Raw genomic sequence first — 54917 nt, forward strand, 5'->3', positions numbered from 1 at the left:
GGCCTGCTGCTCGCCGGAGGTGGCGTAGAACTCACCGGCCGTGGCCAGGTGAGCATTGGTGGCGTACGAGGGAAGCGACGGCGGCGCCGCGGACGTCGAAAGGGGTACGTGGGGTTCGCCGGTGTTGATGACGGTGGGCCCGCTGCACGCCGATATCGCGAGCACCGCCCCCACGGGCAACAGCCAGGACCAAGAGGTGGCGTCTTTGCGGCGTGCCATGGGCTCAGCGTAGGGGATCACCCGCCGGCGCCATTGACGCACGCTGAACACAACCGGTGACGCCGCCGCGGCCACCGGGAATGCTGCCGGAGTGACCCGTGTAATACGTTTCAACGCCTTCGACATGAACTGTGTCGCCCACCAGTCTCCCGGCCTGTGGAAACACCCCGAGGATCAATCGGCGCGCTACAAGGACCTCGAGTACTGGACCGAGCTGGCCAAGCTGTTGGAACGCGGCCGCTTCGACGGCCTGTTCATCGCCGACGTGCTGGGTACCTACGACGTCTACGGCGCCAGCGATGAGGCCGCGATCCGGCAGGCGGCCCAGATCCCCGTCAACGACCCGCTGCTGCTGGTGTCGGCGATGGCTTTGGTCACCCAGCACCTCGGCTTCGGCATCACCACCGGCACCGGTTTCGAGCACCCCTACCCGTTCGCCCGGCGTCTCTCGACGCTCGATCACCTCACCAAGGGCCGCGTCGGCTGGAACGTCGTCACCGGGTACCTGCCCGCCGCCGCGCGCAATATGGGCCAGACCGACCAGCCCGCGCACGACGCCCGCTACGACCACGCCGATGAGTACCTCGAGGTCCTGTACAAGCTGTGGGAGGGATCGTGGGAGGACGACGCCGTCGTCCGTGACAAGGACCGTGGCGTGTTCACCGACCCCGACAAGGTGCACCACATCGGGCACGAGGGAACGCATTTCAGCGTTCCTGGCGTCCATCTCTCCGAGCCGTCCCCACAGCGCACCCCGGTGATCTACCAGGCCGGCTCGTCACCGCGCGGGGTCCGGTTCGCCGCCGAGAACGCCGAGGCCATCTTCACCGCAGCGCCGACGAAAGCCATTCTGAGCGAGACGGTGACGACCATCCGGCGTGAACTGGAGATCGCGGGACGTGACCCGTACGCCGTGAAGATCTTCAACTTGTCGACCGTGGTCACCGCGGCCACCGCGGAGGAGGCGCACGCCAAGCACGCCGAGTACCTGTCGTTCGGCGACCCCGAGGGTGCCCTGACGTTCATGTCGGGCTGGATGGGTGTCGACCTGGCCCGCTACGGGTTCGACGAGCCGGTGGGCAATGTCGACTCCAACGCGATCCTGTCCGCGGTGGCAGCGTTCCAGTCCGCGGATCCCGACGGCGGGGAGTGGCAGATCAAAGACATCGCCGAGTGGGGCAAGATCGGTGGCCTCGGACCGCGTTTCGTGGGATCGGGTGCACAGGTGGCGGATTCACTCCAGGAGTGGGTGGAGGAGACCGACGTGGATGGGTTCAACTTCGCCTACGCGATCACGCCCGGATCGTTCACCGACATCGTCGACCACGTGATCCCCGAACTCACCGCACGCGGCGCCTATCAGCCCGAATACGCGCCGGGGACCCTGCGCAACAAGCTGCTCGGCAAGGGTGACCGGCTGCCGCAGGAGCATCGCGGTGCCAGTTACCGTGTCGGCGGCAAGAATTCGACGATCATCGACCGACCCTCGACGCTGCCGTCCTCGGCCGCATCGGTGGCCGCGCAGCCGACTCGGGGCAGGTAGCCACCAGCGTGCGCCTAGGCTGGCCCGGTGGATGCTTCACGACTCCGCCGGGCCACCGGCGCCGATCACGCTGCGGTACACGGCCTCGTTGCCGAGGCCTTCGGGAAGTATGTGGACCGGATCGGCCGACGGCCGGCACCCATGGACGCCGATTTCTCTGCGGCACTGAATGATTCACTGGTGTGGCTGATCGAGCGGGACAACCGCGTGGAAGCCGTGCTGGTGCTCGAACACCACGCCGACCACGTGCTGATCGACACCATCGCCGTCGATCCCGGGGCGCAGGGGCGCGGATACGGCGCCCGACTGCTGGAACGGGCCGAGTCCGATGCCCGCGCACTCGGACTGACCGAGGTGCGGCTCTACACCAATGGGGCGATGACCGAAAATCTGACGTACTACCCGCGTCGTGGGTACGAGGAGACGGGACGCCGGAGTGCGGACGGTTTTCAGCGGGTGTACTTCCGTAAGCGGCTCTAACTCTGACTAACGGGCGCGAGCGTGCGCGTCTGAACACCGACACGCCGCACATGGTGTGCAAACGTGCACGCTCGTTGCTGGTCAGCTCACCCCTACAGCGGGAGCAGGATGTCCTTGACGCTCGGATCGGTCGCCAGGAACTGTTGTACCGCAGGATCTTTGAACGTCTCGACCAGCTTCTTGATGTTCTCGGTGTCGGCCCACTGGGTGCCGATGGTGAGCTGACCGGCGAACTCGTCGGGCGCCGGGGGCGCGAAGATCTGCTGCTTGAGCGGCACCTTGGCGGCGAGGTAGTACTCGGTATAACCGACGGCGGCGTCCAGATCCGGCAGCGAGCGGGACTGCGCGGCGAAGTCCAGCAGGGTGAATCGCAGGTGCTTGGGGTTGCCCTCGATGTCCTTCTGCGTCGCCTGCCACTTGTCGGTGCCGGGCTTGAGCGTGATCAGACCGGCGCGCTCCAGCAGCCAGAGACCCTGCGCCTCGTTGGCGGGGTCGGAGTACAGCGAGACGTTGGCACCGTCGGGCAGTTGGGACACGTCGGTGTATTTGTCGGACCAGATTCCGAAGCCCCACCGGAATACCGGGGTCGCGGCGGTCTCACGGAAGTCAGGGTTGGCCTCCAGCACCTGGCCCAGCCACAGCTTGTGCTGATAAACCGTGCCTGCCACCTCGCCGTCGTTGACGGCCCGGTTGATGGTGTTGCTGTCCGACAAGCCGCGGAAGGCGACCTTGATCCCGTGCCGGGGTGCGACTTCCTTGCCGATGTACTCGATCAGTGCCTGCTCTGCGGCGTTGCCCTCGTTGGTGGCGACCACCAGCGTTGCTCCGGCAATCTCGTTGGCGGACTTGGTCTCATTGAAGAAGGCGTAGCGGACGACGACGGCACCGACGATGACGACGGCGAGCCCGAGCGCGATCCAGGCCCACTTCGCGTTCCGCTTGAGTTCGAAACCGTGGTCATCCTGTTCTCGGCCGGTGTCTGTGGTGGGCGTGGTGGTCATGCGGGAACCTTTCGGCGCAGGGGTGAAGTGATGTGGCCCCGGCGGTGCGGGGTGGTGTACCGGACCAGCGCGTCGCCGGTGAGTTGGACCAGCGCGACGGTGATGACCAGGATGACGATGGTGGCGAGCATCACGCCCTGATCGAACCGCTGGTAGCCGTATGTGACTGCGACATAACCGATCCCGCCCGCGCCGATGGTCCCGGCGATCGCGGAGTATTCGATCATCGCGATGATGTTGATGGTCAGGCCGCCGATGATGGAGGGCACCGCCTCGTTGAGCTGGGCGGTGCGGATGATCTGCAGCCGGGATCCGCCTGAGGCCCGGGCCACCTGGACGACGGCCGGTGGCACCGAACGCAGTGAGTTCTCCACGATGCGGGTGAAGAAGGCGATGCCGGCCAGCGACATCGGCACCACCGCGGCGGCGATACCGATGTTGGTGCCGGTGATGAAGCGGGTGAACGGCATGATCGCCGCCATCAGGATCAGGAAGGGCAGCGATCTGCCGATGCTGATCACCCAGCTCAACGTGGTGTGCAGGGCTGGATTCTCGAACAGTCCGCCCTGACCCAGATTGTGGATCAGTGCACCGAGCGGGATGCCGACCAGCACCACGATGGACATCACGATCCCGACCATGATCAACGTGTCCAGCAGAGCCGGGAAGAGCAGTGCGGGCAATTCGTTGAACGGAACCTTGCTGTTGGCCAGCAGCATGTCGGTCACGCCACCACCTCCAGCTGGTGGTCGAACCGAGGGGCGCAGCGCAAGGGCGCGCGCGATGCCGACCCGTTGGCGCTGGCCACCGGACAACTGGAACGGATAGTGCTGCGCGCGTTGCGAAAGCCCCACCCGGTCGAGCAGTTCGGCCACCCGCTTCTGCGCCTCGGCGGCGGTGACCCCGAGGTACTCCAGGGGCAGCGCGACGTTCTCGGCTGCGGTGCGCCGCTCCAGCAGTCCCGAGGACTGGAAGACGGTCCCGATCCGGCGGCGCGCGACACGCAACTTGCGGGCCGACAGGGTGGTCAGGTCGTCGCCGTTGACCACCACCGATCCCGAGGAGGGGAGTGTCAGCAGGTTGATACATTGCGCCAGGGTGCTTTTGCCGGCCCCGCTGGGACCCACCACGGCGAGGATCTCGCCGGTGTCCACGCGGAAGTTGATCCGATCCAGCACCACCGTGCGCTGCGCACCGTGACCGTAAGCCTTGGTGACATCGGTGAGTTCGATCATGGGCGTCGACGCTGTCAGAACGGACAGTGCGGCGAAACCTTTGCACTCAGCGTGAATGCAGACGACCCTGATTGACTCCAGGCTGAGCAGAAGCATTGAGCCCGGTGCGGTCGACGGCCACACTCAGTCCGTTATGAGTATCGACGAGTCGCAAGCCGACACCAGTTCCCACGGATTCACCCTGCAGAAGCGCCGCACGTGGCCTTTCATCGCGATCGCCGTCGCGCTGGTGGTGGCTGTCGCCGCCTACTTCTTTGTGTTCCGTAGCAACGGAACCCAGTCGGCCAATGAGACGGCGGGCGCCACGTTGCAGGTGGTGTACCTCGACTCCAATCCCGCGGAGAAGGCGATCATCGACTACATCGGAGAGCATGTCGCTTCCGATTACGACGTGAACGTCGCCGCCGTCGGACTCGGTGACAGCACCCAGATCAACAGCGCGATCAACGACGGCCGGTACGCCGGTACCATTTTCCAGCATCGGCATTGGTTGCAGCAGGTGCTGGATGCCAATCCCGGATTCAAGGAGCAGGCGGCAACGGGCCCGTTCTTCCACTGGGTGTTCGGCATCTGGTCGGACAAGTACAAGTCCGTGCAGGATCTTCCCGACGGCGCGACCGTGTCGTTGCTCGCCGATCCGGCGAACAACGCCCAGGGCATCTGGTATCTGGCTCAGGCCGGCCTGATCACTTTGCGGCCGGATGCCGACGTCACTGCGTTGACGCAGAAGGACATCGCCACCAATCCCAAGAACCTGAAGTTCACCCTGCTCGACTTCGGCGCCCAACCGCGTGCACTGCCCGACTTGGACGCCATCGTCGGCTACGCCGAGTCGTTCCTCGCCGCAGGGGTGCCGGAGGACAAGCTCATATTCGCCCCGAAGTCTCCCGACGAGTTCGCCTCGGTGCTGACGGTGGGCAGCAACTACGTCGACACCCAGAACATCCAGAACCTGATCAAGGCGTTCAAGGATCCGCGGGTGCAGACGTTCATCGAGAACGATCCCGAAGTGAAGAAGCTGGCACTGCCCGGTAACCCGGCATGACCCGACAGCTCCATTTCGGACTGAACGTGTTGTCCGACGGGATGCATCCGGCGGCTTGGCAGCACCCCTCCGCCGATCCGAACTGGTTCACCGACCCGGCCTACTGGATCAACCTGGCGCGCATCGCCGAACGCGGCACCCTGGACGCGCTGTTCCTGGCCGACAGTCCGTCATTGTTCCAGTCGCCCGGTGAGCCGCTGGTCGCCCCGCCACTGGCCCTGGATCCGATCGTGTTGTTGTCGACCCTGGCGTCGGCGACCACGCATCTGGGCCTGATCGGCACGGTGTCGACCTCGTTCGAGGAGCCATACAACCTGGCGCGCCGGTTCGCGTCGCTGGACCACCTCAGCTGCGGCCGGGTGGCATGGAACGTCGTCACCAGTAGCGATCCATACGCCTGGAACAACTTCGGCCGTGCGGGAAATCCGTCCGCGCAGCCGGCGCGCGACGAACGGTACCGCCGCGCAGCAGAATTCATCGATGTGGTGCGCGCTTTGTGGGACTCCTGGGATGACGACGCGGTGCTCGCCGACAAGCGCACGGGAGCGTTCAGCCGGGTCGGGTCCATCAACACCATCGACCATCGCGGTGAGTTCTTCCGCGTCGACGGTCCGCTTACCCTGCCCAGGTCCCCGCAGGGGCACCCGGTGCTGTTTCAGGCCGGCGGTTCAGCGGGCGGACTGGATCTGGCGGCCCGCTACGCCGACGGGGTGTTCGCCGCGCAGGCATCACTGCCGGATGCGTTGCGCAATGCAGAGGAATTGCGGACGCGAACCGTGGCCCATGGGCGACCGCGCGACGCCGTCAGGATCATGCCGGGGTTGTCCTACGTGCTCGGCAGCACCGAGGAGGAGGCGCACCGACGGCACCGGGAGCTCAACGACCTGGCGGGGGAGCGCCGGCTGGCGCACCTGGCAGGTCAGCTTAGCGTCGACCCGGCGGAGCTGGAATGGGATAAACCGTTGCCGCGGTGGTTGATCGATGGCGCCGAGACCACCGTGGGGTCCCAGGGTGCCCGCGACATCGTCGTCAACCTGGCCCGCCGGGAGAACCTCACGGTGCGACAACTTCTCGACCGGGTGATCACCTGGCACCGCCTGGTGGTGGGATCGCCGGAACAGATCGCCGATGCCATCGAGGAGTGGTTCGTCGCCGGCGCGGTGGACGGCTTCAATCTGATGCCCGACGTCTTCCCTTCCGGCTTGGAGCTTTTCGTCGATCATGTGATCCCGATCCTGCGTGACCGGGGACTGTTCCGACGGGAGTATCGGCACACCACGTTGCGCGGGCATCTCGGACTGGAACGGGTCCCTGATCGCCGCGCCACGCTACCCGCGCAGGCTAGCGGTCTGTGATCCCCGTGCGCACATAGGCTTCGACGAGGTCGGCGATGATTGTGGCGCCCCGGCTGTTCTGATGGACGTGGTCGGTGGTCAGCAGCAGGCCGCGACGTTCGCCGATCCGATCCCAGGACCGCCGCAGCAGAAGATGCTGCACCATCGCCGAATACCACGCTCGTTCGCCGGACGGCAGCGGCACCTGCACGGCATCGTTCAATCGCAGGTGGTCGCATTGGTGCTCGAACAACGGTAGGTAGTCCACGTTCCGCCGGCGCGCGATCTCCGCGGTGATCTCGGCGAATTCCCGGCCGGTCCGCACCGCCGGGGAATCCAGTTCCTGGCCGAGCACCGGGGGCGAGAGTACCGCGATACGTGCATCGGTCTCGGCCTGCAGACGACCCACGATCGCGTCGAGATGCTCGCGAAAGTGCTGTGCGCTCGGGGCGTACGGCAAGTCGCACCGTTTGATGAGCAGTCGGGCGTTGGCGTCGCTCAGGGTTCCCCACACGTCGTTGGTTCCGATCAGGACCGTGACGACCGTGGGCCGTTGTTCGATGATCGGATCGAGGCGTTGCAACAGCCCGTAGGACACTTCGCCGTTCACCCCGTCTGCGGTCACGGTGACGTCGTCATCGCGCAGACGTTGCGTCAGCATTCCGGCGTAGCCCACCCCGTATTCGCCGCGGGTGTTGCTGTCGCCGATGCACATCACCGCGACGCTCATGCCGCGGTACGCAATTCGAACCGCAGTACATGACCCAGCAGGCCCGTGCTGGCGTCCGTCGCAAAGCCCGCTTGGGCGCCTTCGTCGGTAAACTCTGCGGGGGCGAACAGCCGGAACGGCGATCGGTCCAGTCGGTGAATCGCGGTGGCCAGCGGGGTGCGCACCAGGTCGTAGCCGACGAACACCCCGCCAGGACGCAACACCCGGGACGCCTCCCGCAGCGCTGCCTCCCAATCGATCACGTGATGCAGCATCAGGCAGCTCACCACCGCGTCGAACGAGTCGTCGGGGAACGGCAGCGAGGTGGCGTCGGCGTTACGCACCGAGGTGTTCGGCGTATCGCGCAGCCGGTCGGTGGCCGCCGACACCATGACGGGGTCCAGATCCGTGGCAGTCATCGTGACGCCGGGGTGTTCGCGTACCAACTGTTCGGCGATGGCCCCGCTGCCGCTGCCGATTTCGAGCACGTCACGCCCCAGCGTCTCGGCTGCCAGCGAGCGGACCACCGCTCCGGTGCTCGTACGCCACAGCGCTCCACAGCAGAACGCCCGTTCGACTTTCGACATCGCCGGCATGGTGTTGTTCCCTTTCGTAGGCTTACGCCCTCAGCCTGCTTTGTGTCCCTCGGGTGCGCTTGTACGGATCCGTCCAGTCTCCCCGTACCTCCGGTCGACGCCAAGTCATTGGCTCCGTCGGCCTTTTCACGACGCTGATGAAATTCGAGTACTCCGATACGTGACGCCCCAGGACTCAATCTCGCGAGCATAGTTCCACCGCCCCGTTCGGAGCGGATTCGGGACGAACCAGGGAGGGAATCGACATGGGCAACTGGCGATGGACTGGGAATCACGCGGACGCACCATCCGCAGCAACGGCAGCGAACGCCGCTGGCTGTGGTGCCGGTGAGGCGATATTCGAAGTCAACGACGGGGGAACCGTGGGACTGTACGTCTACGACAACGCCGTCGGGAGTTTCAAGAAGTGGGGCTGGACGGGCAACCACGCGGACGCACCATCTGCAGTGACGTTCGCCAACAACGAGGGTTGTGAGGTCGGCGAAGCGGTCTACGCCGCGAACGACAATGGCACCGTCGGGCTGTACCTGCTGAGGTAGTCGCCCGGTCGTCGCTCGTAGGCGGGCCGGCGATTGCATTCGCTCACCCGCCTACGCGTGCAACCACGCCGTGACGCCGGCCCATACTTCGATACCTAGGCGCGAAGCTCGCGGGCCAGCGTGCTCGGTGATCCGCCGAGCATCTCCCAGCAGGCCCGGTTCGCGTGCGCGCTGTCGGTGAAGCCGGCGCTGTGGGCGGCCTCTGTCACGGACCCACCGTCGCGAAGGTGTTCCAGCCCCGCGACGAGCCGAAGCCACCGTGTTGTCGCCGAAAACGAGGTTCCTGTCTGCCTTTTGAACAATCGGCCAAGATAGTCGGGGGACAGGGCCACCGCCCTGGCGATCGACGCCAGATCGGCGCGCTCGGCCAAGTCGGCGCGAACGAGGTCGACGGCTTGGCGTAGCTGCGGATGCAGGTTCGGCCCGGCCGTGTGCGCGGTCAGCCAGGCAATCAGGTGGCGTATCGCCTGTTCGAGTTCGTGCTCGGCGAATAGTGTTGCCACACAATCAGATAATTCATCATCGAGAACCATGACACCGCCGCGGGCACGGGCGTTGATGCCTGCACCGGGAGCGGTCTCGGGCCGTAGGTACAGCGATATCGGGGTCACCCCGGCCGCGCAGCCGAGCGCATGGCGCGTGCCACTGCCTATCGCGACCGCGCGGCATTGCCTGCTCACCCCGTCAGAGGTGGTCAGCTCGAGCGGACCGTCCAGTCCAACCGCCACCTGCACCGCAGGGTGGTGATGCATGGCGATGTCACCGAACGCGCCGGCGACGGCCAATTCACCGTCTTGCCCGATCCAGGTGCTCTGCACGTCGTCATCGTAAGCACAGCCGCGGCGTCTGGACGCGGTCCACCTCGTGTGGTGTACTCCTTTCACAGACCGACCGACCGGTCGGTGAAAGTACGGAAGGGATGACATGACGCGAATCGAGCGGTGTGCCGAGGCCCTCGGACTGTGTATTGCTGCGGCACTTCTACTGATGTGCACCGGGTCACCGGCATCGGCATTCTCCCGGCCAGGTCTGCCGGTCGAATACCTCGATGTGCCGTCGCCGTCCATGGGACGCGATATCCGGGTTCAGTTCGAATACGGGGGACCGCATGTCGTGTATCTCCTCGACGGAATGCGCGCCCAGGATGACTTCAGCGGGTGGGATATCAACACGCCGGTGTTCGAGTGGTACGACGGATCCGGGCTGTCGCTCGCCTTGCCGGTGGGCGGCCAGTCCAGCTTCTACACCGACTGGTACCAGCCGTCCAAGGGCAACGGACAGGCCTATACCTACAAGTGGGAGACATTCCTGAGCCGCGAGCTTCCCGAGTGGCTGGCCACCAACCGCAACGTGGCCACCACCGGCAACGCCGCGGTCGGATTGTCGATGGCGGGATCGTCGGCGCTGTCGCTGGCCATGTACTACCCGACGCAGTTCGTCTATGCCGGCGCACTGTCGGCGGCGCTCAACCCATCGGAGGGTTGGTGGCCGACTCTCATCGGGATCGCGATGAACGACGCCGGCGGGTATAGCGCCGAGAGCATGTGGGGGAAGTCCAGCGAACCGGCCTGGAAACGCAACGACCCGACGGTCAACGTCGCCACGTTGGTCGCGAACAACACCCGACTCTGGATCTACTCGGGCACCGGGGTGCCCACCGACGTCGATGCCGGATCCGGCGCAGGCAACCTGGCCGCCGCAAAGTTCCTGGAGAAGTTCTTGGCGCGGACCAGTGTCACGTTCAAGGATCTGTACGTCGCCGCGGGCGGCCGCAACGCGGTGTTCAACTTCCCCGACGGTGGCACCCACACCTGGGCGTACTGGGGTCAGCAACTTCAACAGATGAAGCCGGACCTCCAGCGAGTCCTGGGGGCGGCGGCATGAACGGCGCTATATTGCAGCGTGCACAGGAACAATCCGACGGAGCGTCGGTGACGCGCCAGGAGGCCGCGGCCCGTACCCGCGAATCGCTGCTCGACGCCGGTGTCCGCCTCGCCAAGACCACCGGACTCGCGGGGCTGAGCGTCAACCGCATCGTCGAGGAAGCCGGCGTCTCCAAGGGCGCGTTCTTCCACCACTTTCCCGACCGCGCCACTTACCTACTGGTGCTGCACCGCGACTTTCACGACCGGATCCTCGCCGAAGCCAGAGCGGTTCTCGCCGAGGTGCCCCCGGGTCCTGAGCGCCTGCTGCGGGCAACCCGCACCTATCTGGACGCCTGCCTGCGTGAACGAGGGGTGCGGGCGCTGCTCCTGGAAGCACGGGCCGAACCGGTGACTGCGGCAGAGGTGCGCGCGCGTAACGCCCAGAACGCGGAAAGCTGTCAGGCAGATTTCGCGGCGATGGGCTGGACCCAACCGTATGCGGCGGCTCAACTCTGGGTAGGGATGGCCGCCGAAGCCGCGTTGCTGGAATTCGATGCGGGGCATCGCGTTACAGAACTCCGGAAGGCACTGGCCCGCTACGTCGAAGCCGACCCGCAGGCTATCGGGGGATGACGGCGCGGTCGATCACCATCGAGACCCCGAACGGTCCGGTGGATGCCGAACTGATGACGCCGACTGGCCCGGGTCCCTGGCCAGGAGTCGTCGTCGTGCACGACCTGCGTGGGCCGACACCCGAGATGGCCGGCTGCATGGCGAGCTTCGCGGCGCGTGGATTCCTCACCGTCGCACCGGATCTCTACACCCGCGGGGGAGCCGCCCGTTGCGTCACACGCACCCTCTACGCGATGCTGGCTCGCAGCGGCGCCGCCGTCGATGACCTGAACGCGGTACGCGAGCTGCTGGCGGGCCGGCCGGACTGCACGGGACAGATCGGTATCGCGGGGTTCTGCATGGGCGGTGGTTTCGCTCTGGTGATGGGAACCAAGGAATTCCAGGCTTCTGCCCCTTTCTATCCCACCATTCCGCCGGTTTACGACTCCATCGCGCGCACGTCGTGTCCCGTGGTGGCCAGCTACGGCAGCCGCGATATCTTGAACCCGGGCAGCGGCCGACGCCTGCAGAATGCACTCGATCGTCACGGCGTGCCCAACGACGTCAAGGTGTATGGGGGAGTGGGGCATTCGTTTGCCAACGAATTACCCCATCAGCCGCTGCAGCGCATCATTGGATTCGGCCACAATGATGCCGCCACCGAGGATGCCTACGACAGGGTGCTGACCTTTTTCGAGAAGACGCTCACTTAGTCCCGAAGATGCGGTCGCCGGCATCGCCGATCCCGGGCACGATGTAGCCGTGCTCATCGAGAGCACGGTCGACGGCAGCGGTGAAGATCGCGACGTCGGGATGCGCCTCGTGCAACGCGGCGACGCCCTCGGGGCAGGTGAGCAGGCAGACGAACTTGATGGATCTGGGGGAGTGCTCCTTGAGCCGCTCCACGGCCGCGACCGCCGAGTTACCGGTGGCCAGCATCGGGTCGACCAGCACGACGTCGCGCTCATGCAGGTCGTGCGGCATCTTGAAGTAATACTCCACGGCGATATGGGTTTTCGGGTCGCGATACAGACCGATGTGCCCGACGCGGGCGCCCGGCACGACGTCCAGCATGCCGTCGAGGATTCCGCTGCCGGCCCGCAAGATCGACACGAAGACCAGCTTCTTGCCGTCGATGACGCGCCCTCTCGTCACCTCCAACGGCGTCTCCACCTCGACCTCCTGTGTGGGGATGTCGCGCAATACCTCATAGGTCATCAGCGTGGAGATCTCACGCAGCAGCGTGCGAAAACTCTTGGTGGACGCGTCCTTGTTACGCAGCAGGGTCAGTTTGTGCTGCACCAGCGGATGGTCGATCACGTGCACATCGCTCATGTCTCAGAACACCGTCCCGTCGCTGATGATGGTCAAGGGGGGCAGTCCGTCTCGCAGCCGACGCGCGGTGGCCCGGCCGGCCTGCCAGGTACCGCCTTCCAGCACGCACGCCAGCGGCACGTCGGCCCCCAGGTCGGCGCGCACCAGCGGCGCGAGCTCATCGAGCAGGGCGACCGTCAGCGCCCGCCATTCCACCACCAGCTCGTCACCGACCGCCCAATCTCGTTGCGCGGCATCCGGATCACGCAACGTCAGGAGGCCGGTATCGAGCAGCAGCCCGCCGTTGCGGTATTCCGGCAACCCGGTGAGCTCGTCTATCCCGGTGACCGAGACACCCGCCCACCCGAACGGCTCCAACAGCGAATAGGTCAGCCACTGGGACAGCTTGTGGAACGGCATCCACCCCGCACTCGCCCCGGAGCCGGGCACCGCACGGTGGCGCCAGACATCGCCGAGCGCTTCATCGCCGATCATGTTGCCGGTCAACCAGATACCCGACAGGGAAGTCAGCAACAGCGACAGGATCGCGTGCGCGGACACGACATTGTCGGGACCGACCAGCACGTCGAACATCGCGCCCGGACGGCCGTCCGGGCCGTACACCGCGGAGTTCGCGGCCAGGGTGTCACCGAGTCGGCGCAGCAGCTGGGCCCGCCCCTCGAGCCCGACCAGCTGATTGTCGGCAGTGACCTGGAAGGCGCCGGCGAGCAGTTCGGGAGTCACCGCGCGCAGGCCCGCGGCATCGACACGTAGCGGCTGGTCGGAGTCGGTGGAGAACAGGCCGTCGGTGAAGGCGTGCCAGCTGGCCACGCCCAGACCTTCCGAACGGGTGAAGCACTGCCCGCTGGCCGCTTCTGCATAGCGCCACTGCGGGCCGGCGCCGGCATCGAGGAGCACGCTGACCACCGTGAGGTCGATCATGGCGTGGGCGTCCATGTCCGCGCGGCGGGTCACCCCGCCGACCTCGAAGTGCCGCCACCGGCTGTGGAACGGGACGGCCAGATCGGGATAGCGGCTGCGGGTCACCGTGGCGACCTCGGCGGCGGTGGGTGTCAGCAGCGCATCATCGACGGTGAACCACGCCGATTCCCCGGCGCGCGCACGCTCCAGGAGAAAGCGGGCGCGCTCGCGGATCGCGGTCGTGGTGCGGAGTTCGGCGACCGGATCTGTCACTCCAGACCTCGGCCCTTGACGTTCTTGAGCGCGTCGGCGTCGGGCACGTCACCCGGGGTGAAATAGCCCGCGGCCATCTTGGCGTCGATCTCCACCCGGGCGTCGGCGGGGACCAGCTCGTCGGGAATGTTGACGCGCTCGCCGACCTCGATACCGGAACCGGTGATCGCGTCGTACTTCATGTTGCTCATCGACACCAGACGATGGATCTTGCGGATGCCCAGCCAGTGCAGCACATCGGGCATCAATTCCTGGAACCGCATATCCTGCACTCCCGCAACACATTCGGTGCGGGCGAAGTATTGATCGGCGGTGTCCCCACCGACCTGGCGTTTGCGGGCGTTGTAGACCAGGAACTTGGTGACCTCGCCCAGTGCGCGACCCTCCTTGCGCGAGTAGGCGACCACTCCGACCCCACCGCGCTGCGCACCCAGAATGCATTCCTCGATGGCGTGGGTCAGATAAGGCCGGCACGTACAGATGTCGGAACCGAACACATCGGAGCCGTTGCACTCGTCATGCACACGAGCGGTCAACTCGACCGACGGATCGGCCAAGTCCTGTGCGTCGCCGAAGATGTAGACCGTCTGTCCACCGATGGGCGGCAGGAACACCTCGAGATCGCTGCGGGTGACCAGCTCGGGGTACATCCCACCGGTCTCTTCGAACAGCACCCGCCGAAGATCCGTTTCACTGCAGCCGAATCGGGCCGCCACACCCGGCAGGTGCCACACCGGTTCCAGCGCGGCCTTGGTGACCAGCGCCGCGCCGCCATCGAACAGGAACCGGCCGTCCGGGCGCAACCTACCCTTGGCGATGGCCTCGGCGATCTCGGGCAGGATCACGTGCGCCTTGGTGACGGCAATGGTGGGGCGGATGTCGTGGCCCGCTGCCAGTTCGGTCGCGAAGGACTCGGCGACGGTGGCACCCCACGGATCCAGGCTGACGATCTTGTCCGCGTCGCCCCACTGTGGGTAGGGGCCGATCTTGTCGGTGGGGGCGGTGTTGGTCAGGTCCGCCCGGTGCGCGCGGGACAGCGCGCCCGCCGCGACCGCCAACGCGCGGTAGACGCTGTAGGAGCCGCTGTGCGTGCCGACGACGTTGCGGTGTGCGCGCGTGCTGGTGGTGCCGACCACCGGTCCGCGCTCGGCGGCGGTGGCCGCGCCCCAGCTGATCGGCAGCGCGCCGGAGCCGCCGCTGTGCGAGGTCAGGCGGATATGACCGGGCTTCGGTGTGACGGTGTCTGCCATCGTCGCTCCTTTGCTCGCTGGAACCCCAGCAGGGAAGGCGCCAGCTTAGCGACTCAGGATGACCGGCGCCGGGCGATACGAGTGACACTGCGCCTCACCTGCGGCACAGTTGTTCTATGAGCAGTCAGAAGATACCGAAACCAGGTGATCTGAGGGCCGCCGCGCAGGCGGCTGTCGACTCGGCCCAATCGGCGGTCGAGGCGGCGCAGGCAGTGGCCAACGGCGCGATGCGCATCCCACCGGCCTCGGTCCAGTTGGCTGGGCAACTACCGGATCTCATCGAGAATCTGGCCACCGCAACCGAACGCCTCAACACGACGATCGACCGCACCGAACGCTATCTGGCGATGGCCGATCCGATGTTCCGCACCCTGGACCGGCTGCTGCCCCAGCTGGAGGCGCTTGTCGCGACCGGGAACGACGTGTTCCGGATGCTGTCGAGCATTCCCGGGGTGTCCAGGCTGGGTAAGTTCACGGGTCGGGGGTCAGACGGACGCAGCTGAGCCGGGCCTCACCGCAATGAGTACCGGATCGGCAGGTGCTTGAGGCCGCCGACGAAGGTGGTGGCCGACAGCTCGGGCTCACCGGCCAGTTCGATCGAATCGAGCCGGGGGAGCAGCTCAGTGAACAGACTGGTCATCTCCATCCGTGCGAGCGCCGCACCCAGGCAGTAGTGCACGCCATAGCCGAAGGAGACGTGCTTGTTGGGGTCACGGCCGATGTCGAACCGGAACGGATCGTCGAAGACCTCTTCGTCCCGGTTTCCCGAGGCATAGGCCAGATAGACCGATTCCCCGGCGGCGATCGGCACACCACGCACCTCGGTGTCGGCGGTCGCGGTCCGCATGAATTCCTTGACCGGCGTGGTCCACCGGATCATCTCCTCGATCGCGGTGGGCAGCAGCCCGGGATCTGCGTTCAGCCGGGCCAGTTCGGCCGGGTGGTCGATGAGCGCCCGGAGCCCACCGGAGATCGCATCCTTGGTGGTGTCGTGGCCGGCGCTGGCGATGATGACGTAGTAGGAGACGGTGTCCATGTCCGACAGCGGCTCGCCGTTGATGGTGCCGTTGGCGACGGCCGAGGCCAGGTCGTCGGTGGGGCGTTCGCGCCGCGACGCCGTCAGCGCTGCGAAGTAGGTGAAGAAGTCCATGAGCACGGCGAGGATCTCGTCGCTGCCGCCGGCACCGCGTTTGTGTTCGGCGTCGTCCCCGCCGAACAGCTCCTGGGTGAGTTTGAGCATGCGCGGGAAGTCGTCCTCGGGCAGGCCCAACAGCGACAGGATCACGTACAGCGGGTAATTCACTGCGACATCGGTGACGAAATCGCACTCCGGGCCGGTGTCGCGCATCATGTCGACGTACCGCTTGGCCAGCTCGTCGACACGAACTTTCAAGTCGCGCATTGCTTTCGGGCGGAACCAGTCCGCACCGATCTTGCGGATGTCGCGGTGGTGCGGATCGTCCATGTGCACCAGGGTGCGCAAGCCGATGCCCGCTTCCTGCTGCGCCTTGAGCGTGTCGTCGCTACCCGCCGGCATCAGCAGCGGGCGCGGGCCGCTGACGAACAACGCGTTGTCGCGTTCGATGGCCATGATGTCGGCGTGCTTGGTGATGGCCCAGAAGGGCCGGTACGGCGGGTTGTTCACCCAGGCGACCGGCTCGTTGGCGCGCAACCATGTGAGGTTGGTGTGCAGCCGCTCGTCGTCCGCGTAGGCCGACGGATCAGCCAACACCTTTCCGTGTTCACTGGCGCTGCGATCGGTCACCGTCGTCATGGCGCCCATGGTGCCACGCGCCGCCTGCGCCTGCGCTCACCGATGGCCGCGAACCTGACCGTCAACCCGTCGATGAACGATGTCAGGGCCAATTCGAAACTTGCCGTGTCGATTTCATCGGCCTTGCCGCGCAGCAGGTGGGCCTGGTTCATGTGTGGATAGCGGTCGCGGTAGACCTGTACGTCGTCGGCGAACCCGCGCGAGAAGGACCCGACCGTCGAGCCGAGCACCAGCGACCGGGTCGCCGCACCGATCAACGTGGCGTCCCGCGGCGGCCAGCCGGCTCGCACCAGTCCACCGTGTACGACGTCGGCGATGCGCAGGCTCGCATCACGCTGCCCGATCCCGCCGGCCAGGTAGGGCACCAGGTTGGGGTGTGCGGCCAGCGCGGCCCGGTAGGAGCGTGCCCACCCGGCCAGCCCCACCGGCCAGTCCGCGCCGTCGTCGAACGCAATGGTCTCGACGTCACTGATAACGCGGCTCGCGACGTCGTCCAGAACGTCGTCCTTGGTGGGGTAGTGCTTGTACAGCGAGGCCGCCTGGACTCCGAGTGCGGTGGCGAGCTTGCGCATCGACAGGCCCTCCAGGCCGTCGCGGTCGATCATCTCCAGCGCTGCGTCGCGGATACGGTCCCGGCTGAGCAGCGGGACGCGAGGACGGCCCACGACGCACCTCGCCTTCCGGACGCTTGCCTTAGCTAACGATGTTAGCTTAAGATGGTGCACATAAGCTAACACTGTTCGCTATTGGGCGCCACGCCCCGAGGAGACACCGATGCGCAGGACCGTTTTCAACCAGGAGCACGAGGACTTCCGGGCCATGATCCGGGCGTTCATCGAAGCCGAGGTCGTGCCGGTCTATGACAAGTGGTTCGAAGAGGGCATCGCGCCGCGCGACTTCTACTACAAGCTGGGCGAGCTGGGCATCTTCGGCATCGAGATCCCCACCGAATACGGTGGCTCCGGCCTCGATTCCTACAAGTTCCAGGCCATCATCACCGAGGAATGCGCCCGCGCCGCGGTGTCCTTCGGCGGTTCCAGCGTGCACGTCGGACTATGCCTGCCGTACCTGAAGGCGCTGGCGACCGAGGAACAGAAGCAGCGCTGGTATCCCGGCATGATGAGCGGCGAGACCATGTTCGCCATCGCGATGACCGAACCCGGAACCGGTTCGGACCTGGCCGGCATGCGCACCACGGCCAAGCCCTCCGGTGACGGCACGCATTACGTGCTGAACGGGTCGAAAACCTTCATCACCGGCGGCGTACACGCTGATCGGGTCATCGTGTGCGCCCGCACTGCACCGCCCCGTGAGGACGACCGCCGTTTCGGGATCACCCTGCTGGTCGTGGATACCAAGTCGCAGGGGTACCAGGTCGGCCGCAAACTCGACAAGCTGGGCCTTCGGGTGTCCGATACCGCTGAACTGAATTTCACCGACGTGGTCGTGCCCGCCGAGGACGTGCTCGGCGAGGTCAACATGGGCTTCTCCTATCTGGGCCAGAACCTGCCGCGTGAACGCCTCGGCATCGCCGTCGGCGCCTACGCGCAGGCCAGGGCAGCGGTGCGGTTCGCCGTCCAGTACACCAAGGACCGCACGGTCTTCGGTAAGCCCGTCGCCGCCTTCCAGAACACCAAGTTCGAACTCGCGGCATGCCAGGCCGATGTCGACGCGCTGGAGGCGGTCATCGACCGGGCCATGGAAGCACATGACGTCGACGAACTGACCGCCGCCGACGCCGCCTCGGCCAAGCTGTTCTGCACCGACGTCGCCGCCCGCGTCATCGACCGCTGCCTGCAGCTGCACGGTGGATACGGGTACATCAACGAGTATCCGATCGCCCGCCTGTACGCCGACAACCGCGTCAGCCGCATCTACGGTGGCACCAGCGAGGTCATGAAGATGATCATCGCGAAGAACATGGGTCTCTAGACTCAGGGCGTCCAGGTTCCGTACGGGACAAGAGGATTGGTCCCGTACGGGATGTGTGGATTCGCGCCACCGGTCGACTGGTCGCGGGGGATGACGATGGTCGGCACGTGCTGATTGGGACTACCGACCGCGGGGCGCGGCCGGAGTTCCGCCGGCACGTTGGGTGGAAGCACCACCGCGCCACCGGGTCCGGCGGCCTCGGCCGCGGCGACGCGGTCGTGGGTGATGGTCGGGTCATTCAACGGCATCGTGTCGGCGCCCATGAACGTCCCAACTCCGACAATGACTTTCGCCGCTCCTGCGGTCAGCATCTCGATCATGTCTTCCACGATGCCGGAGAAATCCGGAATCGGCCGCCTTCTCTAAGCGATCTCATATTTGGGTGGCGAGGTGTAACTGACGACTTTCGTAGCTATTCGCCTCGGACTGGTGATGTGCAGATCGGCGAAAGACCCTTTGTGGCAGGACCTTCCAGAAGGGAGCCGTCCGGTGCGAACCGCGAACCGTGCAACGGACACTCCCACGCGTGGTCTACGTTGTTCCATCGCACAATGCCACCGAGGTGAGGGCAGATGCCGGAGACAGTTTCGCGGGTGCCACTGACCGCACTGGTGGCTTGTGGCTTCCACGGCGGGCCCGACACGACGCCGCCGCCGTCAGCGGGCGCACTCGGCGTCGGATTGAGTGGTGCCAACCAGCCGGCCGCGAGATTGAGGGCGACTTCGGCGTTGTCCTTGAGGGCTTTCGTGATGCCCGCCAGATTATGAGAACTCCAGCTGCCGAACGCCTCTGCCCAATCCATCCGTCCGCCGAGTATGCGAGACGACAGGGCCAAAGCAGCCGCCACACCATTGGTCATGCCCCACTTGTCGAAGCCCGTCGCGACGAAGATGCGGTCGGTCCTGGGTAACAAGGGGCCAACAAAAGGCAATTCACCTGCGGGGCTGTAATCCTGAGCTGACCAGCGGTGCGTCTGAACTGCGCCCGGGTAGTGAACGGTGGCCCAGCGGCCCAACTCGTCGACGGCCGCAGCCGGATTGCTCTCACGGCCCACCGAGTGTCCCGCCCCGCCCACGATGAGCTTGTCACCGTCGGGCGTCGGGGCGTAACGCACCGAGCGGGTTGGCGAGTCGACCGAGATGTACATGGACCGCGTGATGTCGCCGGGCACGTCGAAGGCCAGGCAGTATGACCGCTGGGCCTTCAACCGCGCGAAGAATGCGCCGCGGTCCAGGATCGGTGTTCCGGTCGCCAAGACACATTGGTCGGCATTGACCGAGACGTGCCCCTCTCTCGAGTCGTCGACGTCCTTCGTCCGCCGGAGATGTACGCGCACCGGGCCGGCGCCCGAAACGGTCGTGGCCCTGACTCCTTGAATGATGTTGCCCCCGTGGGTCTCAAGCTCGACCACAAGACTATTCAGGAGCGGCATCGGATCGATTTGAGCTTGATCGCGGAGCCGGACGCCGGCTTCGAACGGAAACGGAACGTCCGCATCGTCCACCCACTCCGCATCGAGTCCGACGTCTCGGCAAGCGTCCAGGATGGCGCGCACCGTAGGTAAGCTGCGACTGGTCTGCGCGTAGGCGTGATCATCCTCATGTTGCACCGCAATGCCATGATCGTCGCAGTGGCGAAGCAGCCACTCCTTGCCTTCGGAATTGCCTGCAACGTAGTTCGCCAAGACGACGGAGCCATGCTTGGCCGCTATCCTGGCCAACTTCGTGCCCTGAAGCAGGCTCACTTTGCCGGTGGTATTGCCTGTGGTACCCGCCCCGATATGGCGACTCTCGATGACCGTGACCCGTTTGCCCGCCCGCGCGAGCAGGACCGCCGTGGTCAGGCCGGTGATTCCCGCGCCGACGACCACGACATCCACGGATTCCGGTGCGACAAGCTCCGGCTGTGGTGTCGTGGCCTCGATGCGGTCAGTGGTCCAAAGCGATGACATGGGGTTTGCTTACCCGGCCGCCGACCGCTCAAACCCGTGGTCAGCACTGCAATTTGTAGGCGGCCGTCGTCTTGCGCGGAGGTGCCGTCACCGCGGTGCGAGCGTCTGCGTATGCCAAGGCGACGGCAGCGGCAAGGCTGTGATGTGCGGCGCCGATGACCAGCACATCGGCAGCGGTGATTCTGTGCATGACTATCACACTTTCCAGTAGTGGTTATCGCGCAGAGGTCTGCCGGACAAGCCCATCCCGTACCCGCCTCGGCATGGGGTACGCAGCGCGGGCCCAGTTCGGTGCGTCACATGGTTCGCGCGTATCGGCTCGGACATGGAGGCGGGCTACCCGCCGTTACGCCGCATCTGCCTCAAGGTCACCAGACCGAGTACCACCACCGCGAGCTCAGCCACGACGGTCAGCACTGCATAGGGTTGCGGCTCCCAGCCTTCCTCGACGAAGCCGAAGAACCCGACGGTCCGGGACAGCGCGAAGGCGCCGAGTGCCCCGGCCGCCACCACCGCGGCCCCGACGCGCATCCAACCCGGACCGCCGGCGAGGATCAGAACGGCCAGCGCGACGGAGATTGCGGTCAGCGCCAGAAAACCCGGGCCGACGACCGGAATGACCCGGTAGCCGTGCAGATACAGCAGGCCGTGCGCCACTGCACCGGCGGCCAGTCCGGCGACAATGCCGACATCAATCAGCCGAGGCCATCTCACAGCAGTTTCTCCTCTTTGAGTGCCAGCGCCCGGTCGCCCACGGTGTATGTGACCTCCCGGATGCCGAGAGCATCCTGCAGTCGGCCGGCCGGCAGCGTCAGGGGTTTGGGCGCCGGGCCCTCGCCGGGGTGGGGTAGTGGGTAGGCGGTGGTGGTGCCGCTGTAGAAGGTGATATTGCCCTCGGTCTTGGAAAAGAGCTGGTGCACCTGGCCGTTGAGGCAGGTAACGGAGGAGAACCGGGCCATATAGCTCAGCGCCTGATCTGAATCATCAGTGCCCCAACCCCATTGGGGGTACATCGCGAACAGCGGGATGTGGCTGAACACGATGATCGGCGTATCGGACGACAGGGGAGCCAGATCTTTCCGGATGAAGTCGAGTTGGTCGGCGCCGAGGTGCCCGAGCTTCTTCAGATTCAGCGTGTTCACCAGACCGAGCACATGCACGCCGGCGACATCAAAGCTGTACCACCCGTCACCCCGGCTGCCTGCGCCGAACGCTGCACGGTATCGCTGTCCGGCGTCGTCGATCGAGTCGTGCTCGCCGGGCACCGTGAAGATATGCGGGGTGTTGATGCCGGCCATCATCTGCTTCACCTGGTCGAACTGCTCCGGCGTCGCCAGATGCGTGAGATCCCCGGTATGGATGACGAAGTCCGGCGTGTATCCCAGGTTGTTGATCTGCGTGATGGCCCGCTGGAAAGAGCCGACGACGTCGGGGTTGGCGGTGCCGTTGAAACCCACATGACTGTCGCTGACCTGGGCGAATCGCAGGCTGGGCCGTGCCGCGTCGGCTGCCGTCGAAGTTCCGGCCACATGGGAGAGCACTTCACCGCCGACCACGGCGAGACCGACCGCGGCGCCGAACCAGGCACTGTGCCGCATGAGCTGACGGCGGGTCATCGAATGCGGATCGCGCTCATCGGTCATGGCGCCACCACCACGGTGCCGTGCATGAACGGGTGGATGCTGCAGATGTAGTCGAACGTGCCGGGGGAGGTGAACGTGAAGGTATAGGCTCCGTTGGCGTCCAAGCCCGGGGAGTGGAACGAATTGTCCTCGGCTACAACGGTATGCGGCTCTTCATCCTGATTCGTCCAGACGACGGTCTCACCGGGCTTGACCCGCAATGTGGCCGGGGTGAACGCGAAGTTGGTGATGGCCACCTTGGTGCCCGCCACAGGTGCCGACGACGTCGCCGTACCCGCCTGGGGAACGGGGGACATGGCACTCATGCCGGGCATGCCGGGCATGCCGACCGAGGTGCCCCCGTTGGGGCCGAAGTCGACGGTGGGGTCTGACGGGGCCGCCGGTGCAGAGCAGCCGGCGAGCGCGATCGCGGTGATCAAGGCGCCTACGGGGCGCCGGGGTGGAAACATGGGGGTGTACCTCCGGGCTGACGGTTTTCCGCGGTGCGGAGCGGTCACCGAGAGATAGGGCACGCGGTTACACCGGCCCGTGTAACCCGGCCACCTATCTACCGGTGCGCGATCTCACCGACCGCGCCGGACGGAGGGTGGTAGCGATGCGGGTAGGGACTCCCAGTGGCGCCGCATCCTGAGCGCGCTGGACCGCCAGAGCTGCGGCTGGTGGCAGAGTCGCGCTACCCGAGCTGGGACGCGGTGTACGAGGACAATGCGACATGGGTGTACCGCACCATCTTCGCCAGGGTCGGCAATCAGGCCGACGCCGAGGATCTGACATCGGAGGTGTTTCTGGCTGCCATGCGCCCATTGCGGCTGACGGCCAGTGTCGCCGAGGTGCGGGCATACCTGCGCACCACCGCCCGCACCGTCCTGGCGGCGCACTGGCGCGCCACCTTGGGCCGGGAGGTCACGCAGATCGAGGACGTGGCAGCGCCGCCGGAAAGCGAAGAAGCGATCAGCACGGCTCCACAGCGGGTTGCCGCGGTGCTCGACGCGCTTCCCGGCAACTACCGGGCGGTGCTGGAGCTGAGGTTCCTGCATGGCCGCGCGGTGAAGGAGGTGGCCGCCGAGATGGGCGTCAGTGTGGCCAACGCCAAGGTTCTGCAGCATCGGGCGTTGCGACTGGCCGCCCAGCTCAGCGAGGGAGGGTCCCGATGAATCGCCGCGACGTGAACAGGTTCGTCGACGACCTGTCGGCCGGCCGCCGCCCCACGCCATTCACACCCGACGAATTCGAGGCCGAGCAGATCCGCACCGCGATCGACCTCAATGCGAGCCGGCCCGGTGCTGACGCGCCCCGACCGGAGTTCCTCGACGACCTGAAGGCACGGTTGGCCGACGACATGTCCGGATCCACGCCGGTCTCCGCTCCGAAGGTGCCCTCGACGACGCGCAGGCAGGTGATCGTCGGCACCACCGCCGCGGCGACGGCCGCGGTCGCCGCCGTGTCGGTGGACCGGCTACTGAGCCGGACCGAGGCGCCGCAGAACCCCGACGGGGGCGAGTTGGTCCCCACCGACGGCGAGTGGAGGCCGGTTGCCGCGAGCATCGATGTGGTCGACGGGGCCATGCACCCCTTCGACTTGGGTTCGGTCAGCGGCTTTGTCCGGCGCACGCAAGGCCGGGTGGAGGCGGTATCGGGGGTGTGCACGCATCAGGGCTGCAAGCTGTGGTTCGACGGTCCGGCCGAGCAGTTGCGGTGCCCGTGTCACCTGACCTCGTTCTCACCCGCGGGCCAGGTGGTCACCCACGCACTTCCGATCGCACCGAAGGCGTTACCGCACTTCGATGTTCGTGAGCGCGACGGGTTCATCGAAGTGCTGGCGCCGCCACCGAGCCAACCGGCGTAATCCCCACCCAGGTTCGCGTGGTTCACTGGCTCGGTGAGTTCACGCGGCTGGGTTCTGTTCGCCGCGATGGGCGTGCTGTGGGGGATCCCGTATCTGCTCATCAAGATTGCGCTCGAAGGGCTGTCGGTACCGGTCCTGGTGTTCGCCCGCACGTTGATCGGCGCCGCGCTACTCCTGCCGCTCGTGCTGACCCGAGCGAACGCCCGGGCCGTCGCCGCCCATTGGAAGCCGTTGCTGGCCTTCGCCTTCTTCGAGATCATCGCGGCCTGGTTGCTGCTGTCTAATGCCGAACGGCACCTGACCAGTTCGACCACCGGCCTGCTCATCGCCGCGACGCCGATCATCGCGGTGTTGCTGGACCGGGCCAGCGGCGGGACACATCGCCTCGGCGCGCTGCGAATGGCTGGTCTGGCCACCGGAATCATCGGCGTAGCCGTCCTCGCGGGTCCAGGCCTGGCCGGCGGCGGGGCCTGGCCGATCACCCAGGTGCTGCTGGCCGCGACCTGCTATGCGATCGCACCGTTGATCGCCGCCCGCCACCTGGCCGATGTGCCTGCGCTGCCCTTGACCGCGAGTTGCCTGGCCTTCGCGGCGCTGGTCTATACGGCCCCGGCATTCTTGAGCTGGCCCACCGAAACTCCCAGTACGCGGGTGCTCGTCGCCACCGTCCTGCTGGCCGTGTTGTGCACCGCCACCGCGTTCATCGTGTTCTTCGCCTTGATCCGCGAGATCGGTCCCACCCGGGCTCTGGTGATCACCTACATCAATCCGGCGGTGGCTCTGGTGGCCGGGGTGGTGATCCTGGCCGAGCCCCTGACGCTTTTCAACATCGCCGGCCTGGCACTCATCTTGGTCGGCTCAGTGCTGGCCACCCATCACCGCGAACCTCAGCACATCGAGACGAATCGCAATTCACCTGTGTGACAACACATGTTCACCACCAGCTGCTTGGAATGAGTAGTGCGGTACGCAGCGGCCGGGGATCGGGCCGACGTAGCGTTTCAGCACGCGACCAACGCATGGGGAGGATTCAACGATGGCGATCAACTACGGGGTGCTGAGGGCGGCGCCCGACAGGTACCAGCGCGAGGACGGCGGCGCCACGCCGCACCTGCAGATCAGGGTGATCGACTCCACGGGACAACCGTGGCGCATCGCGGTCAACGTTCAGTCCAGCGATGGCAGCGAGGTGGTGTTCTGGATCGTCGATCCGTTGGTCGGGCACCCGATTCTGGGATCGTTGGCGACGCTGCCGCGCGGATTCAGCCAGCCGGCACGAAACTCCTCGGCCGCACTGGATTTCGTGAAGGCTCCGCTGTTCGACTGGACGCTCGGACGCACCCTGCCGCCGTCGGGCAACGCGAACGCCGATGACCTGCAGGACCTGCTGTCGTTGTACCTGGACCAGTGCAAGGCCGCCGGGGGTGAGATCTACGCGTTCGGCGCCAAATTCGACCGGGACCTGCACAAGCCGATCGACACCCAGTTCGGCAACACCGACGGTCTACACGGGATCCACGACATCCACCTCAATCAAGGCAACGTCGGAGCCCACGCCGGCGACAACGGCGCGTTCCACGACGGTGGTCTGTTGCTGGCGTTCCCGGACCGCGTACTCGGCATCTTCGTGGCCTTCCAGAGTCAGCAGATTCCGACCACCGAGTCCGGAGCGGCGGCACCGGGCGCGCAGCCGTTGTCCCGGATTGTCGCGGGAGGTCCCATCCCAGGTGGGGTGCCCGCCAACCCAACCGCGGACGCATACCTGGAGCGGGCGCTGATCAACCCGGCCGGGTCGGACCCGGGGCGGGAAGCCATCGTCATCGGCAACCTTGCCGCCTCGGCGATCTCGCTGGACGGCTGGCGGGTCGCCGATCGCAACGGGCATGTCACCGAGCTCGACGCGAAGATTCCCGCCGGAGCCTCGGCCGTCGTGACGTTGGACGGCACCGGCGCGCAGTTGGGTAACAACGGCGGCAACCTCGTCCTGTCGGACGATCAGGGCAATCAGGTGGACAGCGTCACATACTCCGCCGCCGACGCCTCGGTGGTCGACCGCTACGTCAGATTCGGCCGCTGACGGCCGCACTCCATTTCAGGACAGGACGCACCATGTCAATCGCACGTGATCCGCTCGGCCTGCACTACGACTTCGACCAACTCAGCATCAGTGATCTACTGCGCGCCCGCGACACCTACCACTTCCACCTGATGAACAAGCGCAACGTTGTCGGCACCGCGGTCGGCTACTACCTGATCCGTAACGACGATCCACGCTCGGATGACATCGACCAAAACACCCTGCGGCAGCGGAACCGGCCGGAACGCACCTTCTGGAATTCCTCCGTCCGTGACACCTCGTGGCCCTGCGTACTCGTCATGGTGTCGTCCTGGGAGTACGCCGACCAATTCGGTGTCGACCGAGCCTATGACCCGACCGACATGGTTCCCAAGACGCTGTACCTCGACGACGGTCGGGCGGTTCCGGTATGCGTGGTCGCGATCGAGGAGAAAGCAGCCGCCGCGCGTGCTCCCATTCCAGCGCCCGCAGTGGCGCCCAGTGCGGTTCTCGGTGGGGGGCAACCCATCACGGTGACCATCCAGGGGATGACCTACACCGCGACGGCGGGCTGCCTGGTCAGTGACGGTCACTACACCTACGCACTGACCGCCGGGCACGTATGCGGTGCGGCGGGCACCAGGGTGGCCAGTGAGCTGCGCAGCGGAGTGGTGGAGATCGGCGAGAGCACCGGCAACCAGCTGACCCATGTGGAGTTCTCCAAGGCCTATCCGGATTTTCCTGGACGACGGTCATTTTCGACTGTCGATGCCGGACTCATCCGCCTTGACGACCTGACCCGGTGGACGTCCAATACCTACGGCTTGCCGGCCCTGGGCCAGATGGAAGACGTCCACGAACACAATCTGACCCTGCGGATCATCGACCGCAACGTCATCGGTTACGGGGCTGCGTCGGGTCTTGTGGAGGGAACCATCAAGGCGCTGTTCTATCGGTACCGGTCGGTCGGCGGCTTCGACTACATCGGCGACTTCCTGATCAGCCCGAAGAACCACGAATCCGGTACCCAGCACGGTGATTCGGGCATGATCTGGAATCTCGACCTGGTCGACGAGTCGACCGCCATCAAGGCGACAGAGCCACTCACCGAGCCACGGTTTCGCCCGCTCGCGATGCAGTGGGGTGGGCAGGTGTTGCGTACCGACGACGGCGAAGAAGCGCGACTTGCGGTCGCGACCAGCTTGAGCACCGTATGCCGGTTGCTCAACGTCGAGCTGGTGACCGACCTGTCGCGCGGAGTGCAGGGTTACTGGGGACGGGTGGGGCACTACAGCATCGCCGCGTATGCGAGCGCCTTGGTGAGAGATCCTGACCTGAGGCAATTTCTCACCTCCGACGCGGTGCGCAAACAGCTCAGCTTCGACCTGTCAACAATCCGCAAGGGAAAGGCCTTCGAGGATGAAGTCTTCGCGTTGAGCAGCACGAACAAGTTCGTGCCGCTCGCCGACGTGCCCGACGAGATCTGGAAGAAACTTCCACCGCCACTGACGAACACAAAACGGCGGATCGGCGGCCGAGACAGCTTCCACGGCGGGCACCTGGGCGTGAACGGACCCGAGCACCCCAACCACTACGCCGATATCGACGCACCCTTCGGGCCCGCAGGGGAGACCTGGCGCCAGCTATGCCTTCGCGACTCCGACCGACTCTCGGTGGAGCAATGGCAGAAGTTCTACTCCGAGTCGGCCCAGCGAGCTGAGGACGCCGGCGATGCCGCCACCGCCAAACAGTACCGAGAGCCGCTCAAGCAAGGCTTACTGCCGTTTCGGGTGTGGCAGATATTCAGCTCGATGACGGGATTTGTACATCAGGGCGATCTCACCGGATTCCTTGCTGCGGCAGGGATTCTGGCGCACTATGTGGGCGATGCCAGTCAACCGCTGCACGGATCGATCTTCGCCGACGGAGATCCGTCGCGCCCCGTGGACAGGCTCAACGAGAAGGGCGACCCGGCGCACTACGGCGAAGGGGTGCATAGCGCTTTCGAGAGCGAGATGGTGACCCGCCACGCCGGCGACCTCGTAGACCTGATCGACTCGCAGCTGGCGGATCGCGATGACCACGGGCTCACCCTGTGCCGCAACGGGAAAGGAGCAGCCAAGGCGACCCTGAAACTGATGGACGACGCTGCCGCCATCCTGCCTCCGGCCAAGGTTCTGGACTCTTTTGAAGCGAACCTATCTGAGGGGAAGGTACGAGTCGCAACCCTGGACGCGATGTGGCAGGAACTGGGCGAAGCGACGTCGGCGGTGATGATCGCCGGGGCTGCTAGTCTCGCGATGCTCTGGGACGCGGCTTGGCACGAAGGCGGCGGCCACCCGGGTTTGCTCAGCGGCGCCGCGCCGCGCAATTCCGCATTGAGGGCCCGCTACATCGACGCCAGCTTCCTACCCTCGTGCGTCCTCGACAATGTCGGAGAGTTTCTCTCGTGAAATCGGTGGGCTGACGCTCAGACGGCTTCGCCGTCGGTCGCGGGCCCCGGGGGAGACGTGAGTCGCTGAACCAGGTCCGCGGCGATGGTGCGCAGGGCGACGTTCGTATTCTGGCTTTCCCGGCGCAGCCGATCGAAGGCTTCGTCGGCGTCGATGCCGTGGATGGCCATCAGCATGCCCTTGGCCTGCTCGATGGGCGCGCGCGTCTCCAGCGCGTGTTGCAAGCCAGACGCGACGTCGCGAGCTGACCGGAACCGCGCGAAGTCACCGATCGCGCGGGACACGGCGGTGGTGAGCAAGTCCAGTATCTCGGCGTCGAAACTGTCGAATGCCGAGCGCGACCGACCGTAGAGGTTCAACGACCCGAGGCTCTGGTCGGGCGTGAGCAGCGGAGCCGCCAGGAAGCTGAGGATGCCCTCGGCTTTCGCCGCGGCAGCGAACTTCGGCCACGTCGCAGCCGCCTCGTCGGAGTCGACGAGCACGATGTTTCCCGTCCGTGAGGCCTGCAAGCAGGGACCTTCGCCGCAGTCGTACTGCTCGGCGTCGACCCGTAAGGTGCGCTGGTCGGTGTGGACCGCGGTGTAGGTGCGCCCGCCCAGGTCGATCGTCACGCCGGTGCTGTCAGCGCCAGGAATCGCATCCTGCGCGGTCTGGGCGAGACTCTGCAGCAGGGTCAGCAGCTCGTCTTCGTTCGCCACGCTGGCGCTGACGGCCAGCAGCATCCGGCCGAGCTCGGTGGCACTGACCTGCTGCTCGCCGACAGCCACCGCGATCACCAGGTCTGCGGTGCTGCGCGCATCCTGGTCTGCGGTCTTCGCCGGCAGCGAATCCTCGGTGCGCGGGTCGGGAGAAATCATCCGGATAGTCTGACATAGGCGGCTGAGATGCAAGTAGCATCCGACAACGATGATTGCGCGGGACTATCCACAGACCGAAAGCCATTGTTGCACAGCATAATTCGTCACAGTGACGAATTAAGGCGGCATGGGTGGTACGGACCGACAGGCGTCGGCGGGGGACATTAACCCGCACGGCATCGTCGCGGTAGCCGGGCCCTTAGCGCATCCTAAGCTCCCTTCGCGACGGTGTCTAAACCCTTGCATCCGAACATCATTCGATGTCGATAAAGCAACCCGACACCCTGCCGTGGGTGACCTTTTCGTCACTGTGACGTTTTATGTCAGATTAGGCCCCGATGGGAGTGCGGCCATCGCGGCGATCCGCCGACAGCTGGAGCCGAAGGCCCGGCTTCACCGGGGCCCGTTCCAGGGTCGCGAGCCCGTTCCAGGGTCGCGAGCCACGGGGCAGCGACGCGTACGTGGGTCTAGGCAATGCGCTGGGGTCGGGCGCAGACATGGCGATTCAGCAGGCTGCAATGCTCGAACGTGCAGGTCAGGCCGCTACCTGCGGTTTCATTTGTACCGATAAGCCACATTATGTCAACTTAAGTACGCCGTGTGCATCAGATGAATCACGGACGTCTTGAGCGGCCAGCCGTGCTCAAGCCGGCACCGAACCGAGTGGCCGAGTAGCAACTTCCCTACAAGTGACCAGGATGGGTGACGGCCCGCAGCTCGAGCCGCGGGATTCCTGCGAAGTCGGCTGCACTACATGTGTAGAGCGGCAACGCGTGAGCGATCGCGGTCGCTGCGATGAGCGCGTCATACGCGCGCGCCGCCGGCTTGCGCCCTGATGCGCGGAGTGCCGCCGCCACGGCGCCAAAGGCCCGCGCGCAATCAGCATCGAACGGAAGGACATCAAAGTCGGCCTCGGCCTGCTGCAGATGCTGCTGACGGGCACTGCGCTCGGCCTCGTCGTGCGCTACATGCGGACCCACCGAAAGTTCGGCCAGCGTTATCGCGCTAATCACCGATTCATCGGGAAGCTCGGTTGGGTCGGATATTTGGCCCAGGAGGATCACCGTGGAGGTGTCCAGCATCCCCTGGCTCGAAGCTACGGTCACAGCGACGGGTCGATCGCGTCGTCGATATCTCGCCGGAGCGCATCTGGATTCACCTGGGGAAGATTTTTGCGGCGACGAATGAGTTCGGCCGGACGGGCGCTGGCTCTCGGTAGCGGGCGAAGCTCGGCCACCGGCGCGCCGTCACGAGTAACGACGATGCGTTCGCCGTGCTCGACGCGGCGTAGGACATCTCCCCCGTTGTTCCGTAGATCGCGCACCGTTACCGTGTCCATGCGACTAGTGTATCACCGGTGATACACTAGCTCATTTTTCAACTGGAACTGACACGAACAGCAGAGTCTCTCGCTTTTCGGCCGCTAATTGCCGTACATACCGCGTCACTGCAGGCTCGTCGCTGACGTCCTTCAGCGTCAGCTGACAAGACGGCGCGGCGCTATCGAGCCAAGATCGCCGTCGAAACGAGCATTGACCGCATTGGAATTACGCACGGCAAGTTGCCCTTGCTTGTCAGTCGAGATCGAACGCGTGCTGGATCGCCGTTGTCAGCAATTCCTCTTGATCAGGAAGAAAGAACCCTATCTGACGCCCCAGTGCCGCAACCGGGATCGTGACAATGTTGTCGACGCTGACGGCGGAATCTTTCTCGAGCCCGTTACGCACACCTACTGGAACTTCGGTCGACAAGCCGCGAACTGTGCCGGTGATCGGCGCCACGGTGACCCTGGTCAGGTGAGGCCGCACGAGCTCCCGAGTCAGAATCAGAACCGGCCGAGCCTTATCAAGTTGGGCGACGTGAATTGGTCTCAATCGATATCCAGTTCGAAAGTGGAGGCATGAGCAGCGAGCGCATCGAAGTCATCGTCAGCGGTGGTCCTCTTGGCGAGAATCGTCGCATCGCGGGCAGCGATCAGCCGGCGACGCTCGCGTTCGAGCGCTTTGAGTACAAATGATGCGCGGCTCGCGACGTGCTTTTGGTCCACTTCCCTGTCAATGAAATCGACGACTTCGTCCGGAAGCCGAACGGCGATCTGCTTGCTCATAGCGCAATGGTACCGATATGGGATGCGAATCGCTACCGCCCGTGATCGGGCCACAGTGGTCCCGGCAATAGCGCCTTCTACCTGCCGCATCTCCACTGATGCGCTGCTGCGGATCGGGAGGAATACGCGCCGACGGTTCGACACGGCAACTGGTGCCAATCACCTTCAACAACTTTGTCGAACCGATGTGGGAGAACTCGGTGAGCCGCATCTATCTCCAATTGCGTCACCAAGAAATGCCACATAAAGAGATCACCCCAATGAAGTGCTCGTGGGCCCGTTGCGGTGTTGAACTACGGCGCCCTCGCACTCTACGTATGCCACGACACGCTGGCCGTCCTCATCCGGCCGGCGGGCTTTGGAAGATCTGCTACGCCCCGTTTCCGCATAAGCGCAATGTGCGTACGCGACCACCACCTCTAGATGCCGGCCGATCGAACTCTGGTCAAATACTTCCCGGTCCGCTATCCCCCACTGCCACAGCGTATTACCACCGCATGCGGATCACTTGCCGGTCAGCCGCCACCGACGACGCGCCATGGCAGGGCTCACCCGCTGGATTGCGAACTGTTCAGCCGAACGCGTCAATTTAACGCCGGGCATTCCGAACTAAATACTTACCAATTCAAATAGATACTTACCTATCCAACTAGATATTTACCTACCACAACTAATGCTTTACGCACGTGACAATTTTCTGCTTAAATTCTGCTGTCCTGCAGTTCTGCTGCGTCACAAGGGGGATCGACTATGTCTGCTCAACGTTCGCCGGGTGATGCTGGGGTCCGCTTGCGACAGCCGTATGCCTAGCTGGGTGCACGGCCGGCATCTTGACGAGCGGTGCGACTCGTGACGACAGACCATTTCAGGACGCTCAACAACCTGAGGCAGGTTCCGCGGCCGACGACGATCACACGCTCGGCGCGGCCGGCCGTTCGTGCTGCGATCGCGGGCGTGGGTTCGTGGTTGCCGGACCACGTGGTGACCTCCGAGGAGGTGGAACGGCGCATCACCGAGGCGAGCCGTGTACATGGCTTCGTTCCGCCTCCCGGTGTGGTGACCGAGCGCAGCGGCGTGCGCGAGCGCCGCTACAAGCTGCCGCACGAGGACGCGAGCGACATGGCGGTGCACGCCGCCGGGCGCGCGCTCGCGCAGGCTGGCACCTCGGTCGGCGACATCGACCTCATCATCTTCGCCTCGTCGAGCCAGGACCTCGTGGAGCCGGCGACGGCGCACCTCGTCAGCCACAAGCTCGGCGCGGACGGCGCGATGGTGTTCGACGTCAAAAATGCATGCAACTCGTTCATGACCGGTATGCAGGTCGCCGACGGGCTCATCCGAACCGGGCAGTACGAGAAGGTGCTGGTGTGCACCGGCGAGGCGCCGAGCGAGGCGATCCGCTGGGAGCTCAAGGATTCGGAGCAGATGAAGACGTCGTTCGCCGGCTACACGTTCGGTGACGCCGGCGCGGCGATGGTGCTCGAGGCGCGCAGCGACGGCACGGGGATCCGCTATCTCGATTTCCGGACGGCGAGCCGCCACTGGGAGATCTGCACGCTGCGCGGGGGCGGCACGATGCATCCGCGCGATCTTGAACACACCTACTTCGCTGGCGACGGCAACTCGCTGCGTGACGCGTTCATCGAGCTCGGCCCGCAGATTCTCGTCGACTGCTTCGAACGCACGAAGACCTCGTTCAGCGACTACGACATCGTCATCTTCCATCAGGTGACGGGCCCGTTCCTCGACACATTCCTGGCGATCACCGAGGTACCCGAATCGAAGGTCGTGCGCACGGTCGACACGCTCGGCAACATCGCGAGCGCGACGATGCCGCTGCAGCTCGAACGCGCGATCAATGACGGTCGCGCCAAGCGTGGATCGAACGTGCTGTGGATCGGCCTCGGCGCCGGCATCAGCGTCGGCGTGATGGTCACCCGCCTATGAGCCCGGTGACTCAGAAGACCTGGGACACGGGCGCCACGCTGGCGCAGCGCAACGAGCGCAAGCTCTTCGTCGCCGCGCAGCCACTCGGCTGGGCGATCTCGAAGTGGGCCCTCAAGCGCAACCCCGACGTATGGCACATGCCCGGCCTGGGCTATGTCGTCAGTGGCGCAGAGGTGGCGCGCGAGATCCTGCTCGACGGCGAGACCTACACGAAAACCGGGCCGCGCTGCACGGGCGTGCTCATGACACAGGTCATGGGTGAGTACGCGCTGCTCAATATGGATGGTCCACCGCACATCTCGCTGCGCCGCAAGATGGCTGACCTGTTCACGCCGAAGTACGTGCGCGCGGTCACCGACCAGGTGCTCGGCGAGCTCGCGACCGGCCTGCACGACGACCTCGCAGCGGGTCGCGAGGTGGACGTCGCCCGCTTCGCCCAGGCGTTCACCGGCACACTGCTCTGCCACCTGGCCGGAATAGAACTCGAGGGCGACGCACTCGAACGACGCGCGCTCGAGCTGTACGACGTCGGCGCCGAGATCGCCGCGCTCGTGCCGCTGCGCGTGAAACCGGTCAACGAGCGCACGGTGAAGAAGGGACGCGCGCTGTTCGCGCGCCTTGTCGATGGCACCGACGAGGCGTATCGCAGCGGCAGCCCCGACACGATCCCCGGGCGCATGCGCGAGATCGGGCTGTCGATCGAGGAAGCGCGCGGCGTCATCGGCATCCTCATGCTCGCCGGTACCGAGACAACGTCGACCGCGCTGGCCCGCATCGTCGCGCTGCTGTGCGACACCGGGCAATGGACGCGGCTGCGCCAGGATCCGGAGCTGCTCGACAGCGCGATCGACGAGGGCGTGCGCATCGTGACGCCCGTACCGGCGTTCACGCGGACGATCGCGCGCGACCACGAACTGCGCGGTGTGAAGCTCAAGTCGAACCAGCTGCTGCTCGGGTTCATGACCAACGCGTGCCGTGACCCGCGCGTCATCGACGATGGTGACCACTTCGACATCGGTCGTACTATGCCGCGGTCGCTGCGCCACCTGTGGTTCGGCGCCGGCCCCCACTTCTGCCTGGGCTTCAACCTCGCCAAGCGCGAGCTGTCGATGGTGCTCGAGGCGATCATGCGCCTCGAGCGCGAGGTGGAGGTCGTCAACCGCCGCGCCGCACGCGGTGTGCTGCTGCCCACCTACGAGCGGCTCGTGATCCGCATGAAGGACACCGGCTAGTGACCCGGGAGTTGAGGGCGATCCGCACCGACGCGCTGGACACCGCGCTCGCGAGCGGCAACCTCGCCGCGATGGTCGACGAGGTCATCGAGCACGCCCGCGGCAGCGGCGAGCGCGAACTGCTCATGCAGGGCGAGCGCCCCCTCACCGGCGCGGCGCTCGCCGACCAGATCGAGCGCACCGCGCACGCGCTGCGCCGACGCGGGATGCGCCCCGGCGACGTGATCCTGTTCGGCGTGCGCCCCGGCATCGATGCGCTCGTGCTACTGATGGCCGCGATGCGCAACGGCGCCGTCGTCACTTTGTTCGATCCGGGTGCCGGCAACGAGCTGTTCGCGCGACGCCTCGAGCTGCTGCGCCCGAGCTGGGTCGTCTCCGAGTCGCTGCTGTACGCGGCCAGCGCGCGCACTCCCCTGTCGATCTACCTGCGCCGTGCCGGGCTCGAGTTGCCGTGCCTGGCGAAGGTGCCCGGCCGGCACGTGCGCGCCGGGTGGCGTGTGCCCGGACTCGTGCCGCGCTCGCTCGCGCTGCACAAGCTCGTGCAGGAGCCGGCAGGCGAGCCGACCGCGCTGCCCGCGAACATCGAGCCCGACGCGCCCAGCATGGTGGTCTTCACCTCCGGCACGACCGGAATGCCCAAGGGCGTGCAGCACACCGGCCGCTCCACCACCGCCGCGGTGCGGATGATGCTCGGCGGGTTCGAGCTGCCGGAAGACGCGGTCGTCTATACCCACAGCGTCCACACGCTCGTGGTCGGAGCACTCAAGGGCCTGCGCTGTGTGGTCGCGCCGATGTCGATCACACCCAAGAAGTTCCTGCGCGATGTCGAAAAGCATTGCGCCACACACGCATTCCTGCTGCCGGTCGAGGCATGGAAGATCGCGCTGCACTGCGAGCGCACCGGGCGTCGGCTGCCGGCAACGCTGCGGCACCTGTTCCTGTTCAGCGCGCCGATCACCTCGACCGTGCTCGAGCGCGTGCACGCGCTCGGCAGCGACGACATGTTGATCACCTGCGCCTATGCGATGACCGAGATGGTCCCGGTCGCGTGGATCGACTCGCGCGAGAAGCTCGCATGGTCGGGGGACGGCGACGTGGTGGGCCGCCCGGTGCCAGGCGTCGAGGCACGCATCGTCGGCGAGGAGCTCGAGCTGCGCGGCCCGAACACGTTCGTCGGCTACGTCGGCATGGAGCGCGTCGACTGGCACAGGACGGGAGACAACGCGCGCATCGACGACCAGGGCCGGATCGTGCTGATGGGTCGCGCGAAGGACATGCTCATCCGCGACGACTTCAACCTCTACCCCGGCCTGTACGAGCCGACGATCAGCCGCATCGATGGCATCGGCGCATGCGTGATCATCGGCGTGCCGGATCCCGCGACCGCCGACGAGCGCGTGCTGCTCTACGTCGAGCGAGACCCCGCGGTGCGCGGGCTCACGAATGACGAGCTGCACAAACGCGTGGACCGCGGCATCCGCAGCGGCGACACCCGCATCGACGTGAAGGCCCTTCCCGACGAGATCCGCGTGGTCGAGCAGCTGCCGCGCTCGGGCCGCAGCCACAAGATCGACCGCGCGGTGCTGCGCATGCAGGCAGCGGCGGATGCCGAAAAGCGATGAGCGACAAGACCAATGAGCTGTGGATCGTAGTCCCGGCCTACAACGAGTCGGCGTGGATCGGCTCGACGATCGACGCGCTCGCCCTGCAGGAAGGCGTATCGCCGACGGTGCTCGTCGTCGACAACGCGAGCAACGACGGCACCGCTGCGGTGGCGGAGGCCGCGGGCCTGCGCCATCCCGAGCTCGACGTGCGCGTGATCCGCGAGGACGAAAAGGGCACCGGTTCGGCATGCGACACGGGCTTTCGCCATGCGATCGCGCACGGCGCCACGTTCATCCTGCGCACCGACGCCGACTGCCTGCCCGCCCCGACATGGGCAGCACGCATGCACGACGCGCTCGACGGCGGGCTCGACCTGGTCGGCGGCAACTACCGCGCCCGCACCGACGACGGCACCGCGCCGTTCGGCGCGGCGGTGACCGTTCCGCTCGTCTACGGCCTGATCCGTTTCGTCGGGCGCATCCGCCCCAACAACAACCGCAAGGGCGAGGGCTATCGGGCGCCGTACCTCCTCACGCCCGGCGGCAACATGGGCATCCGCGCCATCACCTACGTGGAGTGCGGCGGGTTCCCGCGCACCAAGATCGAGGACGTGCATGAGGACAAACAGATCGTCAACCGCGTGCGCAAGGTGAGCTCGAATCTCGGCTACCGCCGCGACGCCATCGTTCGCTACTCCAACCGTCGCGCCGCGCACGGCGGCATCGTCAACAACCTGCGCTGGTATCTCAACCACGGCGGCGGATCCGAGGTCGTCGATGTCCGTTGATCCTGTGCGCCGTCCGCGAGTCGCGGTCACCGGCGCGAGCGGCTTCGTCGGCGGCCGCGCCGCCGACCACCTCGAGCGGGCCGGTTACGACGTGTGGCGTTTCGGTCGCCGCGCGGGCGAGCGCATCCCCGAGGCGCAGCGCGCCCGCTATCGCAGCTGGGATATCGAAGCGGGTCGGCTGGAGGATGCGCCCTTGGTCGACGCCGTCGTGCACAGCGCCGGCCTGGTCGACGACTGGGGCACCTACGAGCCGTTCCGCCGCGGCAACGTCGACGGCACGCGCCACGTGCTCGCGACCTGGCCCGAAGCCCGCTTCATCCATGTCTCAAGCGCCAGCGTCTACGACCCGCGCGCCGACCACTCGTGCGTGCGCGAGACCGACGCCGACCCCGCCGACGCCGAGGACACAAAGCAGGTGCGCTGGCTCAACGCTTACGGGCGCACCAAACGCGAGGCGGAGAACGTCGTGATGGCGGAGGCCGCCGATCGCAGCATCCTCCTGCGCCCGCATGCCGTGTACGGCCCCGGCGACACGACGCTGCTGCCGCGCCTGCTGCGCCGCTTCCGGTTCGGGCGGCTGATGATGGTCGGCGCGCCCGGTGATCGCATCTCGCTCACGCATGTCGACAACTTGGCGTGGGCGATCGAGCTCGCGATCGAGTCCGACGCGACGGGCACGTTCAACATTGCCGACCCGACCGCCGCGACCAAGCAGGAGCTGCTCACCACCGCACTGCGACGTGTCGGGCGGCCCGAGCGGATCTTCTACATTCCCGGCGGCGCGGCCTGGGCGTTCGCGAACGTCGCCGATGCCACGCACCTCTATGGCCGGCTGCCGCGCCCGATCGTGACGCGGTACCAGCTGAGCCACCTGCTTCACGACTTCGTGTACGACCTCACCAAGGCGCGCGACGAGCTGGGCTATGTCAACCCGCCCTTCGACTCGCCGTCGGGCCTCGAGACGATCGATCAGGTCGTCCGGACGTCGTGACAGCGGCTTCTACTGATGCGGTGCTGGACCACGTCGCCGGTCGGCCGCGGCGGCCGACGGTGGCCAAGTGGATCCGCCGGCTGGCGGTGCCGATCATCCTGGGCTGGCTCGTCCTCATCGGAATTCTCACCGTGCTCGTCCCGTCGCTCGACGCCATCGGTCAGCAGCGGGCGGTCTCGGTGTCCCCCAAGGACGCGCCGTCGGTGATCGCAATGATGCGCTCAGGCGAGGTTTTCGAAGAATCCAGCACCGACAGCGCGGCAGTGATCGTCCTGGAGGGCGACAGCTCCCTGGGCCTCGACGCGCGCCGCTACTACAGCGATTTGGTCGCCAAGTTGCGGGCCGACACCACCCACGTCAAACATGTCCAGGACTTCTGGGGTGACCCGCTGACGGAGGCCGGCGCGCTGAGCGCCGACGGGAAAGCCGTCTACGTTCAGGTCGCCCTCGGTGGGAATATGGGTGAGTCGCTGGGGAACGAGTCCGTCGCGGCGGTCCAGGAGATCGTCAAGGGACTCCCCCCGCCGCCTGGCGTCCATGTCTTCGTGACCGGAGTCTCCGTGATGCAGGCCGACCAGCTTCCCGAGGGCGCCAAGAGCATCCAGGTGGTCAAGCTCGCCACCGTCGGCGTGATCATCTGCATGTTGCTGTTCTTCTACCGTTCGATCGTCACCGTCGGACTCGTACTGGTGATCCTCGGCATGGGTCTGTCGGTGACACAGGGCGTCGTCGCGTTCCTGGCCTGGCACAATGTGATCGGCTTGACGACGTACGTCACGCAAATCCTGGTGCCGCTCGCGCTCGCCGCCACGACCGACTACGCCATTTTTTTGTTCGGCCGCTACCAAGAAGCGCGTTCCGATGGCCAGGATCGAGAATCGGCCTACTACACGATGTTTCGCGGAACCACCCATGTGGTGCTGGCCTCCGGCATGACGATCGCCGGCGCGACGTTCTGCCTGTCCTTCACCCGGTTGCCCTACTTCAACACGTTGGGTGTCCCGCTGGCCATCGGCATGGTGGTCGCAGTGGTCTCGGCGCTGACGCTGGGTCCGTCGATCGTCACCGTCGCCAGCCGCTTTGGACTGCTTGAGCCCAAGCGGGCCATGCGGATTCGGTTCTGGCGCAGGCTGGGCGCGCTTGTGGTGCGCTGGCCCGCGGGCGTTCTGTTCGCGACGACCATGATCGCACTGATCGGTCTCATCGCAGTCCCCGGGTACACGCCCAATTTCGACGACTCCAAGTACCTGCCGGCCGATATGCCCGCGAACCAGGGACAAGCGGCGGCCGCGCGACACTTTCCCATCGCCCGGATGAATCCCGAGATGTTGCTCATCGAGACCGACCAGGATCTGCGCAACTCCGCCGACTTCCTGGTGATCGACCGGATCACCAAGGCGGTCACCAGAGTTCCCGGTATCGGCCGCGTCCAGTCCATCACCCGCCCGGACGGGAAGCCGTTGAAATACAGCACAATTCCGGCGCAGATGAGCGTCAGTGTGTCGCTGCAGATGATGAACCGCTCCTACATGCAGGACCGGATGGCCGACATGCTGGCCCAGGGTGAGGACATGCAGAGAACCATCAACACGATGACACAGATGATCGACTTGATGGAGAAGTTGAGCGACACCACGCACAACATGGTGCGTAAGACCGACCAGACGGCTCTCGACATCGCCGACCTCCGCGACCGCATCGCCGACTTCGACGACTACTTCCGCCCGATCCGCAATTATCTGTACTGGGAGCCGCACTGTTTCGACATTCCGGCGTGCTGGTCGGTTCGGTCAGCCTTCGACGCTCTCGATGGTGTCGACACGATGACCGATGACATCCAGCGATTACTTCCCGATCTGCACCAGACTGATTCCCTGATGCCCCAGATGGTTTCGCTGATGCGCCCGATGATCGACACCATGAAGCGGACGCGTGTCATGATGCTCACACTCCGGTCCACCCAGGCCGGGATCCAGGATCAGATGGCCGCGATGAACGAGGGCTCCTCGGCCATGGCGACGGCGTTCAACGACTCGCTCAACGACGACACGTTCTACGCCCCGCCGGAGATCTTCGACAACGACGTGCTCAAGCGGGGCATGAAGAACTTCATCTCCCCCGACGGGCATGCGACCCGCTTCGTGATCTCCCATGAGGACAACCCGATGACAGAGGCGGCCATCGGCCGCATCGATTCGATCAAGGCCGCGGTCTTGGAAGCCCTCAAGGGCACGCCGCTGGAGGGCTCGAAGGTCTACCTTGGTGGCACCGCCGCGGCCTTCAAAGACCTGCAGGAAGGCAACAAGTACGACCTGCGGATCGCCGGTCTGTCGGCGCTTTCACTGGTGTTCATCATCATGTTGCTGATCACCCGCAGCATCGTCGCGGCAGGCGTGATCGTGGGCACGGTGGTGCTGTCCCTGGGAACGTCGTTCGGGTTGTCGATACTGCTCTGGCAGCACATCCTCGGGATGCCTCTGCAATTCGTCGTCGTCGCGATGGCGATCATCATCCTGCTTGCGGTCGGCGCCGACTACAACCTGCTGCTGGTGGCCCGAATGAAAGAGGAGGTACCGGCCGGCATCAATACCGGCATCATCCGCGCGATGGGTGGCAGCGGTTCGGTGGTGACGGCAGCAGGCCTGGTGTTCGCGTTCACGATGATGACGATGTCACTGTCCAGCATGATCGTGGTCGCGCAGGTCGGCACGACCATCGGACTCGGCCTGCTCTTCGACACCCTGGTGATCCGAGCGTTCATGACACCCTCGATCGCCGCGTTGATGGGACCGTGGTTCTGGTGGCCGAGGATCGTACGGCGCAGGCCGCTCGCCGAACGGCCGCAGGGCGCCTTGCTCCGGTAGCCGTAGTGCCCGGATACGGGCCGCTTCAGTAGTCCTTGAAATAATGAGCCATGGCCGAAGCCCAAGCCCTTCCGCTGAGTCCCCCGGGACGCACTCCTCGTCGGGTCATGACGATCGCCGGCTCCGATTCCGGCGGCAGTGCGGGCCTGCAGGCCGACCTGCGCACCTTCGCGATGCTGGGCGTCCACGGGTGTGCGGCACTGACAGCCGTCACGGTGCAGAACACGTTGGGCGTGAGAACATTTCACGAAGTTCCCGTCGACGTCGTCGCCGGACAGATCTGCGCTGTGGCATCTGACATCGGTATCGAGGCGGCCAAAACCGGGATGCTCGCGTCCAGCGAGATCATCAGGACCATAGCGGCGACCTGGAGGTCCGAGGGACTCGACAAGACCGTTCCGCTGGTGGTCGACCCTGTCTGTGCGTCCAATGTCGGTGAGCCACTTCTGCACGCCAGTGCGCTCGACGACATCCGCGAGGAACTGATCCCGTTGGCCACGTTGGTGACACCGAACCTCGATGAAGTACGACTCCTCGTCGGCATCGACGTTGTCGATGAGGACAGCCAACGCGACGCAGCCCGGGCCCTGCACGCATTGGGACCACGGTGGGCACTCGTCAAGGGCGGCCACCTGCGCACCTCGCGCACCAGCTCCGACCTTCTGTTCGACGGCTCGGAGTTCCATCGGTTCACCGCGACCCGCGTCGACACCCCGCACGATCACGGCGCCGGAGACACTCTTGCCGCGGCGATCGCCGCCGCACTGGCGCACGGCTACTCCGTTCCGGAGGCGGTCGGTTTCGGGAAGCTCTGGGTCACCGACTGCATCCGCGCCGCCTATCCCCTGGGCCGGGGCCACGGTCCAGTCAACGGCCTGGCGAGGTTGTTGCGCTGAGCCAGGAAATCAGTCCGAGCGGCGTATCTGGTGCTTGGTAGTCAGCCGTCGGGAAGTGACGCGTCGTCGACCGCCAACGGCGAATTCTTCGGGCTGTTAACCACTTTGACCCACTCATGGGTTTCATGCGGCTGGCCAGCGGGCGCGGGCACGTCATCTTGTCAAGCACGGTCGCCGCCCTGCTCGGCCTCATGCTATTCATCGTCTTCTGCCTCGACCATCCCTTTGGCAGGCAACTGGGTGTCACGTCCGAACCGTTTGCCCAAGTACTCACGGTGTTCGACGCGGTCGACCAGGGAAGGTAGCCCTCCCGCGTGCCGCTCAGACGCTGGATTTCGCCACCCGTCACGGCACCGTCGGCCACCGACAAAGGTCAGCGAGTTTCGGAGAGACTCCCTGACCGCTGACCACGTCCGCGCTCATCGACAATTCGTGGAAGGAGCGGTGCCCCACGCAGGGGGCGGTAGTCAGCGGCGGCAAGTGCTGCTACCGCAGCAGAGACCAGCGCCAGGATGAGGGCGGGCTGGACGCTCGCGTCAGCAGGAAGGTCGTAGAACAGCAGCCAGGCCAGGACGATGGTGGTGATGACGCCGAGACCATCAGTTGCACCGATGATCGAAACATCAGGTCTGTTCAGGCCGATCTGCCCGCCGGTGATCGCAGTGGTCAACGCGCACACTGCGAGGGCCACACAGAGCGGAAACGTGAGCTTCCACAGCCCCCACGCGACGCGATCAGCGTCCTGCAGCGCAGTCCACGGCAGCAAGAGCGCAACAACCATCAAGGCGCCGGCTACGCCGCAGATCAACCGTCGAAGCAATGTGGTCATGTCGTCCTCCTCGGGGTCATGCCAGTGATCGTCACCGTCAGAGGTCGTGCTGTCGATTACCTGGAGGTAATGGAGCAGCGAACCCGATGCGGCTACTGTCGGTGCGAATGGCGACCACCAGCTCCGCTCCTCAAGTCGGGCCGCTGCTGCGGGAATGGCGGCAACGACGTCGGATGACCCAGCTGGAGTTGGCGATCGCTGCGGGCACCTCGGCGCGCCACCTGAGTTTCGTCGAGACCGGCCGCTCCAAGCCCGGGCGAGACATGCTGCTGCGCCTCGGCGATCGGCTCGACATCCCGTTCCGCGAACGCAACCGGCTCCTGCTCGCCGCCGGGCATGCTCCCGCGTTCCCCGAGCACCCGTTCGGCGCGCCCGAACTCGCTCCGGTCCGCGACGCGCTGGAACGGATTCTGAAAAGCCATGACCCGTATCCGGCCGTCGTCTTCGACCGCCATTGGAACCTGGTCTCCGCGAACGCGGCGATCCAACCGCTGATCGCGACGATCGATCCTGCGCTGCTGAACCCACCTGTCAATGTCCTCCGTGTCGGAATGGCGTTGATGCCGCAGATCATCAACGCCCACGAGGTCATGACCTATTTTCGTGATCGCATCCAGCGTCAGCTCGCGACGACGGCCGACAACCAACTGGCAGAGCTCTTGGCCGAGTTGGATGACCACCTGTCTCGCGAAGAGCGCGGTCGCGCAACCGAATCCGCCTTTGCGCAGAATCTGGGTCCGGTCAGAGTCTGGGCGCCCGACGGCGGCGAGTGGTCGTTTTTCGGCGTGTTCGCCACGATCGACATGCCGTTCGAGGTGACGATTTCCGAGTTGGCCATGGAGTTGCTCTTTCCCGCCGATCGCAGGACGGCCGATGCGTTTGACGCGCTTGCTCGGTGTCGTCAAGCAGAACTCCGTGGTTCGGGTACTGACTGAGTCCGAGCCTGCAGTGAGGATCTCGCCCCATCGAGGCCGGCGCAGGCAGACAATGGATCTATGTCCACTGTGCTCTGGATCCTTGTTGCGGTGCTCGCGGTAGGCACCATCGCCGGCGGCTTGTTGCGGATCCGCGCCTGGTTGCAGAAGCCGGCCCCGCCCGAAGTGATCGAGGCCGCGCGCCGTCGCGAGGAGAAAGAAGGCGACTGACGGTGCCGACTCGCTCCGCCCGATTGACCGGTGGCTGAGGAATGATGCGGGAGTGAGCGCTGTCGCCGAATTCGACTTCATCATCGTGGGAGCAGGCAGTGCGGGCTGCCTGCTCGCCAACCGGCTCAGCGCCAACCCCGATCACCGGGTGCTCCTGGTCGAGGCGGGCGGCAGAGACGACTGGTTCTGGATCAAGGTGCCGGTGGGATATCTGTATACGATCGCCAACCCCCGCACCGACTGGTGCTTCACGACCGAACCTGATCCGGGTCTGGCCGGCCGCAGCATTCACTACGCGCGGGGCCGCGTGATCGGCGGCTCGTCGTCGATCAACGCCATGATCCACATGCGCGGACAGTCAAGCGACTACGACCTCTGGGCGCAGGCCACCGGTGATGACCGATGGCTCTGGGGTGGTCCGGACGGTCCCGGCGAGACGCTGTCGATCTACAAAAAGCTCGAAGACTACTTCGGCGGAGCCGACGAATGGCACGGCGCCGGTGGTGAAATCCCCGTCGCGCGGCCGCGGGTGCGCTGGAAGATCTTGGACGCGTGGCAGTCCGCTGCCGCCCACGTGGGCATCGACCCGATCGACGAGTTCAATCGAGGCGACAACGCCGGCAGTGCGTACTTCCACGTCAACCAGCGGCGGGGCCGTCGTTGGTCGATGGCCGATGCGTTCCTGCATCCCGTGACCCACCGGACCAATCTCACCGTCCACACTGACACCCAGGCCTTGAAGCTGCTGATGGACGACCAGGTCGACGAGGATCAACGGCACGGCGCCTGGACTACAGCTACACGCCGCGCCACCGGAGTGCGGTTGTTGAAGGACGGTCACATCATCGACGTCCAAGCACGCCGCGAGGTGATCCTGAGCGCCGGAGCCATTGGATCACCGCATCTCATGCAGGCCTCCGGGCTGGGGCCGGCCGGGCTACTCACCCACCATCATGTGCGAGTGGAGGTCGACCTGCCCGGAGTGGGTGAGAACCTCCAGGACCATCTGCAGCTGCGCACGGTCTACCGGGTACGCGGCGCGCAGACCGTCAATACGCTCTACCGCAACTGGATCACCCGTGGAGGCATGGGTATTCAGTACGCGTTGCTGCGCTCCGGACCGATGACCATGCCGCCCTCCACCCTGGGGGCTTTCGCCAAAAGCGATCCCGCGCTGGCCAGTCCCGATTTGGAGTGGCATGTGCAACCCTTGTCATTGGCCAAGTTCGGCGAACCCTTGCACAAGTTCGGCGCGATCACTCCCTCGGTGTGCAATCTGCGCCCCACTTCGCGGGGCCACGTGCGCATGGCCAGTGCAGATCCGCTGAGCTACCCGAAGATCTTGCCCAACTACCTGTCCACCGACGCCGATCGTCAGGTCGCGGTGCGGGGGTTGAGGATGACGCGCCAGATCATGGCGGCGCCGACCCTGGCCCGCTACTGCCCAGAAGAGTTGCTTCCCGGGCCGCAGCTGGCAAGCGATGACGAATTACAGAGCGCAGCCCGTGAACTCGGTACCACCATCTTTCATCCGGTGGGCACCTGCGCGATGGGAGCCTTTGACACGCAGGGTGTTCCCCGTTCGGCAGCCACGGTGCTCGACACCGACTGCCGCGTGTACCGCGTGGCGGGCCTGCGAGTGGTCGATGCATCGGCAATGCCCACCATCACCTCCGGGAACACCAACGCGCCGGTCATGCTGATCGCCGAGCGCGCAGCGCAGGCGATCCTGGGATAGGGCGGCGACACCGAGGTTCCCCTTTACCTCGCCGCACTCCCCTGCCTCAGACCGGCAACACGCCTCTAGGATCGGACAGGTGTTGTCCGTATCCGATCCGATCACGTGGCAGCCGCGGCGCATCGCGATCGCGGGAGTGTCAGGTTCTGGCAAGACGACGCTGGCCCAGCATGTTTCGGCCCGGCTGGGGCTCCCCTACACGGAGATGGACAGCCTCTTCCACGGCCGCAATTGGCAGCCGCGAGACGAATTCGTCGATGACGTCGAGAACATCATCTCCACCGATTCATGGGTCATCGAATGGCAGTATGGGGCGGTGCGCGACCAGATCATCGAGCGCGCTGACACCATGCTCTGGCTCGACCTTCCCACCCCGCTGACGTTGTTTCGGCTCACCCGCCGCACAGTGCACAGGCGGATCCGTCGAGTGGAGCTGTGGAACGGCAATTACGAAGGGCCCCTGCACAAGTTCTTTGCCGACCCCGACCACATCGTGCGATGGGGTATCCGGACCCGCAACAAGTGCCGTGACCGGATACCGACAGTCGACGCATCGCACTCCCATTTACGCGTTGTGCGGCTCAACTCCACACGCGAGGGCGAACACTGGGTGAGCCGCGCCGCAGGCCTGTCCCGGTAGATTCCCACCTTTCCGCCAGCTATCCCCCAGCTACAGCCCTGTCCGCAGCCGGGAATCGACGCCTGCGGCGCTGAGCACCAACAGAGCCCCCTGGCTGCCACGGTGGCACACGCCACATGACGGCAATGGTCGCCGGGTAAAAGCTGCATGGCACAGCGTCATCCGTTCGGATGAATTCGAGCGCAGTGCCACGACGTGGCGCGACGGATTGGCCGACGTGCAGCATCATGGAGATGCGGGATGCGATTGCGGTGCGGTGTCGGCAGGTGGCGCGATCAGACGCTGGCAAAGTTTTAGAATTTGCGGAGCTTGAACGGGGAGGGAAATGTTCAACAAGATGCGGTCCTGGTGGAACACACCTGTCATACGTCCCGTGCCCGCCATGTTGGCAGACCGGTTGGCCCCACAGGAGTTCACGCACAAGGCTCCAGACATCCTCGACGCCACGTCCGCCGAGCCACTGCCTGAGCGAGTGTCTCCAGCTACATAACGTGATTGGTGACCCCCGTCGAGTGCGTGCACCGAACACCCCGAACCTTTAACGTGGAGTCGTGGAGTGGGAGTTCGAAGGCGAGGTGTTCCAGTGGCGCGGGCCTGCACCGTACTTCTTTGTCGCCACACCCGCTCCCGTCGATGACTATCTGCATGCGCACCACGGCGAGCTGACCTACGGCTGGGGTGTCATCCCGGCGCAGGTACGCATCGGCGACACCGAGGTGACGACGTCGCTGATCCCGAAAGACGGTGTCTACCTGGTGCCGCTGAAGATCGCGCTACGCCGGCCGCACGGCATCGACGACGGCGATCACGTGCGGCTGCGGCTGCAGGTCGGCCGACAGAATGTCGGCGCACCATCGGAAGGAAACGAAATGACCACCTTCGTCATCGATGCGCCGGTGGCCATCACGCTCGCCACCGAGGGAGCGACCATCCCACCACAACACAGCCTCACGGCCCCCACGCTGCTGCGCGCGCAGGCGCTGGCCCTGGTCTATGACTCGGTGCGCCGCGGCGAGATCGACGAGCGGGCAGGCCGAAAGATTCTCGACGATATCCGAGGGCTGCGGATCCGGTTCCTCGGTGACCGCTCGTTGGAGGACCACGCCTGGCGGCTGGCCGCGAAACTGAACTGGCCCGACATCAATCAGGTCGTGTACATCGCACTGACCCAACTTCAGGCCGACGCCCTGGTGACTGTCGACGACGAACTTGCAACGGCAGCACGTGCATTCGTCAAGACCGCGTCCCCGGCGGACATCCTGCGATCCTAGATCGTCTCCGCAGGCAGGAATCCTCAGAGGCCCACGTGCCGCACATTGTTGCCGCCCTGCCCCTTGACTTCGTACATCGCCGCATCGGCTTCGGCAACCAACTGCGTTACCAGTGATCCGACATCGCGATTCAGCCGCGCGGCTACATCTACCGTCGCGATACCAATGCTCACCGTCACGCTCTCAGGCAGACCGGAAATCGCTTCGCGTAGGCGGTGAGCCATGGCAACCACGTCGGAGCGGGTCACGACCGCGATGAGAAACTCTTCACCCCCGGCCCGGCAGATCACGGCAGGCAGTGGCGCCTGCCGCCGAAGCAGCTGCGCGACCGCGAGGATTGCTTGATCGCCCGCGGCGTGCCCGAAGCTGTCGTTGATCCTCTTGAAGTTGTCGATGTCCACCATGAAGATCGCCACCCGTACGGGCGCACCAGGATCGTTGGGCACCTGCGAGGTCTCGTGCAAGATGCGCGTCACCTCATCGACGAAACCACGGCGATTGAACAGCCCGGTGAGTTGATCCTCGTCCGCGCGCATCGCATAACGCCGCAGAGCACGCGACAATCCCGACACTGAGAGCGGAACCGCGAGGTTCAAGAACATCACCAGCCACAATGCTGCAACCGCGGTAGTGGCCTGGCCGCCGGCCGCGAGACGCCACACTGCGTCAACAGCAACCGCCAGCGCGATCACACCATTGAGCAGCACGGCGCGCGAGCCGTGGAAGAACGCGAGATAGCCCCCCGTGACGGCCAGCGCTGACGCTGCCAAGGCGGCCATCTCCGGTGATTCTTGCGTCAGACTCCAGCCCGCAATGACCGCGATGGCTCCCATCGACACCACTTCGGACTGCAACCGCGTCGGCCATCGAGCCAGCCAGAACACCGCCATGCCGAACGCGAAGGCGCTTCCCCCGACTGCGACCCACCAGCCGCCCTGCGTAGCCGGATGTTGCATCAGCAAGGCGGACAGCGGAACAAGCGACGCCGAGGCAGCAACAGCGGCCAACACCATCTGGGCGGAGCGCAGCAACTGCCGACGACGGAGAAACACCGACATGATCTCAAAGCGATCGCGGCGATTCCATCTTGTGATGAGCGGCGTTAACTGAAGAATCACCACTCCTCACCGTTCCGTCGACCCAGCCGTCAGCAAACCACCTTACGGCAGGCCCGAGATGCGGTGAGGAGACTTCTCGGTGTCGGCTCAGTCGCCCCGCCCGGTCTGGGCCTGGAGGTCGTCGATGAGATCTGAGGCTTCGGCCTTGGTCAACTCGTCCGGCACGTCCTGACCCGCTTCCCTGGCCAAGGTGTGGAGATAGCTGCGCTGGGGGCCGGTCATCGACTCGTCGCCGGTCACCCAGTCGGACGTGTCCTTCTCGGCGTTGTCGTGCGAGGTGTGTTGTTGGGTCATGGCAGATGGATGCCCCTCGAACAAAGATTCGAAACAGATCAGGGTGTAGTCGCGGCCGCGAGTCGGCCGAGCGTGTCGGCCAGCTGATCCTTGGTGACCAACGGGAATTTGACCTTTTCCAGCAGTTTCTTGTCCGTGACCTTCGACCAGTCGTAGGTGTGGCGCACCAGCGTCTCATCGGGTCCCTGAGATTCCAACTCCCACAACCACTCCCAGCCGGGCGGCTCGGTGCCAGCGGGGGCGGTCTTCCAGGCCAGCAATTTGTCCTTCGCGTAACCGGAGACGTGATTGTCGGTCTTGTATTCGCCGCCCATATGGCTGCCCTGCATGTTCATCGTGAACACCTGGCCCACCGCTTGTATCCGGTCGGCGTGGTCCACGCCGTGGATGAAGCCGGAGCCGTCGATCTCTTGGTGCCGCTCGGGATTGGAAAGGATGTTGAAGACCGCATCGACGGGAGCCGCAATGGTTCGCTCGACGATGACGTGTGCGTTGTCGCTCATCCGTTCACAGTTCCCACCCCGGCGCCCTCGGTAAACCATCGAGGCACCGGGCAGCGACTCAGACGGTCATCTCCAAGATCTTGTCGCCCTGCACGTTGCCCTCGAAGTAGCCCAGGCCGTAATCGCCCTGGATCGTGGTGCGGTGCATGACCCGCGGCTCGTCGGGATCGTGGCCGCTGACGGCGTGCAGCATCCGAAGGTTGTCCCAGATGACCATGTCCGTCGGGCGCCAGGTGTGGAAGTACGGCGTGATCCCGGCCAGCATCTCTCTGCACACCGCCTCGAGTAGTTCGTCACCGTCGGATGTCTCGTCACCCTCGATACCCTCTGCCATCCACGGCGAGATGTGCAGCACCTTCTCCCCTGTGTCCCGCGTCCATACCGCGGGATGCACCGCGCGCGGAAGCGCCTTGCCGTAGTCGATCGTCGCTTGCAGGCGTGCATGCGGCTGGATTTCGCGGAACCCGTCGGCCAGCCCGAAACGCATATCGGCGAAGCGCAGATTCAGGGAGTACAGGATGTTGCGGTCTTCGATCTGGCGGCGCAGTTCTGGCGACAGGATCTTGTAGAGGTGGATGCCGTCGGCAAAGCCGGTCTCGCCACCCTCGCTCACTCCGGTCACGCACCGCAACACGCCTGCCAGGTTCAGTTCATCGTTGTAGCAATGATCGAAATGCCATGGCAGCCACGAGGTGACTTCCCTGCCCTCGACCATCACGATGTTGCCTTCACGCGGCGCCTGGCCGATCTCGATGACGCCGGGGTGCAGTGCTCCCTCCGCCCGTGGCACAGAAGGAACCGGATGGTCCTTGAGCGGGCCGAACACCGTGCTGATCTCCACCTGCAGGCCGCCGTCGGGTTCGACGTCCTCGAACAGGATCATCCCGCGCTCACGGAAGACCCGCCTGAGTCGGTCGCGGACCTGCTGATCGGCCAGCGCCGCGAGCGTGACGCCGGCAACCCGCGCGCCGAAGGTGAGGTCGTCCCGAAGGGGTGTGACGTGCATAGCTGACATATCGCTGGCCTCGTATCACTATATGATATGCTGTATCAATATCTAACATTAGCGAGGGTGACCGATGGCCGTCAAGGCGAGTTCCACAGCCGCACGAGTGCTGACCGTGTTCGAGGCGGTCGCCGCCCACCAACCGGTCGGCGTCGCCGAACTCTCGCGAATCCTGGACATCGACAAGAGCGCCGTGCAGCGCGCGTTGGTCACGCTGTCGGAACAAGCCTGGATCCAGGCCGACGGCGATCACCTCACTCGGTGGGAAACCACGCCGCGCATCCTGAACATCGCGCATAGCTCACGTGCCAAGTCCGACCTGCGCCACACCATCCAGCTCGCGCTCGAACAACTCGTCCTGCAGACCGGTGAGACCGCGATCTTCAACGAGCCGGTCGGGGCGCAACTGGTGGTGTCACAGGTGGCGGAGTGCGCTCAGGAACTACGGATGGTGCCGCGCATCGGTACCGTCGTCCCCGCCCGCGACAGCGCCACCGGTCGAATTTTGTTGCCCTTCCTCAGCCAGGAACGCCGAAACGAACTGCTCGGCGAGCCGGCCGACGCGGAATTGCTGGCACTGCTCGACGCGTGCCGGGCCCGCGGTTACGCCGCCAGCAGCGAGGTCAACGCACCGTCCATGACCATCGCCGCACCGGTGTTCGAGGTCGACGGCCGCCCGATCGGGGTGATCGCGATCAGCGGACCGGCCGAGCGCATGCCACCGGACAGCGTCGCCCAGCTGGCCGAAAAGGTCTGTCAGGCAGCGAATCTGCTGTCGGGCAACGTGCCGTGAGGAGGTCGCCCGACGCTAGCGGCCGTGGCCGCCGGCGCCACCACCGGCGTGACCAGCCCCGGCGTTGTACCCGGGCGACGCCACCTCAGCTTCGGTCAGCTGAAACGGCGGGTCGAACAGGCTGGGATTGTTCAACGACGAGACGACGTCATTGACGGAGCCCTGCGGAATCCCCAGCGCGGTAGAGCTGTTGTCCTTGGGCGGCGTGCAGGTGCCGTCCAGCGCCACTTCACCGTCCGAACACGTCAGGCTGTCCGCGTGCGCCACCGCCGGCAAGCCCATCACGGCGAACCCAGCAGACAATGCGGCCGCTGCAATCGAGATCCGAGCGGCTCGGGACACTACTACGCGCATCGCACGCCCCACTTTCTGGTCGCCGGCGAAGTCCGCCAGCGGTCAGCTTAGCCCCGGCAAGCCGGCTAGGTGGCGATGCTGCGGCTACACCGCGGTCATAAATTTTCGAGGTGGCAGAGTGGAATAACGGGCTGTGTGGCGGCGACCGTCGCCCGCCGGCTCGGCACCATGGCGTAGCCGACACCACGTCGAACGAGAGGACCACCATGCTCGTGGCATTCAGCGTCAGCCCGTCGGGCGGTGACGAGGACGGCAGCGTCGGTGCGGCGGTCGCCGAAGCGGTCCGAGTGGTCCGAGCGTCCGGACTTCCCAACGAGACCAACGCCATGTTCACCAACCTCGAAGGCGAATGGGATGAGGTGATGGCGGTGGTCAAGCAGGCGGTCGAAGCCGTCGCGGCCGCCTCCCCCCGGGTGAGCCTGGTGCTCAAGGCCGACATCCGGCCCGGCCACGTCGGCCAACTCACCGCCAAGGTGCAACGCATCGAGGATGCGCTGCGGGAGTGAGCGGATGACGCAACCGGGATACGAGAAGCTCGCCGAGCGGTACGCCGCGATGTTCCCCGGGCCCTACCAGTCGTCGATCGAGCGGCACGCAGTCGCAGCGTTCCTCGAAGCCATCGACAGCGACGGTGTCGTCGTCGACGTGGGGTGCGGGCTGGGGCATGTCACCGATGACCTTGCCCGCCAGGGGGTCGACGTGCTGGGGTGCGATCCGAGCCCCGCGATGCTCGCCATCGCGCGTGCCACCTACCCACACCTGACGTTCATCGACGACGACGCGACCATGACCCGGGTCGAACGCCCCGTCGCGGCGATCATCGCGCGATTCAGCCTGATCCACATCTCGCCGGACCAGCTCGTCGATATTTTTCGCTCCTGGGCAAGGCCGCTGCGTCCGGGTGCGCCGGTGCTCATCGCGTCACAGTCATCCGATACTCCTGGTCCTGCAACACCTTTCGATCACGCGGTGGCCCCGGCCTGGCGTTGGCATCCCGATGAACTCGCCCGCGTACTGGCTGGCGCGGGATTCGATGAAGAATGGCGGATCGTCAATCGGCCCGACGGCGTCCACCGCTTCCCGGGAGTACACCTGTTGGCCCGTCGCCGGCCCACCGATGGGGGCTAGCACTACCCAGTGAGGTCAGGGCAGCGGCATTGTCCGCGTCGCCCGGTCCCGGACATGCTTGTCCCGAACCTACGACAGGAGTGATGGATGAGCACCGCAGTTCGCGACGACCTGATCCTTTCCCACGCGGTGGTCACCGCCGATGTGCCGGCCGCGTTCGACCGCGTCGATATCGCGCAGTGGCTGAAAACGCTTCCCACGCATGAGTATCAGCGTTGCGCACCCGGTGATCACAAGGCCGCGGGCTACACCGTGGACGACGACGGAACGCCGATGTCGATCAACGTCGAGATGATCGGCACGGGCCTGGTGATCCAGCAGTACCGTTTCGAGGTGGCAGGGACCCACTACTGCAAGATGGTGTCGTTGTCGGACATCCTCACCCCCGCGGGATGGACGACGACACAGGTCATCTGGGAACTCCGCCTGGAACAGATCGACGGGGATCGCTGCCGCTACACCAACACGGTGACCTCACACCCCACCGAGGACTTCTTGAAATTCATTGCCGAACAGGGTCAGACGTTCGAGGAGGCGGCTGAAGCGCGTCAAGGCGCCTCGGGAAAGCATTGCCGCGTCGAAACCCCGCTGTACGCCGAAAGCATCGCCCGTTGGGCGGCGGCGCGATGAATTCGGCCATTCTGTTCGACCACCCCGGCCCGCCCGATGTTCTGAAGTGGCGCGGCGTGGCGCCATTGAGCCCTCGGCCCCATGAAGTGGTGATCAGCGTCGCCGCGGCGGGGGTGAACAACGCCGACCTGTTGCAGCGCCGCGGGCATTACCCCGTACCGGCTTGGGCGCCACGCCCGCTCGGTCTGGAATGCGCCGGCACCATCACGGCCGTCGGTGCCGACGTCGCGACGTGGGCACCCGGGGATCAGGTGTGCGCCTTGTTGGATGGCGGGGGCTACGCCGACGAGGTGGCGGTGCCCGCCGGCCAGGTGATGCCGATCCCCCGAGGACTCACCATGGTCGAGGCCGCGGCCGTGCCGGAGGTCGCCGCCACCGTCTACTCCAACCTCGCCATGATTGCCGGACTGACGCGAGACCAGACGGTACTGATCCACGGTGCCGGTGGAGGCATCGGCACCTTCGCCATCCAGTGGGCCACCGCGATCGGGGCGCACGTCATCACGACGGCCGGCAGCGACGCCAAAACCCGCACCGGCCTGGATCTGGGCGCGCAGACCGCGATCAATTATCGCGATCAGGATTTCGTGGCAACCACGTTGGCGGCGACCCACGGCCGCGGCGTCGACGCCATCCTCGATGTCGTGGGGTCCGCCTATCTGGCCCGTAACCTCGAATGCCTGGCTGCCGACGGTCATCTGGTGATCATCGGAGGTTCGACCGATCCGGCGCCGCTCGACCTCGGACTGCTGATGTCCAAGCGCGCCAGCGTCACCGCCACCATGCTTCGGGCCCGCCCGATTCAGCAGAAGGCCGACATCATCGCCGGGGTGACCCGGAACGTCCTGCCTCTGTTCGAGACCGGCGCCGTCCGCGTGGTGGTCGACACGATTGTTCCGATGGCCGACGCTGCGCGGGCGCATCAACTTCTGGAGTCCGCGCAGACGGTCGGTAAGGTCATTCTCGACAACCGACATACCGACGTGAATGTCAGCTGAGGTCTTTGCGCATCGCCAGGCCGAGTGGACCGCGTCCCGCGCCGACGACGTCAAAACCCTTGCGCGCATACAGCTTCTGCGCGGGATTGCGGACGTGCACATTGGTGCACATCGCGGGCACGGTGTCGGCAATGTGCGCGAACAATGCCTCCAGTAACGCCCCGCCGACGCCACGGCCACGCATGCCGGGGGCCACGGCGATGCACAACTCCGGTAGCGGGTCTCCCCCGGCGTCGAGAAGTAGCGGCGGATCGTCGTGGAACGTCCAGACCGCACCCAGACGGCTGCCCTCGGCATCGACCGCGACGATCGGCACCTCCCCGTCCGCGGGCAGCAGGCTTTTCACCTCCTCGGAGTCCGGGTCCGGCAGCGGCCGGTCCTCGATGACACAGGCATGGCGCGCCATCTCGACGATGAACGCGGCGTCGCCTGAGGTCGCGGGACGCATCCGGATGCTCGGGTCGGGAGGCATCAGCTGATTCTCACGCGTGGTGGATGAATTCGCCGGCGAGATGGCGATCTAGCGAGGGACAGCACATCGCGGCCTGTCTTCAGCCATCCAGAGGAGCAGAACATGAGCTTGGACAATCTTC

General features: G+C 65.5%; 63 protein-coding genes and 1 pseudogene (2 of these 64 cut by a window edge). 34 read left to right on the plus strand and 30 right to left on the minus strand.

The features are described from left to right. Window positions 1-219 carry the 5' end (the start) of a hypothetical protein gene (locus AC1DY7_RS19915; protein WP_477495424.1) on the minus strand. The gene continues 387 nt to the left of window position 1, outside the view, so only the first 219 of its 606 coding nucleotides appear in the window; it begins with the start codon at window positions 217-219; its stop codon lies beyond the left edge, outside the window. Between the two features lie 91 nt (window positions 220-310). Between AC1DY7_RS19915 and AC1DY7_RS19920 the strand changes: the two genes are divergently transcribed. Continuing rightward, window positions 311-1762: an LLM class flavin-dependent oxidoreductase gene (locus AC1DY7_RS19920; RefSeq protein ID WP_477495425.1), complete on the plus strand. Its 1452-nt coding sequence runs from the start codon at window positions 311-313 to the stop codon at window positions 1760-1762. A gap of 27 nt (window positions 1763-1789) precedes the next feature. Beyond that, window positions 1790-2242: a GNAT family N-acetyltransferase gene (locus AC1DY7_RS19925; protein ID WP_477495426.1), complete on the plus strand. Its 453-nt coding sequence runs from the start codon at window positions 1790-1792 to the stop codon at window positions 2240-2242. A gap of 92 nt (window positions 2243-2334) precedes the next feature. On the opposite strand, the gene AC1DY7_RS19930 is transcribed toward AC1DY7_RS19925, so the two are convergent. The 3 genes and pseudogenes from AC1DY7_RS19930 to AC1DY7_RS19940 form a co-directional block, all read right to left on the minus strand. Next, complete coding sequence (locus tag AC1DY7_RS19930) at window positions 2335-3243, minus strand: MetQ/NlpA family ABC transporter substrate-binding protein (protein ID WP_477495427.1); 909 nt, start codon at window positions 3241-3243, stop codon at window positions 2335-2337. Further along, window positions 3240-3962, minus strand: coding sequence for a methionine ABC transporter permease (locus AC1DY7_RS19935; protein WP_477495558.1), 723 nt, complete (start codon window positions 3960-3962; stop codon window positions 3240-3242). Before AC1DY7_RS19935 ends, AC1DY7_RS19930 begins: the two co-directional genes overlap by 4 nt. A 45-nt stretch (window positions 3963-4007) precedes the next feature. Next, window positions 4008-4574 (minus strand): annotated as a pseudogene (locus AC1DY7_RS19940) (ATP-binding cassette domain-containing protein); the annotation flags it as partial. A 37-nt stretch (window positions 4575-4611) separates the two neighbouring features. Between AC1DY7_RS19940 and AC1DY7_RS19945 the strand changes: the two are divergent. Next, complete coding sequence (locus AC1DY7_RS19945) at window positions 4612-5523, plus strand: MetQ/NlpA family ABC transporter substrate-binding protein (RefSeq protein ID WP_477495428.1); 912 nt, start codon at window positions 4612-4614, stop codon at window positions 5521-5523. Beyond that, window positions 5520-6878 carry an LLM class flavin-dependent oxidoreductase gene (locus AC1DY7_RS19950; protein WP_477495429.1) on the plus strand — a complete coding sequence of 453 codons (1359 nt, stop codon included), beginning with the start codon at window positions 5520-5522 and terminating at the stop codon, window positions 6876-6878. Before AC1DY7_RS19945 ends, AC1DY7_RS19950 begins: the two co-directional genes overlap by 4 nt. Here the strand turns inward: AC1DY7_RS19950 and AC1DY7_RS19955 are convergent. Both AC1DY7_RS19955 and AC1DY7_RS19960 read right to left on the minus strand, forming a co-directional pair. Next, entirely contained in the window at window positions 6865-7587 is a 723-nt protein-coding gene (locus tag AC1DY7_RS19955; RefSeq protein WP_477495430.1) for an SGNH/GDSL hydrolase family protein, read from the minus strand. The genes AC1DY7_RS19950 and AC1DY7_RS19955 overlap by 14 nt on opposite strands. Next, complete coding sequence (locus AC1DY7_RS19960; protein WP_477495431.1) at window positions 7584-8153, minus strand: class I SAM-dependent methyltransferase; 570 nt, start codon at window positions 8151-8153, stop codon at window positions 7584-7586. Before AC1DY7_RS19960 ends, AC1DY7_RS19955 begins: the two co-directional genes overlap by 4 nt. A 371-nt stretch (window positions 8154-8524) precedes the next feature. Between AC1DY7_RS19960 and AC1DY7_RS19965 the strand changes: the two genes are divergently transcribed. Then, on the plus strand, window positions 8525-8701 hold the full coding sequence (locus tag AC1DY7_RS19965; RefSeq protein ID WP_477495432.1) for a hypothetical protein: 177 nt from the start codon (window positions 8525-8527) through the stop codon (window positions 8699-8701). 95 nt (window positions 8702-8796) lie between these two features. Here the strand turns inward: AC1DY7_RS19965 and AC1DY7_RS19970 are convergent, their stop codons facing one another. Continuing rightward, window positions 8797-9519 (minus strand): helix-turn-helix domain-containing protein, encoded by a 723-nt coding sequence (locus AC1DY7_RS19970; protein ID WP_477495433.1) that lies wholly within the window; start codon window positions 9517-9519, stop codon window positions 8797-8799. A gap of 106 nt (window positions 9520-9625) precedes the next feature. On the opposite strand from AC1DY7_RS19970, the gene AC1DY7_RS19975 reads away from it, so the two are divergent. From AC1DY7_RS19975 to AC1DY7_RS19985, 3 genes are read left to right on the plus strand one after another with little or no spacing between them, the layout of a single operon-like run. Then, on the plus strand, window positions 9626-10585 hold the full coding sequence (locus tag AC1DY7_RS19975) for an esterase family protein (RefSeq protein ID WP_477495434.1): 960 nt from the start codon (window positions 9626-9628) through the stop codon (window positions 10583-10585). Between the two features lie 47 nt (window positions 10586-10632). After that, window positions 10633-11199, plus strand: coding sequence for a TetR/AcrR family transcriptional regulator (locus AC1DY7_RS19980; RefSeq protein ID WP_477495435.1), 567 nt, complete (start codon window positions 10633-10635; stop codon window positions 11197-11199). Beyond that, the gene (locus AC1DY7_RS19985; protein ID WP_477495436.1) at window positions 11196-11891 is read left to right on the plus strand and encodes a dienelactone hydrolase family protein; all 696 of its coding nucleotides are present in this window, start codon (window positions 11196-11198) and stop codon (window positions 11889-11891) included. Before AC1DY7_RS19980 ends, AC1DY7_RS19985 begins: the two co-directional genes overlap by 4 nt. Here AC1DY7_RS19985 and upp read toward each other — a convergent pair. Genes upp through AC1DY7_RS20000 form a run of 3 tightly spaced genes read right to left on the minus strand, consistent with a single transcriptional unit; the run spans window position 11884 to window position 14936 of the window. Continuing rightward, entirely contained in the window at window positions 11884-12513 is a 630-nt protein-coding gene (gene upp / locus AC1DY7_RS19990; RefSeq protein WP_477495437.1) for a uracil phosphoribosyltransferase, read from the minus strand. The genes AC1DY7_RS19985 and upp overlap by 8 nt on opposite strands. Before the next feature lie 3 nt (window positions 12514-12516). Then, the gene (locus tag AC1DY7_RS19995; protein WP_477495438.1) at window positions 12517-13686 is read right to left on the minus strand and encodes a DUF1688 family protein; all 1170 of its coding nucleotides are present in this window, start codon (window positions 13684-13686) and stop codon (window positions 12517-12519) included. Beyond that, window positions 13683-14936 (minus strand): GTP cyclohydrolase II, encoded by a 1254-nt coding sequence (locus AC1DY7_RS20000; protein WP_477495439.1) that lies wholly within the window; start codon window positions 14934-14936, stop codon window positions 13683-13685. Before AC1DY7_RS20000 ends, AC1DY7_RS19995 begins: the two co-directional genes overlap by 4 nt. Before the next feature lie 116 nt (window positions 14937-15052). Between AC1DY7_RS20000 and AC1DY7_RS20005 the strand changes: the two genes are divergently transcribed. Beyond that, entirely contained in the window at window positions 15053-15439 is a 387-nt protein-coding gene (locus AC1DY7_RS20005; RefSeq protein WP_477495440.1) for a hypothetical protein, read from the plus strand. Window positions 15440-15447: 8 nt separating this feature from the next. On the opposite strand, the gene AC1DY7_RS20010 is transcribed toward AC1DY7_RS20005, so the two are convergent. Together AC1DY7_RS20010 and AC1DY7_RS20015 are read right to left on the minus strand one after the other, a co-directional pair. Next, window positions 15448-16710 carry a cytochrome P450 gene (locus AC1DY7_RS20010; RefSeq protein WP_477495441.1) on the minus strand — a complete coding sequence of 421 codons (1263 nt, stop codon included), beginning with the start codon at window positions 16708-16710 and terminating at the stop codon, window positions 15448-15450. After that, entirely contained in the window at window positions 16707-17375 is a 669-nt protein-coding gene (locus AC1DY7_RS20015) for a TetR/AcrR family transcriptional regulator (RefSeq protein WP_477495442.1), read from the minus strand. Before AC1DY7_RS20015 ends, AC1DY7_RS20010 begins: the two co-directional genes overlap by 4 nt. A 109-nt stretch (window positions 17376-17484) precedes the next feature. Between AC1DY7_RS20015 and AC1DY7_RS20020 the strand changes: the two genes are divergently transcribed. Continuing rightward, window positions 17485-18642, plus strand: coding sequence for an acyl-CoA dehydrogenase family protein (locus AC1DY7_RS20020; protein ID WP_477495443.1), 1158 nt, complete (start codon window positions 17485-17487; stop codon window positions 18640-18642). Window positions 18643-18644: 2 nt separating this feature from the next. On the opposite strand, the gene AC1DY7_RS20025 is transcribed toward AC1DY7_RS20020, so the two are convergent. The 6 genes from AC1DY7_RS20025 to AC1DY7_RS20050 all read right to left on the minus strand — a co-directional run bounded on the left by AC1DY7_RS20025 (window position 18645) and on the right by AC1DY7_RS20050 (window position 22685). After that, window positions 18645-18962 (minus strand): hypothetical protein, encoded by a 318-nt coding sequence (locus AC1DY7_RS20025; RefSeq protein ID WP_477495444.1) that lies wholly within the window; start codon window positions 18960-18962, stop codon window positions 18645-18647. A 92-nt stretch (window positions 18963-19054) separates the two neighbouring features. Next, window positions 19055-20593, minus strand: coding sequence for an FAD-dependent oxidoreductase (locus tag AC1DY7_RS20030; protein WP_477495445.1), 1539 nt, complete (start codon window positions 20591-20593; stop codon window positions 19055-19057). Between the two features lie 40 nt (window positions 20594-20633). Next, a complete protein-coding gene (locus AC1DY7_RS20035) occupies window positions 20634-20783 on the minus strand; it encodes a hypothetical protein (protein ID WP_477495446.1) in 150 nt (49 codons plus the stop codon). Window positions 20784-20929: 146 nt separating this feature from the next. Beyond that, window positions 20930-21307 (minus strand): hypothetical protein, encoded by a 378-nt coding sequence (locus AC1DY7_RS20040; RefSeq protein WP_477495447.1) that lies wholly within the window; start codon window positions 21305-21307, stop codon window positions 20930-20932. Beyond that, window positions 21304-22236: a metallophosphoesterase family protein gene (locus AC1DY7_RS20045; protein WP_477495448.1), complete on the minus strand. Its 933-nt coding sequence runs from the start codon at window positions 22234-22236 to the stop codon at window positions 21304-21306. Before AC1DY7_RS20045 ends, AC1DY7_RS20040 begins: the two co-directional genes overlap by 4 nt. Then, window positions 22233-22685, minus strand: coding sequence for a cupredoxin domain-containing protein (locus tag AC1DY7_RS20050; protein ID WP_477495449.1), 453 nt, complete (start codon window positions 22683-22685; stop codon window positions 22233-22235). Before AC1DY7_RS20050 ends, AC1DY7_RS20045 begins: the two co-directional genes overlap by 4 nt. 165 nt (window positions 22686-22850) lie before the next feature. On the opposite strand from AC1DY7_RS20050, the gene AC1DY7_RS20055 reads away from it, so the two are divergent. From AC1DY7_RS20055 to AC1DY7_RS20075, 5 genes are all read left to right on the plus strand, one after another. Further along, window positions 22851-23390 carry an RNA polymerase sigma factor gene (locus tag AC1DY7_RS20055; RefSeq protein ID WP_477495450.1) on the plus strand — a complete coding sequence of 180 codons (540 nt, stop codon included), beginning with the start codon at window positions 22851-22853 and terminating at the stop codon, window positions 23388-23390. After that, window positions 23387-24082, plus strand: coding sequence for a Rieske (2Fe-2S) protein (locus AC1DY7_RS20060; protein WP_477495451.1), 696 nt, complete (start codon window positions 23387-23389; stop codon window positions 24080-24082). The genes AC1DY7_RS20055 and AC1DY7_RS20060 overlap by 4 nt, the downstream gene beginning before the upstream one ends. Window positions 24083-24115: 33 nt before the next feature. Next, entirely contained in the window at window positions 24116-25006 is an 891-nt protein-coding gene (locus AC1DY7_RS20065; RefSeq protein WP_477495452.1) for a DMT family transporter, read from the plus strand. Between the two features lie 112 nt (window positions 25007-25118). Further along, window positions 25119-26159 (plus strand): DUF2278 family protein, encoded by a 1041-nt coding sequence (locus tag AC1DY7_RS20070; RefSeq protein ID WP_477495453.1) that lies wholly within the window; start codon window positions 25119-25121, stop codon window positions 26157-26159. A gap of 32 nt (window positions 26160-26191) precedes the next feature. Then, window positions 26192-28591: a Nal1-like putative serine protease gene (locus tag AC1DY7_RS20075; RefSeq protein WP_477495454.1), complete on the plus strand. Its 2400-nt coding sequence runs from the start codon at window positions 26192-26194 to the stop codon at window positions 28589-28591. 17 nt (window positions 28592-28608) lie between these two features. Here the strand turns inward: AC1DY7_RS20075 and AC1DY7_RS20080 are convergent, their stop codons facing one another. From AC1DY7_RS20080 to AC1DY7_RS20100, 5 genes are all read right to left on the minus strand, one after another. After that, window positions 28609-29448 carry an ANTAR domain-containing response regulator gene (locus tag AC1DY7_RS20080; protein ID WP_477495455.1) on the minus strand — a complete coding sequence of 280 codons (840 nt, stop codon included), beginning with the start codon at window positions 29446-29448 and terminating at the stop codon, window positions 28609-28611. A 683-nt stretch (window positions 29449-30131) separates the two neighbouring features. Further along, entirely contained in the window at window positions 30132-30530 is a 399-nt protein-coding gene (locus AC1DY7_RS20085) for a PIN domain-containing protein (RefSeq protein WP_477495456.1), read from the minus strand. Window positions 30531-30550: 20 nt separating this feature from the next. Then, complete coding sequence (locus tag AC1DY7_RS20090; protein WP_477495457.1) at window positions 30551-30787, minus strand: type II toxin-antitoxin system Phd/YefM family antitoxin; 237 nt, start codon at window positions 30785-30787, stop codon at window positions 30551-30553. Window positions 30788-31022: 235 nt separating this feature from the next. After that, window positions 31023-31322 (minus strand): type II toxin-antitoxin system PemK/MazF family toxin, encoded by a 300-nt coding sequence (locus AC1DY7_RS20095; protein ID WP_477495458.1) that lies wholly within the window; start codon window positions 31320-31322, stop codon window positions 31023-31025. Then, complete coding sequence (locus AC1DY7_RS20100; protein ID WP_477495459.1) at window positions 31319-31555, minus strand: YlcI/YnfO family protein; 237 nt, start codon at window positions 31553-31555, stop codon at window positions 31319-31321. Before AC1DY7_RS20100 ends, AC1DY7_RS20095 begins: the two co-directional genes overlap by 4 nt. Before the next feature lie 849 nt (window positions 31556-32404). On the opposite strand from AC1DY7_RS20100, the gene AC1DY7_RS20105 reads away from it, so the two are divergent. The 8 genes from AC1DY7_RS20105 (at window position 32405) to AC1DY7_RS20140 (ending at window position 42182) form a co-directional block, all read left to right on the plus strand. Then, entirely contained in the window at window positions 32405-33502 is a 1098-nt protein-coding gene (locus AC1DY7_RS20105) for a 3-oxoacyl-ACP synthase III family protein (protein WP_477495460.1), read from the plus strand. 5 nt (window positions 33503-33507) lie between these two features. Then, window positions 33508-34734 carry a cytochrome P450 gene (locus AC1DY7_RS20110; RefSeq protein WP_477495461.1) on the plus strand — a complete coding sequence of 409 codons (1227 nt, stop codon included), beginning with the start codon at window positions 33508-33510 and terminating at the stop codon, window positions 34732-34734. Continuing rightward, window positions 34734-36356, plus strand: coding sequence for a class I adenylate-forming enzyme family protein (locus AC1DY7_RS20115; RefSeq protein WP_477495462.1), 1623 nt, complete (start codon window positions 34734-34736; stop codon window positions 36354-36356). The genes AC1DY7_RS20110 and AC1DY7_RS20115 overlap by 1 nt, the downstream gene beginning before the upstream one ends. Next, the gene (locus AC1DY7_RS20120; RefSeq protein WP_477495463.1) at window positions 36353-37126 is read left to right on the plus strand and encodes a glycosyltransferase family 2 protein; all 774 of its coding nucleotides are present in this window, start codon (window positions 36353-36355) and stop codon (window positions 37124-37126) included. Before AC1DY7_RS20115 ends, AC1DY7_RS20120 begins: the two co-directional genes overlap by 4 nt. Continuing rightward, complete coding sequence (locus tag AC1DY7_RS20125) at window positions 37116-38117, plus strand: NAD-dependent epimerase/dehydratase family protein (protein ID WP_477495464.1); 1002 nt, start codon at window positions 37116-37118, stop codon at window positions 38115-38117. The genes AC1DY7_RS20120 and AC1DY7_RS20125 overlap by 11 nt, the downstream gene beginning before the upstream one ends. Continuing rightward, a complete protein-coding gene (locus AC1DY7_RS20130; RefSeq protein ID WP_477495465.1) occupies window positions 38114-40981 on the plus strand; it encodes an MMPL/RND family transporter in 2868 nt (955 codons plus the stop codon). Before AC1DY7_RS20125 ends, AC1DY7_RS20130 begins: the two co-directional genes overlap by 4 nt. Before the next feature lie 107 nt (window positions 40982-41088). Beyond that, window positions 41089-41877 (plus strand): bifunctional hydroxymethylpyrimidine kinase/phosphomethylpyrimidine kinase, encoded by a 789-nt coding sequence (gene thiD / locus AC1DY7_RS20135; RefSeq protein WP_477495466.1) that lies wholly within the window; start codon window positions 41089-41091, stop codon window positions 41875-41877. A 116-nt stretch (window positions 41878-41993) separates the two neighbouring features. Next, window positions 41994-42182, plus strand: coding sequence for a hypothetical protein (locus tag AC1DY7_RS20140; protein ID WP_477495467.1), 189 nt, complete (start codon window positions 41994-41996; stop codon window positions 42180-42182). A 68-nt stretch (window positions 42183-42250) separates the two neighbouring features. Here AC1DY7_RS20140 and AC1DY7_RS20145 read toward each other — a convergent pair whose 3' ends face one another. Beyond that, the gene (locus AC1DY7_RS20145; RefSeq protein ID WP_477495468.1) at window positions 42251-42706 is read right to left on the minus strand and encodes a hypothetical protein; all 456 of its coding nucleotides are present in this window, start codon (window positions 42704-42706) and stop codon (window positions 42251-42253) included. A gap of 107 nt (window positions 42707-42813) precedes the next feature. Here AC1DY7_RS20145 and AC1DY7_RS20150 point away from each other — a divergent pair, with 107 nt between their 5' ends. The 5 genes from AC1DY7_RS20150 to AC1DY7_RS20170 all read left to right on the plus strand — a co-directional run bounded on the left by AC1DY7_RS20150 (window position 42814) and on the right by AC1DY7_RS20170 (window position 47500). Beyond that, complete coding sequence (locus AC1DY7_RS20150; RefSeq protein ID WP_477495469.1) at window positions 42814-43641, plus strand: helix-turn-helix domain-containing protein; 828 nt, start codon at window positions 42814-42816, stop codon at window positions 43639-43641. 60 nt (window positions 43642-43701) lie between these two features. Then, complete coding sequence (locus AC1DY7_RS20155; RefSeq protein ID WP_477495470.1) at window positions 43702-43851, plus strand: hypothetical protein; 150 nt, start codon at window positions 43702-43704, stop codon at window positions 43849-43851. Between the two features lie 52 nt (window positions 43852-43903). Further along, entirely contained in the window at window positions 43904-45589 is a 1686-nt protein-coding gene (locus AC1DY7_RS20160; RefSeq protein WP_477495471.1) for a GMC family oxidoreductase, read from the plus strand. A 79-nt stretch (window positions 45590-45668) separates the two neighbouring features. Beyond that, window positions 45669-46229 (plus strand): P-loop NTPase family protein, encoded by a 561-nt coding sequence (locus tag AC1DY7_RS20165; RefSeq protein WP_477495472.1) that lies wholly within the window; start codon window positions 45669-45671, stop codon window positions 46227-46229. Window positions 46230-46780: 551 nt separating this feature from the next. Beyond that, a complete protein-coding gene (locus AC1DY7_RS20170; RefSeq protein WP_477495473.1) occupies window positions 46781-47500 on the plus strand; it encodes a DUF1905 domain-containing protein in 720 nt (239 codons plus the stop codon). A gap of 23 nt (window positions 47501-47523) precedes the next feature. Here the strand turns inward: AC1DY7_RS20170 and AC1DY7_RS20175 are convergent, their stop codons facing one another. The 4 genes from AC1DY7_RS20175 to AC1DY7_RS20190 form a co-directional block, all read right to left on the minus strand. After that, window positions 47524-48621 carry a GGDEF domain-containing protein gene (locus AC1DY7_RS20175; protein ID WP_477495474.1) on the minus strand — a complete coding sequence of 366 codons (1098 nt, stop codon included), beginning with the start codon at window positions 48619-48621 and terminating at the stop codon, window positions 47524-47526. An 84-nt stretch (window positions 48622-48705) separates the two neighbouring features. Further along, the gene (locus AC1DY7_RS20180) at window positions 48706-48912 is read right to left on the minus strand and encodes a DUF3072 domain-containing protein (protein WP_477495475.1); all 207 of its coding nucleotides are present in this window, start codon (window positions 48910-48912) and stop codon (window positions 48706-48708) included. 38 nt (window positions 48913-48950) lie between these two features. Further along, window positions 48951-49415, minus strand: a complete 465-nt coding sequence (locus tag AC1DY7_RS20185; RefSeq protein WP_477495476.1) for an SRPBCC family protein — start codon at window positions 49413-49415, stop codon at window positions 48951-48953. A gap of 58 nt (window positions 49416-49473) precedes the next feature. Then, entirely contained in the window at window positions 49474-50421 is a 948-nt protein-coding gene (locus AC1DY7_RS20190; RefSeq protein WP_477495477.1) for a TauD/TfdA dioxygenase family protein, read from the minus strand. Between the two features lie 73 nt (window positions 50422-50494). Between AC1DY7_RS20190 and AC1DY7_RS20195 the strand changes: the two genes are divergently transcribed. Then, a complete protein-coding gene (locus tag AC1DY7_RS20195) occupies window positions 50495-51214 on the plus strand; it encodes an IclR family transcriptional regulator (RefSeq protein WP_477495478.1) in 720 nt (239 codons plus the stop codon). A gap of 15 nt (window positions 51215-51229) precedes the next feature. Here the strand turns inward: AC1DY7_RS20195 and AC1DY7_RS20200 are convergent, their stop codons facing one another. Then, window positions 51230-51496, minus strand: coding sequence for a hypothetical protein (locus tag AC1DY7_RS20200; protein ID WP_477495479.1), 267 nt, complete (start codon window positions 51494-51496; stop codon window positions 51230-51232). Window positions 51497-51774: 278 nt separating this feature from the next. On the opposite strand from AC1DY7_RS20200, the gene AC1DY7_RS20205 reads away from it, so the two are divergent. From AC1DY7_RS20205 to AC1DY7_RS20220, 4 genes are all read left to right on the plus strand, one after another. Next, window positions 51775-52074, plus strand: coding sequence for a thiamine-binding protein (locus tag AC1DY7_RS20205; RefSeq protein ID WP_477495559.1), 300 nt, complete (start codon window positions 51775-51777; stop codon window positions 52072-52074). A 4-nt stretch (window positions 52075-52078) separates the two neighbouring features. After that, window positions 52079-52696: a class I SAM-dependent methyltransferase gene (locus AC1DY7_RS20210; RefSeq protein ID WP_477495480.1), complete on the plus strand. Its 618-nt coding sequence runs from the start codon at window positions 52079-52081 to the stop codon at window positions 52694-52696. 87 nt (window positions 52697-52783) lie between these two features. After that, window positions 52784-53326 carry a hypothetical protein gene (locus tag AC1DY7_RS20215; RefSeq protein ID WP_477495481.1) on the plus strand — a complete coding sequence of 181 codons (543 nt, stop codon included), beginning with the start codon at window positions 52784-52786 and terminating at the stop codon, window positions 53324-53326. After that, window positions 53323-54324, plus strand: coding sequence for an NAD(P)H-quinone oxidoreductase (locus AC1DY7_RS20220; protein ID WP_477495482.1), 1002 nt, complete (start codon window positions 53323-53325; stop codon window positions 54322-54324). Before AC1DY7_RS20215 ends, AC1DY7_RS20220 begins: the two co-directional genes overlap by 4 nt. Here AC1DY7_RS20220 and AC1DY7_RS20225 read toward each other — a convergent pair. Next, the gene (locus AC1DY7_RS20225; RefSeq protein WP_477495483.1) at window positions 54317-54796 is read right to left on the minus strand and encodes an N-acetyltransferase family protein; all 480 of its coding nucleotides are present in this window, start codon (window positions 54794-54796) and stop codon (window positions 54317-54319) included. The genes AC1DY7_RS20220 and AC1DY7_RS20225 overlap by 8 nt on opposite strands. A 102-nt stretch (window positions 54797-54898) precedes the next feature. Here AC1DY7_RS20225 and AC1DY7_RS20230 point away from each other — a divergent pair, with 102 nt between their 5' ends. Then, window positions 54899-54917 carry the 5' end (the start) of an MBL fold metallo-hydrolase gene (locus AC1DY7_RS20230; RefSeq protein WP_477495484.1) on the plus strand. It continues 896 nt past the right edge of the window, so 19 of the gene's 915 nt are visible here — the first part of the coding sequence; the start codon lies at window positions 54899-54901; the stop codon falls past the right edge of the window.

Source organism: Mycobacterium sp. P2_H7 (genome assembly GCF_056403275.1).

Coding starts and splice junctions, on each gene's coding strand:
- AC1DY7_RS19930 (WP_477495427.1), bottom strand. CDS start 3,243: ATGACCACCACGCCCACCACAGACACCGGCCGAGAACAGGATGACCAC.
- upp (WP_477495437.1), bottom strand. CDS start 12,513: ATGAGCGATGTGCACGTGATCGACCATCCGCTGGTGCAGCACAAACTG.
- AC1DY7_RS20150 (WP_477495469.1), top strand. CDS start 42,814: ATGGCGACCACCAGCTCCGCTCCTCAAGTCGGGCCGCTGCTGCGGGAA.
- AC1DY7_RS20090 (WP_477495457.1), bottom strand. CDS start 30,787: ATGGACACGGTAACGGTGCGCGATCTACGGAACAACGGGGGAGATGTC.
- AC1DY7_RS20080 (WP_477495455.1), bottom strand. CDS start 29,448: ATGATTTCTCCCGACCCGCGCACCGAGGATTCGCTGCCGGCGAAGACC.
- AC1DY7_RS20125 (WP_477495464.1), top strand. CDS start 37,116: ATGTCCGTTGATCCTGTGCGCCGTCCGCGAGTCGCGGTCACCGGCGCG.
- AC1DY7_RS20220 (WP_477495482.1), top strand. CDS start 53,323: ATGAATTCGGCCATTCTGTTCGACCACCCCGGCCCGCCCGATGTTCTG.
- AC1DY7_RS20050 (WP_477495449.1), bottom strand. CDS start 22,685: ATGTTTCCACCCCGGCGCCCCGTAGGCGCCTTGATCACCGCGATCGCG.
- AC1DY7_RS20020 (WP_477495443.1), top strand. CDS start 17,485: ATGCGCAGGACCGTTTTCAACCAGGAGCACGAGGACTTCCGGGCCATG.
- AC1DY7_RS20035 (WP_477495446.1), bottom strand. CDS start 20,783: ATGCACAGAATCACCGCTGCCGATGTGCTGGTCATCGGCGCCGCACAT.
- AC1DY7_RS20195 (WP_477495478.1), top strand. CDS start 50,495: ATGGCCGTCAAGGCGAGTTCCACAGCCGCACGAGTGCTGACCGTGTTC.
- AC1DY7_RS20045 (WP_477495448.1), bottom strand. CDS start 22,236: ATGACCGATGAGCGCGATCCGCATTCGATGACCCGCCGTCAGCTCATG.
- AC1DY7_RS20145 (WP_477495468.1), bottom strand. CDS start 42,706: ATGACCACATTGCTTCGACGGTTGATCTGCGGCGTAGCCGGCGCCTTG.
- AC1DY7_RS19955 (WP_477495430.1), bottom strand. CDS start 7,587: ATGAGCGTCGCGGTGATGTGCATCGGCGACAGCAACACCCGCGGCGAA.
- AC1DY7_RS20000 (WP_477495439.1), bottom strand. CDS start 14,936: ATGGCAGACACCGTCACACCGAAGCCCGGTCATATCCGCCTGACCTCG.
- AC1DY7_RS20085 (WP_477495456.1), bottom strand. CDS start 30,530: ATGCTGGACACCTCCACGGTGATCCTCCTGGGCCAAATATCCGACCCA.
- AC1DY7_RS19960 (WP_477495431.1), bottom strand. CDS start 8,153: ATGTCGAAAGTCGAACGGGCGTTCTGCTGTGGAGCGCTGTGGCGTACG.
- AC1DY7_RS20205 (WP_477495559.1), top strand. CDS start 51,775: ATGCTCGTGGCATTCAGCGTCAGCCCGTCGGGCGGTGACGAGGACGGC.
- AC1DY7_RS20180 (WP_477495475.1), bottom strand. CDS start 48,912: ATGACCCAACAACACACCTCGCACGACAACGCCGAGAAGGACACGTCC.
- AC1DY7_RS20100 (WP_477495459.1), bottom strand. CDS start 31,555: ATGAGCAAGCAGATCGCCGTTCGGCTTCCGGACGAAGTCGTCGATTTC.
- AC1DY7_RS20070 (WP_477495453.1), top strand. CDS start 25,119: ATGGCGATCAACTACGGGGTGCTGAGGGCGGCGCCCGACAGGTACCAG.
- AC1DY7_RS20185 (WP_477495476.1), bottom strand. CDS start 49,415: ATGAGCGACAACGCACACGTCATCGTCGAGCGAACCATTGCGGCTCCC.
- AC1DY7_RS19975 (WP_477495434.1), top strand. CDS start 9,626: ATGACGCGAATCGAGCGGTGTGCCGAGGCCCTCGGACTGTGTATTGCT.
- AC1DY7_RS20005 (WP_477495440.1), top strand. CDS start 15,053: ATGAGCAGTCAGAAGATACCGAAACCAGGTGATCTGAGGGCCGCCGCG.
- AC1DY7_RS20030 (WP_477495445.1), bottom strand. CDS start 20,593: ATGTCATCGCTTTGGACCACTGACCGCATCGAGGCCACGACACCACAG.
- AC1DY7_RS20190 (WP_477495477.1), bottom strand. CDS start 50,421: ATGCACGTCACACCCCTTCGGGACGACCTCACCTTCGGCGCGCGGGTT.
- AC1DY7_RS19985 (WP_477495436.1), top strand. CDS start 11,196: ATGACGGCGCGGTCGATCACCATCGAGACCCCGAACGGTCCGGTGGAT.
- AC1DY7_RS20210 (WP_477495480.1), top strand. CDS start 52,079: ATGACGCAACCGGGATACGAGAAGCTCGCCGAGCGGTACGCCGCGATG.
- thiD (WP_477495466.1), top strand. CDS start 41,089: ATGACGATCGCCGGCTCCGATTCCGGCGGCAGTGCGGGCCTGCAGGCC.
- AC1DY7_RS20120 (WP_477495463.1), top strand. CDS start 36,353: ATGAGCGACAAGACCAATGAGCTGTGGATCGTAGTCCCGGCCTACAAC.
- AC1DY7_RS20025 (WP_477495444.1), bottom strand. CDS start 18,962: ATGATCGAGATGCTGACCGCAGGAGCGGCGAAAGTCATTGTCGGAGTT.
- AC1DY7_RS20010 (WP_477495441.1), bottom strand. CDS start 16,710: ATGACGACGGTGACCGATCGCAGCGCCAGTGAACACGGAAAGGTGTTG.
- AC1DY7_RS19945 (WP_477495428.1), top strand. CDS start 4,612: ATGAGTATCGACGAGTCGCAAGCCGACACCAGTTCCCACGGATTCACC.
- AC1DY7_RS20215 (WP_477495481.1), top strand. CDS start 52,784: ATGAGCACCGCAGTTCGCGACGACCTGATCCTTTCCCACGCGGTGGTC.
- AC1DY7_RS20200 (WP_477495479.1), bottom strand. CDS start 51,496: ATGGGCTTGCCGGCGGTGGCGCACGCGGACAGCCTGACGTGTTCGGAC.
- AC1DY7_RS20155 (WP_477495470.1), top strand. CDS start 43,702: ATGTCCACTGTGCTCTGGATCCTTGTTGCGGTGCTCGCGGTAGGCACC.
- AC1DY7_RS19935 (WP_477495558.1), bottom strand. CDS start 3,962: ATGCTGCTGGCCAACAGCAAGGTTCCGTTCAACGAATTGCCCGCACTG.
- AC1DY7_RS20225 (WP_477495483.1), bottom strand. CDS start 54,796: ATGCCTCCCGACCCGAGCATCCGGATGCGTCCCGCGACCTCAGGCGAC.
- AC1DY7_RS20060 (WP_477495451.1), top strand. CDS start 23,387: ATGAATCGCCGCGACGTGAACAGGTTCGTCGACGACCTGTCGGCCGGC.
- AC1DY7_RS20075 (WP_477495454.1), top strand. CDS start 26,192: ATGTCAATCGCACGTGATCCGCTCGGCCTGCACTACGACTTCGACCAA.
- AC1DY7_RS20140 (WP_477495467.1), top strand. CDS start 41,994: ATGGGTTTCATGCGGCTGGCCAGCGGGCGCGGGCACGTCATCTTGTCA.
- AC1DY7_RS19950 (WP_477495429.1), top strand. CDS start 5,520: ATGACCCGACAGCTCCATTTCGGACTGAACGTGTTGTCCGACGGGATG.